This is a genomic window from Enterococcus rotai, from assembly GCF_001465345.1.
Classification (GTDB): Bacteria; Bacillota; Bacilli; order Lactobacillales; family Enterococcaceae; genus Enterococcus_L; species Enterococcus_L rotai.
Genome location: NZ_CP013655.1, coordinates 1,157,710 through 1,215,345, shown reverse-complemented (window position 1 = coordinate 1,215,345; position 57,636 = coordinate 1,157,710). Strand labels below are relative to the sequence as shown.

Genomic DNA, 57,636 nt, shown 5'->3' with positions numbered 1-57,636 from the left:
TTCTTCCTGATTTTCCAAGTTTTTTTGAACTTGAAATGTTATTTTATTTCCGCTTTGTTGCCGTTGTTTCTCATGACAACTTCACTAGTTTATCAGGTTAGTTATTGTTTGTCAACAACTATTTCGCTGATTGTCAAAATTTTTTTTCAAACTCGGACTGTTATGTTATATCTATCGTTTGGCGTGTTTCATCAGTGCCTTGCGACAAGATATAATATACCAAGATTATAGGCTTAGGTCAACTAAAATTTGCACTTTTTTTAAATTTTTTTTCGTTCCCGATTGTTTTATTCCTTTTGTTCTTTATTGTTCGCTTTTGAGCAAAAAACCAGCTCTTTTCCCCCTATTTCTTAATTTTTGGTAACATATTCTAAATTTACCGTAACTTCTCTTTGTTTTTGTCAATTTTTCTATTTTTTTGTTAGAATGAAGAAGAAGAATTCTACTATATATATGGAGGAAATGAATGATATGAAAATTTTAGTTGCTGATGATGATAAAGAGATTGTAGAACTACTGAGTATTTATATTCACAACGAAGGCTATGAAGTCGTTAAAGCTTATGATGGAAAAGAGGCTTTATCGAAAATTCGGACTATTTCAGATATTGATCTACTTATACTAGATATAATGATGCCAATCATGGACGGTATGCAAGTTGTGAAAGAGTTACGAAAGGAATCTCAAATTCCAATCATTATGTTAACTGCTAAAACAACGGATATGGACAAAATCAAAGGACTAGTTGCTGGTGCAGATGATTATGTTACAAAGCCATTCAATCCACTGGAAGTTATGGCTCGAGTTAAATCTATTTTACGACGTAGCCAAATGCAACAAAAAGCTGATGAACCAGATGTACTTGAAATCGGCTCACTAATTATCAATAAAGACTCTCACGAAGTAAAGACAGTTGATGGAAAGGAAATCCAGCTAACTGCATTAGAATTTGGGATCTTATATCTATTAGCTAGTCATCCGAACCGTGTTTTTAGTGCAGACGAAATTTTCGAACGCGTGTGGCAACAAGAAAGCATCGTCTCTGCAAAAACAGTGATGGTTCATGTTAGCCACTTAAGAGATAAAATAGAAGAAGCAACTGGTGGAGAAAAAGTCATTCAAACAGTTTGGGGAGTTGGATATAAGATCGATGCTCGTTAGACAAAAGAAGATCGAAAAGCAAAAGAGAATCACATTAACATCTAAAGAAATCAGTGAATTATTAGCTGAGGGAATCGTTACGATTATCCTGTTACTTCTATTAAATGTTTCAATTACAGTTCTGCTTAGTGGTAGTCAGACACTACAAGGAATCATTTGGGCAACTAAAGGTGCTTTCGCTCAAGAGCTAAATACGGATTTATTTTGGAGTTTAAGCAAGTTCGTAATCCCGATTTTCTTTATCGTTGATGTTAGTGTATTGTATTGGCGTTTGATTCGGCGTTATCGTCAAATGCAATTACGTCACATCATCAGTGAGTTGCATTATATTGCAGACGGTAATTACGACCATCGCATTCCTTTCGAGTTAAGCGGTGACTTGGCTAAAGTTGTTACCAGTATTAATGGTTTAGTTGATAGTACTGTTGCGGCTATCGAAGATGAGCGAAAAATCGAAAAATCAAAAGATGAGTTGATCACAAATGTCAGTCATGACATCAGAACACCTTTAACTTCTATTATAGGTTATTTAGGTTTGATTGAAGATCGGCAATTTCATAATCAAGAGGATTTACTGAAATACACACATACAGCTTATGTAAAAGCAAAACAGATGAAACTACTTGTTGACGATCTCTTTGAATATACAAAAGTTCGTCAGCCATCTGTCCCAATCAATTCAATCAATTTTGACATGGCCCAACTAATTGAGCAACTTGCTGCTGATTTTGAGCTTGAAGCAGACAAAAATGACATGATTATTCAAGTCAATGCCAATCCGGCTTCAATCAAAATGGATGGAGATACTGAAAAGTTAGTGCGTGTTTTCAATAATCTCTTATCAAATGCGCTTAAATATGGAAAAGGTGGTAAAAATATCGTCATTGATGTAGAAAAAGTTGGAACTGAAGCTGTAATTGCTGTTAGAAACGATGGTCCACCTATCCCTAAGAAATCTTTAGATCAATTATTTGATCGTTTTTATCGGGTAGAAGAATCACGTTCGCAAGAAACAGGTGGAACAGGTCTTGGTCTAGCTATTGCACAAAGCATTATTGCATTACATGGAGGATATATCTATGCAACATCTGATAATCGTTGGACCTCATTTATTATTCATTTGCCTTTGAAAAGAAATTAGTTAACAAGAATAAGAGTTAGGAATTACACTGAGTGTGTATTGTTCCTAACTCTTATTTTTTTAGTCTACACCCTTTAATGACTCCACCATATCAAGCTTTTGTATTCTTCTTCCAACAAAGAAAGTTGTTGTTAATGAACACCCCCACACGATAAGTGAAGCGAATGTCAAATTGAGTACGCCTATATAAGAAGTATATTCTAAGTGTATTGTTGAAAAAGTTTTAACATACTGATCTAAAAACCATAATCCTAATGGGATTCCAATGAGCCAACCGATTACTGTTGTAAATAGGTTCTCGATCATTGTAATTCTTCTTAGCTCTTTCTTATGAAAACCAAGTACTCTTAATGTCGCATAGTCTCTTGTTCTTTCAACAAAATTCAGTGTTCCTAAATTATATAAAACCACTACAACCAACAATATAGCAAATACCACGATCATCATGAAAATACTACTTAAGCTTTCAACGAATTCATATGCGTTTTCTTTTTGATCCACTATGTTAATCACTGATTCTACATTCGAATTATTTTTTAGTTCTGATACTGCTAGATTTGCTCCTACTAATAAAGTATGTGGCGCAAATTTCCCACCCGCTTTCTCCCAAGTTTCTTGCATAATATAAGCGCCTTGGTTCGTTTCGCTAGTAATAATCCCTTTGACTTCAAACTCATAATCATTCGTATCTAAGGAAGATCGTACCTTAACTTTATTTCCTACTTTTAAGTTAGCTCTTTCTGCAAACCCATTAGTCAAATAGATTCCGTCATTCGATACAGTTTTATTATCTTTTGTTCTCATATTTACAAATGAGCCTTTGCTTATAATGATCAGCAAACGATTGTATCCGTCATCTGGCGTATATCTAGCTGGTAAAATTTGTACACTTTGTCCGTCAAATTCATCGTTCAACGCGTCAAAGTTTGTCGTTTCTAGTCTTCTATCATAAGTAAAATCTTGATTATATGCTTTATCTACTAAATGATTGATCGATTCCGGCATACCAAAGCCAGCTGTAAGCAACATCATTCCACCAGCTACACCAATAATTCCCATTAACATCCTGACTCTATTAATAGCCGCATCTCTAAAAGCCCATCTATTTTCAAAACTTAATGCATTCCATAAGAAGGGCATTTTTTCAAGAATAATAGAATGAACATTTTTTGTATTTCCTCCTCGAAGAAATAATACTGGCAACCCTATTCTTGCTTCTCTGGAAGCTAAGAAAGCTGATAACACACACGTAAAGACAACAATCGAAATAACAATCAACGAAGTATAGTTATACGAAATCGTCCATTCAGGAATTGAAAACATGTCTTTTTGCGTATTCAAAACAAACCAAGACAGTAATGGAGATACTAATGCACCAAGAACAGCTCCTCCTCCTCCAATTAAAAAACCATAACTAGCATAATGAACACCTATACTAAGATTGGAAAATCCCAATGCCTTCAATACAGCAATTTCCTTTATTTGAGATTCAATTAGCCTTCTGATAGTTGTATACATGGCTAAAATTGCAAGTAAGATAAAGATAAATGAGAACATATACGATAAATTACGAATTTGTCCAACTCGATCTAAAGCGTTTGCTACCTCATTTAATGTTTCCCTATTATAATAAGCAATCTGTTTTACTCCTAAGATACTTTCAATATTTTTACGAATATCATTCTTAGCGTTTCTCATTCCAATTACATTAGAGGGACCTCGGTACTGAAAGTTCTGCTGTAAGGTTCTCTGTGAAATAATTCCATAGCCATAGTCCGAATAATTAGGGGCAATAAATTCTTGTGTACCAGTATAGTAAATTTTTTCTGGAGATTGAATAAACCCTTTTACGTTTAATTTGACTTGATGCTCCCTGTATTTTAATTGAATAGCATCTCCCACTGCGATGCTATTTTCAGTAGCATATTCCTTATTTAGCCAAATTCCTTCTTCCTCTTTCGTAGGTAATTCATGTCCCTCTGTTAGAAAAGGTGTTGATAAGTTATCGCTAGAGTATGTATCCACTGATAAATATTTTTCTCGAGTATCATCTCTTATATCGGTTACTTTGATCTGTGTTTTTTCAACGACCTTCTCTACTCCAGAAAGTTCACTAATTTTTTCAATATCTTCATTTGTAAAACCAGTACTATATACCCAAGAATCTGCTAAATTAGCTGTTGTGGTAAAATTATCCAAACTTTTCTCTAAGCCGCCCCATGCTCCTTGCAATCCAACAAATACTAAAACACTTAAAAATGACATTAAAAATACCGAGAAAAACTGAGTCCAATTTTTAAAAATATCACGTCTTAATTTTAGATTTAGAAAACTCACTATAATTGAACCTCCTGTACATCGATTGGATGAGGATTTTCTTCAATAGACGCAACATTGCCATCATGCAGACGAATTACTTTGTGAGCGATACTGGCGAATTCTGCATTATGTGTTACCATAACAACCGCTGTGTTGGAATCATTAGCCGCTTCTCTTAGAATTTCCATGATTTTTATTCCTGTGCCTGAATCTAGAGCCCCTGTAGGTTCATCACAAAGCAATAATTCTGGCGACTTTGCTAAAGCTCTAGCAATCGACACACGCTGCATTTCACCTCCAGACATTTGTGTTGGAAAATTATTTTTTCTATGCTCTAACCCTACTCTTTTCAAATAATTTTCTGCCTTATCTTGATTTCCTGTTAATTGTGCTGCAATAGCAATATTTTCATACGCAGTTAAACTAGGTATAAGATTATAGAATTGAAAAACGAACCCTACAACATCTCTGCGGTAAACGGACAATTCAAAGTCATTTAGCTTCGTTATATCTCGTCCATCAAAACAAAAGCCCCCTCTTGAAGCACGATCCATTCCCCCTAATAAATTCAGCATCGTACTTTTCCCTGATCCAGAGGGTCCTAAAATGACAGTGAATTTCCCCTTTTCAATTGTAAAACTTACATCATCCAGCGCTTTTACCTTTTGGTCTCCTACCTCATACTCTTTACTAATATTTTTAAATTCTAGCATTATATCCTCCTAATTTTTAAAACTGAATGAGCCATTTTACATTGACGAAAAATAGGAAAACAGGATTGTGACGTTCTTTGGCACATTCTGGTTTTATCTTTCTTCTGAGATGCAAGCCCATAAAGCTAACTAATATTTTGTCATGATCAAAAATTTCTCTTTTAATCCAGGTTCTGAATATTGTTCAATAATCCTTTGAGCAACAGTTTCTCGATTTTTTTGAATTCTTGTTTCTGCTAGCTTCACAGCTTCTTCAACAGGAACTACTAAGGGAAGATGATACAACTCAACAATTTTCTTGACACGTTCGACTTGACTCCCCATTACAAGCTTAGGTTCTAAACCAATACTGATGAATGCATTTTTTAATTCTTGATCTGATAACATTCGATATTTTTCTGAAACTAGGCGATGTCCATCTGACTCCATTTCGAACTCTATTGGCAAGTGAACTGTATCTGTATACCACTGTTTTGCATGTTGATTGGCGACTTGTCCATAAGCATCCAAATATTTTTTGAAAAAACCACGAGCTGGCAACCCTAGTACGGCTTTTGCCATTCTGTGAGAAAAGGATGATCCAGGGTTTATACCAACCTTCATCCTTACTGTTCCATATATCCATTCGTTCATTACAGATCCATCTGAAATAAAGCTTCCAGAAGTTTGATAAAGTGCCATTTCTTCTCTAATTCTTTCTTCCATTCGTTTGAGTCCAAGTGCTAATAGTTCTGTAGCATTCATATCTTGAAAACGACGACCGGGATACAAATCAGTTAAAATTTCTCTTGCAGATAACGCATTAATCAGAGGAATTCCCGTCGCTATAGATAATGCTGTTGTAGTAGTGGTCTTTCCTGTAGAATACGTTCCTGAAATTACTAGCCTGATTTCCTTCTTATCCACGTTCTTCACTCCCACTACTTACTTTTTCAGGAACCTTATGAGCTAATTTCCCTGAAAATCTAACTTTACTATCAGCTGTTTCACCAGCCATATTGAATGTTCTCCAGCTCTCGTTGTTCATTGAAATAACCTGAGTTCTGTTTATTCCACCAGAAACAAGCACTTTTTCTGGATTATATTGATAAGGCTCATCCATTTCTGCCTTAGCCGATCGCATCCAGAAAGTATCGCTATATTTCCTTTCAATATCGTCAAAGTTATATGCAACAACTTGACTCATCTGAGAAAAAATAATCAACCATTCAATCAAAGACATCGCTTGAGCAACCTTACTCCCTATTCCAGAATAGATAACCTCACTTTGCATTGATCGAGTTACTTCACACATCATTTCTTTTCCATTAAAAATTTCAATATTTTGGATATCATGACGTAAGTTTTTTAAATGGTTACTCATGTAATGTGCTACTTGTTCTTTGCTATTTTTATTTTGTATAGTTGTACTATTACACTTCTTCAACTGAAGTGTAATTCTCATTCCTAAAATGAAAACAGTAAATTCCTGTTTATCTTTTTGAATGATTCTTTTTTCCAAGATCATCGGTATTCTCCTTAGATCTTCAACAGGTACTACTCCTGCCTTGATTTCAAAAGAAGCTAAATATAAACTTTCCAGACAAATCTCCGGATTGTATCTACACAAATAATCCTCTGCGACTAAAACGGCCAATATCAATCCATCAACCGTACTTAAATGTGGTTTCAAACTTTCCCCATTTTTTTCTGACCAACCACATGATTGATTGATCTTCGCGACAAATACAATTTCCGAACTAGCGGTGTTCTCTTCTACTCCATCTAGCAAACTGTATTCTGTATTTTTGTGTCCCAAACCAAAATATCTAGTTTCAAACTTACCAAGTATTTCGTCAACAACCATTTTTTCCCCTCATTTCCATTTGATATACTTAGCATAAAAGGAAACCCGCAAGAAAACATCCGTATCTTCCGAATGTTTTTTTGCGGGTTTCCTCATTAATCGATTAAATTCAATTTAATTGCTTCTCTAACTGCACCAATTCGACTGTTTACTCCAAGTTTTCTACATATATTAGTTACATGAGACTCAACTGTTCTTCGACTTACATAAAGTTCTTTTGAAATCTTTTCATTTGTATATTCATTGACAATTAGGTTGATAATTTTTATTTCTATTTCACTTAAAATCGGATTTTCTTCTATTGAAACTAGAAAATCAGGGATTACATGATTTCCTTTATAGACATTGATTACTGTACTAATAAGTTCTTCATAGCTTGTCTCTTTACGAAGAAATGCTTTTACACCTAGTTCTAATGCTCTTTTATGAAGCATTTCTTCATAAAAGCCTGAAATCAAAATGACTTTCACATCACTATTAGCCATACCTTTTATTTTCTTTACCAAATCAAATCCATGAACACCATCTAACATCAGATCCATCACTACGACATCTATATTCTTGTACTTAATACAAATCAAAAATTCTTCTACTGTTGTGTAGGCTCCAATTATATCAAATTCTGGAACTGTTTCTAATTTATTACGCAGCCCTTCTAGTACAAGTCGATGGTCATCAATTAGTGCCATTCTGATATTCATATCATTTCTCCTTTTAAATGATCGTAAGGAAGGGTCATCGTAATAATCGTTTGATCATTTGTTTCAATCAATAGTTCCCCACCAAGCAAAATCAATTTTTCTTTAATTACTTCCAATCCAAAATGTGCGTGAGTATCAGCTTTCTTTTGAACATATTTCCCATTATCTAATACTTTAAATTCACAAAACTCATCCTTACACGTGATAATCAATTCGATTTCATCTGCTTTTCCATGCAAAATACTGTTGTTCATAAACTCTTTCAAGGAACGCAAAATAAAATTATTCACTTTCACTGGGTAGTGCTCTACTTTTGTATCTATACTATGCGTAATTCCCACAGAATATTTCTTCATTGTCTGTTCAATCATAGAAACAATCGTATTGGTCAACCCCATTTCTTTAATCATCAATGGATAGATATCTGAACATAGCTCTCTCAAGTTAAATATTACTTCGTCTAATTCCTGAATAATCACTTCTTTTGCGATACTGCTCTCTTTTTCTTCAGCAATCTTCATTAAATAGATGACATCTTGAATAACCGTGTCATGAATGTAAGTAGAGATACTTTCTCTTTCATCTTCAACAGCGACAAATAATGAAACTGGATCACTATACTCTTTATTTCGTTTCACAGTTAAAATCAGTTCGCCAATCAACGGGAAAAAAGAGGAAATCAACAGAAAAACATAGCACAATAAGATAGCAAGAGGAACATATCTACCTAATAAGGAGACTAGAATTATCGTAAAAGATAAAATAAAAGCGAGAATAAAATATAACAGTGCTTGGTTCATCCGATACCTATATCTTAAAAAACGTGATAATATCAACAGATGAATTACACCAAAAATTGGAAATATTGTAAAAATAACTACTAAATAAAACGGTGCTACCCAGCCAGTAGGTAAAATGTAAAATAAAAATAAGGGGACGAAACTCAATAGACTGATTAAGGATAAATTGACTTGTGTTCCTTCTTTTCTCGTCTTACTAGAAAATCTTTTTTGTAAATCACTGATTGATAGAATAATCAGAATAAAACCCAGCAAGTAAAATACGCCTACGGATAAATATTCAGTTAAAACAACAGGTAATTGAACAAAATATACAATGAGCATCAGAGAAATATTCACTAATCCGACTAATCCAATAAATCGTACGATTTTACTACTGACTATATTTGTTGATTTAGATTTATCTAAAAACGTATAGACATAAAAAGGAAAAGCTGAGATAAACAAAATAATAATGAGCCGCCCCAAATAATTTCCCATACTAGAAGGAACAACTGATAACAACGTAAAAATAGCTAGCACACTAAATTGATAAAATCGTTTAGAGCTATTATTGGCTAATTGTTTTTTGGAAAGTCCTATCAGAAAAAGAAGATACACCAAACCAATAATGAAGAAAATGCAAAATACTTTAAAATTTCGATTATTTTTAGAAAACAATATTGTATGTAACTCACCGTCTCTTGCAACAACCACACTTTTAGCTTGTTCTACAATCAGCCAATTATTCAATAGACTATTCTCGTTTACTGATTGTTTATTGATGAATTTTAGTTCATCATTTATCTTTACACCACTACTATTAGCTGCACCATCAGCCTGTAGTTTTGTTACAACCCACGTATTCCCTTCTTTTCTACCTCCAATGCCAAGATAGTTACTTTGAGATGTCACCAACCAAAAAAAATAAGCGCTGATTGCTATAAAGACTATTAACAATAAAATACTCAGTTGAATCCATGTTTTCCTTCTTGATTTATTCAAGCTCTATCCTCCAAGCTATTAAGGGTTATTAATTGATTTTTCACTAATTGATTACTATTTTATCATACTCTTTAAAGAATCGATATTATATTCTAAGAAATAACAAAAAATGAACTTTCAATTATATTTACATTAATCACTTACCAAGGTTGACATCCCAACAAAAGTTTTGTATCCTAGTGACAAGCAAAGAGAAAAAGTATTTATAGTAATGAATCAAAGAGAGTTTGCGGTGGTGAAAGCAAATATTCAACTATAAAGAAGTCCGTCTCTATTCTATGCGTTTGACGAAATAAGCCAAACCGGTGGCAGCCGTTATCTGCACTACAAGGGCAGCATCATGCTGAACTTGGGTGGTACCGCGAAATTCAAGTCATTTCGTCCCAAGAATTTTTTCTGGGGATGGAGTGGCTTTTTATTTTGCTGCAATATTATCTAGCCACGCTTTTATATGTTATCTAGCCTCGCAGACTAGCCTTTTGGAAAAAAGATAAAATATGATTGTGGCAAAAAACGCCACGTTCATATTTCCCTATTTTTCTGTCAAGGCTGAACGAGTCTGCTACGCTTTTAAAATAAGGAGGAATAAATATGTTAGATGTAAAAATGATCCGTCAAAATTTTGATGAAGTACAAGCAAAGTTGAAAACCCGTGGTGTCAAAGAAGAAGTATTAGTAGAATTTTTACGCTTGGATGAAAGTCGTCGTAACTTATTAGTGAAAACAGAAGAACTGAAAAAATATCGTAATGATGTTTCGGCTGAGATCGCACAATTAAAACGGAATAAAGAAGATGCTACTGACAAAATCGCTGAAATGAAAGAAGTTGGCGGGAACATCAAAGCGATGGATACTGAAATTGAGGAAATAGATGCCAAACTACAAGAGATTTCTACAACTTTACCTAACCTTCCTCATGATTCAGTACCTGTCGGCGCTGACGAAGAAGATAACGTTGAAGTTCGTCGTTGGAGCGAGCCAAGAAATTTCGCATTTGAACCAAGACCTCATTGGGATGTAGCCGAAAATTTAGATATTCTTGATTTCGAGCGTGGCGCAAAAGTATCTGGTAGTCGTTTTGTTTATTATAAAGGATTAGGTGCTAGACTTGAACGAGCATTATATAATTTTATGTTGGATATGCATGTTTATGATCATGGGTATACAGAAATGATGACTCCTTATATCGTAAACAGTAATTCTATGTTTGGAACTGGACAATTTCCTAAATTCAAAGAAGATGTTTTCCAATTAGAAGGCACTGATATGACGTTGATTCCAACTGCGGAAGTTCCTCTGACAAACTATTATAATAACGAAATTTTAGATGGTAAAGATTTACCAATCTACTTTACAGCCTTGAGTCCATCTTTCCGTTCTGAAGCAGGCAGTGCTGGTCGCGATACACGAGGATTGATTCGTTTACATCAATTCAATAAAGTAGAAATGGTGAAATTCAGTGATGCAGACCATTCTTATGAAGAATTAGAAAAAATGACCGCAAATGCGGAAGATATTTTACAAAAGCTAAACCTTCCTTACCGAGTTATGTCATTAGCTACAGGAGACATGGGCTTTTCTGCCGCAAAAACCTATGACTTAGAAGTTTGGATCCCAGCTCAAAACGCTTATCGGGAAATCAGCTCTTGCTCAAACTGTGAAGATTTCCAAGCACGTCGTGCGATGATCCGCTACCGTGATGAAAATGACAAAGTTCAATATGCTCATACGTTAAACGGTTCAGGTTTAGCAGTTGGCCGAACAGTTGCAGCTATTTTAGAAAATTATCAAAATGAAGATGGAACAGTGACGATTCCTGAAGTTTTAGTTCCTTATATGGGTAATTTAAAAGTGATTAAATAATTTTTTTAGATTAATAAAAAAAATTAAATAAATCAAAAGAATCATCTCCATCATAAAATGACAGTTGAAAGTCCCAAATAGGCATGATACATTTAGATTACTGTATATAATCAAATTTATAAATTAGAGGGATCAAACGTTATGGAGAGAAATAATCACCCACGAGGAACCAGAAACAGCCGCCGCGAAAAAAAGAAACGTGTTTTTTCAAAAAAATTAGCTTTTGCATCTATTTTAACTATTTCTATTATTTTAATTTGTGGCGGTGTCTACGCAACCTATGCGATGCAACATAAACCAAAAGAAGCTAGTGAGCTAGAAGATAATAGTGATTTTGAGCAAAAAGAAGCGGCACTGCTAACAAAAATTCGAGATTCTCAAAAGCAGGAGGAACTTGAAAGTACCGAGCAAGAGAAAACAGAGGGCAATATTCAAACACTAACCTATGAACCTGCTGCATCTGATTCTATCCCTCAATTAGAAGCAATAAAAACTGAATTAGCAACTTTGATGACTGCTACTGAAAAAGACAGCTCAAAAAAAACAGCCATCAAGCTTGTCGGTCACATAAAGATGCTTAAGATCAATGATCAAGTCATTGGTTATCAACCAGTTGTTGATACGTATACTTGGGATTATAATGATGAGGATTGGTCTGAGAAAACCGAGATGGGTAAAAATACAGCATTCGTCAATCAAAAAACAAAGCAGCCGTTGACACTACAAGATATTTTTATGAGTGAAGCAAATATTTTAGCAGTTCAACAAGTGATTGAACAAACATTACTCTCTGAAAGTTCAGATGGCAATGCAATCATCGATAGTATACTCAATATGCCTGAGATTTCTTTAGATGGAACTGCATTCACTTACTATTCTGATAAAATCAGCTTAGGACTTCCGGAAAACCCAACTGGCAAAACAGAAATTACATTACCGTACAAAGATATCGCTGGATATATAAATCCAGAATTTGTTGATCCAACTGCTATTCAAGGGGCTTTACCAGAACCTTTAGACCCAAATAAAAAATATATCTCTTTAACATTTGATGATGGACCGAATCCTGAAACTACACCGAGACTTCTAGATATCCTAAAAGAAAAAGGCGTCAAAGCAACATTCTTTATGTTAGGACAAAACGTCGTTAAACACGAAGCTCTTGTAAAAAGAGTAGCCGAAGAAGGTCACGAGGTAGCTAGTCACTCCTACTCGCATCCTCAATTAACCAGTGTCGATGCACAAAGAGTGAAAGATGAAGTCCAAAAAACAGATAAAGCTATTTATCACGCCATCGGCAAACTACCTACTGATTTTAGACCGCCATATGGTGCTGTGAACAAAGAAGTAGCGAAAATCATTGGTAAACCAATCATTCAATGGTCGGTTGATTCTCAAGATTGGCAAAGCCACAATGCTCAAGCCATCATTAAACGGATTGATGAGACAGCTTATAATGACACAATCGTTTTAATGCATGATATCCATCCAGAAACAGTTGATGCTGTTGCTGCTGTGATTGACTGTTTACGTAATGAAGGCTACGAGATCCTACCTTCTAAAGAATTACTAGGAAAGAAAGCTAAGCCTCTGCATATGTATTACGGTTCTAAAGATGAGCGTCCTGTACAATAAACAATAAAAAAGAGCGTATGTCGATTAAGACATACGCATTTTTTTATTGTTCTACAGAATAATTAGGTGCTTCTTTGGTAATTTGAACATCATGGGGATGAGATTCTTTCAATCCGTTTCCACTCATTTGGATAAATTGCGCTTCGTCACGTAATTGTTTCAAGTTTGCAGCTCCTACATACCCCATACCTGATTTTAATCCACCAATCATTTGGAATACGATATCAGATACGCTTCCTTTATAGGCAACACGGCCTTCGATACCTTCTGGAACTAATTTATTTGCTTCATTGACACTGCCTTGGAAATAACGATCACTTGACCCTTTTTCCATTGCACCTAATGAGCCCATCCCACGATATGTTTTAAAACGACGACCTTGATAGATCTCAAACTCACCTGGTGATTCATCTGTCCCAGCCAGCATACTTCCTAACATAACGGCATGTCCGCCAGCTGCTAAAGCTTTAACGATATCTCCTGAATACTTGATTCCACCATCAGCAATAATTGCTTTTCCATATTTACGAGCCACAGAAGCGGCATCATAAATCGCTGTTAATTGAGGAACACCGACACCTGCTACAACACGAGTCGTACAAATAGAACCTGGGCCAATCCCAACTTTAACAACATCGACACCTACATCATAAAGAGCTTTCGCTCCCTCAGCCGTTGCGATATTTCCAGCAATCAGCGTAGCTTCTGGGAAAGTATCACGGATTTCTTTGATTTTACGGATAACACCTGCACTATGTCCATGAGCCGTGTCAATAATGATTGCATCTACTCCAGCTTCCAATAAAGCTTCGGCACGTTCAAATGTATCACTTGTAACACCAACAGCAGCTGCCGCTAATAAACGACCATGCTCATCTTTCGCTGCATTAGGAAATTCGATTACTTTTTCAATATCTTTGATTGTGATCAACCCACTCAAGCGGTTGTTTTCATCAACGATCGGTAATTTTTCGATTTTATGTTTTTGTAAAATCTTTTCAGCATCTTTTAGAGAAGTACCAACTGGGGCAGTTACTAAGTTGTCTTTTGTCATTACTTCATCGATTTTCATTTGATAATCCGTTACAAAACGCATATCACGGTTTGTAATAATCCCTACTAATTTACGGTTTTCCATTGTTTCTACAATTGGTACGCCACTGATACGATATTTACTCATTAAGTTTTCAGCGTCTGCCACTAAATTTGTTGGCGTTAAGAAAAATGGATCGATGATTACGCCGCTTTCAGAACGTTTTACTTTACGAACTTCGTCTGCTTGCTGCGCAATACTCATATTCTTATGAATAACTCCCAAACCACCTTGACGAGCCATTGAGATTGCCATTTTACTATCCGTTACAGTATCCATGCTCGCACTGATTAGAGGAATATTCAACTTAATATTTTTTGCTAGTTGGATGCTCATATCCACTTCATTAGGCAGCACATGACTTTCTGCTGGAATTAATAAAACATCATCAAATGTAAGACCTTTTTTCACAAATTTTGTTTCCCAGTTAGACATTTTCTAGACCACTCCTCTATTTAATTTTATATAAGAAAATAACAGATAATATAAGGTAAGTCAACCGCATTTCTTTGTTTAGAGCGATTTTCTTTTGGTTTCTCGAAACATGAGCTTTTTCTCATTTTTTTGTTATCAAAACAAAAGGATAACTATTGTTATTTCTTTAATTTTAACCTAACAAGTACTCTCTTGCCACCTTGCCACATAATCCCTAACAAGAGTGTCGAAATAGAAACACCTAAGGAAATTTTTTGAGCTAAAGTTGGCTGGTAGGAGACCACGACACTTCCTTTATTGGCTAGCGCAATATCAACTAAACCAGTTTGTTTATTTAATACAGTTGGAACGATTTTTTCTTTTCCATTACTTACTATTTTGGCCTGATAACCATAATAATAGATAAATGGAACTGTCACAGTCGCCTTTTCTGTGTATTTAGTTTGATAATCAAATGCCACTGAATCAAATGTCATTTCGACTTTTTTTACTTCTATTTTTTCACTATCATACGTAAGCTGACGATGTTTATTTTTTTTGATAATGTCATAATCTACTTCTGTTGGTAAATATTCATGCCCTGCACCAATATAGTAACTATTCGTTTGATCATATGACTGATGAGATAATAGCCGCTTTCCTTCAGTATCAATGCTTTCTTTTTCATATAATCCCACACCAAGCAAAATAACCGTGGCTAAAACAAGTTGGCGGCTAGGGTATCTTTTAAACAGCCCTAAATAATCGTTCGCAATAAGATAAGCTACTAACAATGTTACGATCGATAAAAAGCGCCAAGGAAACTGGATTGTATTGAGAGGTGTCTGGTCAAATAACTGCCAAGGAAAGAGATTCGTTGTCATTAGCATAAAAAACAGCGCTAAAATAATCAATGTCCTATTTGGTGCATCTCGTTTGAATAACATGCCAGTATAAAGAACTAAACCAAGTAGCAAAATAACGCCGATATTAGCCGATGATGCATGAAAAACGGTATTTTTAAAACTATTAGTCAGCAGTTCTCTCAAAGAATAGCTTCGCTCTGAAATCAGTGTTAACGGTTTTGAGGTAACTTGAAATGTCACATGTCTCATCTGTTCAAAAATCGGTACTAAATAAAAAGCTAGTAACAACATCGTTACACCTACGGCTTTTACTATCGCCACAATTACCTCTTTTTTTAGAAATTTTTTCAAATTAAGAAGAATATACAGTCCAATAAAAATACTGGCGATCTCCAATGAAATAAAATGGGCTAAACCGATCCCTGTCATCCCAATAGTTAATAATAGCCATCTTCCTGTTTTTCCATTTTTCAATAAATATAAACTAGCTAAAATCAACGGAAAAAAACTCATCGCCAGTAGTTCTCCTAGTGCTTGTCGATTAAAAAAATCCTGTAATCGGTAAATCGATAACGTATATAATAATGAAAACAACCAGCTTTTCATCTTAGATAACGCCATATATCTTCCTGAAATGTACGTCACAATAAAGGTACCTAAATTTATCCCAATCGCAAAAAGGATAAAACTATTCGCAAGAGATAGGCCTAGAAGACGTAATACTGCTGGAAAATACAAATAAAAATCTGGGTAAAACAAACTAGAGGCATACCCATATCCTCCAATAAAAAAATAACTGATTTTAGGGAATAACACCCCATTTTTCATGGACAAAGCTAGACCCTCAATTCGATTTTGGTGGAAATGATAGTCATCACCGATCATGATATGACCATTCTGAAGATAAACAATATAGAGAGACAAAATACTTAATATAAGAAAACTCAAAAAAATAACGATACGGCTATGTTGATTGAGCCAAGTTTTCATCGATTCACCTCTTTCGATTGAAAATAAATTGAAAGTTTCATTCCTAATCTCTATGGTATCGTGTAAAAGTTTTTCTTTCAAACACGAACCCCTTTCAAACCTCTTAGCTGTCAATCTAAAAAGAATCTTAAACAAAACGAAAAATAGTTTTGTTTAAGATTCTTTTTCATGTATTATTTAGCGTGCCAAACTGCTTCGCATATTGTATTTTTTCTTTAATAAGTAACGAGTACCTAAAGCAAGCCCACCAATAATGATCACAACAACTGGATCAAAGACAGGATTAATGATCGGTGGCAACATTGCGGAACCCGCAAAGACAACAAGCCATAGAAGCATTGCTCCAACTAAAATCAAACCAGTTTTGAACCAACCAGGACGTTTTGATTTGTCCACACCTGGACGATCATATTGATAAACATATTTATACATCAGATAAAATACATACCCACCAGCCATTGAGGCTAGCACCAATGTTAGTAATCCCAACGGTTGTGATTTTCCTTTGGACCACATCATCATAACTGAGAACATGATCGTCATTACACCAAATAATAGTAATGTATTATCTAGCCACATCAACATCGGTGTTGATTCTGGCAATTCTTCTGGTTTATTTAAAATAGACTCCGTACGTTCAGCCACTGTTCCGAAAAGCTGACGCGCAGTTTTCCCACTTTTTTGACCTTCTACTAAATGAGGTAGAATTTCATGTAGAGCAAGCGTCTGTGCTTCTTCTGAAAGATTAGCAGCAACTAATGATTTTTTTAAGTCAAAGATGTACTGTTCATTTCTCTTTGTTAATTTTTGTTCAAGTTCACGATTTTCTGAAACAATAGCTCGAAGTGCTTCTGATTCCATTTTTTGCGTCCTCCTCGCCCGTGGCCAACGGGACAGTCTTTACCTAAAAAGTATTCTAACACATTTTTTAGGGAGAAAAACAGTTTTTAGCAATTTTTTTACTATACATTGAAACGGAAAAGCATAACATCGCCATCTTGTACAATATATTCTTTTCCTTCCAAACGAACTTTGCCCGCTTCTTTAGCTGCTTGCATATTACCATACGTGTTCAAGTCATCGAATGAAACCGTCTCTGCACGAATAAATCCGCGTTCAAAGTCCGTATGAATGATTCCAGCTGCTTGAGGTGCTTTGATTCCCTTACGGAAAGTCCAGGCACGTACTTCTTGCTCACCTGCCGTAAAGTAAGTTGCCAATCCCAATAAATCATAGGCAGCACGAATCAGTTGATCTAAACCAGATTCCTCGATTCCTAGCGCTTCTAAGAAATCTGCTTTATCTTCATCATCTAATTCAGCAATTTCTTCTTCAGCACGCGCACAAACTACGATTACTTCCGCTTGTTCATTTGCTGCAAAAGTCCGTACTTGTTGAACATAAGGATTATTATCTGAAGCCGCTACTTCATCTTCTGAAACATTGGCTACATATAAAATCGGTTTTGCTGTTAATAAGAATAAGCTTTTAACTATTTTTTGCTCATCTTCCGTAAATTCAATCGTACGAGCAGAAAGACCTTCTTCTAAAACTGGTTTAAGTTTGTCCAATACAGCAAGCTCTGCTACTGCATCTTTATCTTTTGTCTTAGCAATCTTAGCGACGCGTGTATAGCGTTTCGTAATAGAATCTAAGTCAGCTAACACTAATTCCAAATTAATAGTATCAATATCTGCTAACGGATCTACACGCCCTTCTACATGGGTAATATTATCATCATCAAAGCAACGTACCACATGACAAATAGCATCTACTTGACGAATATGGCTTAAAAATTGATTTCCTAAACCTTCACCTTTACTTGCACCTTTTACGATTCCAGCGATATCCGTAAACTCAAAAGTTGTTGGTACTGTTTTTTTAGGTTTCACTAACTCTGTTAAACGCAGCAAGCGCTCATCTGGTACTTCAACCATCCCCACATTCGGATCAATTGTTGCAAACGGGTAATTTGCCGCCTCTGCTCCTGCTTTTGTAATTGCGTTAAAAAGGGTAGATTTCCCTACGTTCGGTAAACCTACGATTCCAGCTGTTAATGCCATTGATCATTCACTATCCTTTATTAGTTTTTTTTCCAAAATTTTCTTCATCTTTTTTTCAAAATCACGGCGTGTCATCATAACGATATGACCGCAATTCGTACATTTTATTTTAATATCAGCGCCCATTCGGATAATTTCCCAACGATTTGCCTGACAAGCATGGGGCTTTTTCATTTCTACAATATCACCAAGATCATACATTTCAGACATATCCCTTCTAAAATAGTCATAAAAACAGACATAAACATACAAAGATACAATACCATTTTTTGGACAATCAAGCAAAGCTATTTTATTGATTCACTTTATTTATGTATTTAATAATAAAACAAAAAGAACGAATGAAGCTATTTCTTAAAAAAATAAAAATAAACCCACTTAAATATGATTGTATTTCCCCTATAGATGTTAGATAATGATCACAATGTCAATGTAAGAATAAAGTTGAGCTATTAAAACATACGTAAAGCTTAGTATGCTTTCAACTTATTTTATCCTTACTTCAATACTGACATTTAAAGGAGTTTTACTATGAGAAAATTTGACTTACTAGAAAAGTTGGAAGTTTATCAAATTGACTTATTGATCTACCTAAGTACTGTTGGGGGTACCGCAACAAAAAAAGAACTTTTACATCATTTAGAGATAGGTGAATATTTTTTGGCAAAACTGATTGACAGCTTAACAGTATCCGCAAAAAAAGCGAATAATCGTTTTTCCATTGACGTAAGCAAGCATACTATCACCATTCAAACAAAACCAGAATATTCTCTTCATACCCTATATAATGAACTAATCGTTCATGCACCAATGTATAGAATTTTAGAAGAATTATTGCTTTTTGGCAGTATCGACACCTCTCGTCTATGTGAAAAAATTGGGATTAGTTATTCAACCTACTTCAGAAAAATCAATGAATTGAATAAATTATTAGCTGAATTTGATTTATCCATCCAAAATGGTTATCTGCTTGGTTCTGAGCTACAAATTCGTTTTTTTTACGTTTCTCTTTATTTGGTCACAGATCCTAAACACCAGCTAAAAGTCCCTAATATCGATCCTCGAATTTATGAAACAGTCAATACTGTTCAGCAGATTTTAGGCAGTCCTCTTTCAAACTATGCTCGAAAAAAACTTATCATCTACTTAAGCCTATTGAAAAGAAGAAATGCTCAAAAAAAAATACCGATTTATAGTGAACAAGAACCTTTTTTCAGTAATAAATCAGACATCCCTAGCCAAAAAAGATTTTTGAATGCCTTAAAAAAAACGCATTTGTTTAAAAAAGTCAATCAAGCACTTGGATCGTTCTTAGTTTACTATTCCTTTAAAATGCTTCCTAGTGAAACGATCTTACTGCTGCTCTTCATGCTAGGTGAAGAAATCATCCCTGCTAATTCTCACTGTTTAAAAGAGCTTGACTTAATTGAAAGGTACAGTAGTTTTTTTATCCGGACTTTGAATCAAGAATTCTTAGATTTTATGAAAAAAAAACACTTAAATGCACAATTGACTACTACTCACAGTTCTACCCTTCATTACTATCTAAATTCTAGCGGCTATCACCATTTACTATTCAAAGGTCATATTGATTATTATTGGGATTCCAATGATCCTCAATGGGAAACAGTGAAATACTCTGAAACTGTCTATCACTTTGTTGATTATCTGAAAGAAAAATACCCAAAATTGTTTGTCGATGCTATTCATGATTCTGCTCTTATTAAAAAATACGCACATGCGATTCGTTTTTATGAAGAGTGCACCAAAACTAAAATTTCTGTTGGTATCTTTATTGAGGGTGATTTGCTCCACAAAAGAAAAGCTACGAATTGGTGGATAAAATATGTTGAATTGACTGCTTTTGCGCATGCAGAACCGTTAGTTAACAACAAACTCTATGATTTAGTTATCAGTAATGTAGATTCCTCTTATTTAAAAAAATACGGAAAATGTTTTTTCTTCATGACAAACTATCATGAAAAAAAAGATATTGCTGATTTGGGTCGGCTACTGTTTGATATCTATTCCTCTCACGCTAAATTGTGATTACATGTAGCCGATGAGGGATTGCTTCTGCATCTACGGTTCTCGTTTCACTCCGATCCTCGAAGCACTGAGGACCGTTTGCTCCCACCGTTTATCCGGATTTCATGTGTCTGGGATATGACTCGCAGAGCTATGTCCCAGACACCTTTTTGTTACACACATAAGAAACAACTATTTAAAAAAGTCCAGTTTTTCTACTAATTGGCGTTCTTCTGTAAAAAAAGAATTTGTGTAACAATCTAATGTCATTTTAGTTGACGAATGCCCTAATAAAGAACTGATTGTTGCAATATTTCCTCCTGCTTCCAAACATCGGGTAGCGAAAGTATGTCTCAAAGAGTGAAAGGAGAATCCTTCCAACCCAATTTTTTTCCGAATAATTTGAAAACGATAGGCGATTGTACGCGGTTCTAAAGCCTTATGTTTATTTGAAATAACGTAATCACTTGTTGATACTTTTTGAAGTTCCAACAATTTTTTTCTTAAAGCTTTTGTAATTGGAACTTTTCGTTGCGAATTGCTACTTTTTGGTGTCACTTCCACAATCTCTGTCTTTCGCCCACCCTTATCTTCTACCTGCACTCTGAGCACTGTTCGATTGACTCCTAATGTATTGTTTTCAAAATCGATATCTTCCCATTTCAGTCCGCATATCTCCCCAATCCGTAATCCTGTCTGTAAAGCCAGCATAATAGAAAAAAATTTCTGGCTAGTGCTAATTTCTTTGACTAGCTTAGCTTGGTCTTTAATAGATAGGGCCTGGACTGTTTTTTTCCTCGTTTTTGGAAGATCCAATCCCGCACATGGATTTTCTGTCAATAATTTTAATGATACTGCTTTACCTAAACAGTTTTTCAGTACTGAGAATATTGACCGAATCGAGCTTGCTTTTAATTGTGTTTCCATTTTTTTTAATAAACTGTCAATATCTGTTTGTTTTAGTTTTTGTAATTTTACCGAACCAATCCTTGATAATACATGGACATCCATCTTATTTTTATAGCTAGCATATGTACTACTTTTTACTTTTGGCCGAACGAAAGTATCTAACCAATAATTTGTCCAATCTGCTAGTTGCCCTTCATAAGGAAGCAAGCTTTTACTGCTATTTGTTTGTTTTTCATATTTTTTCAAAATGAGTAGGTGTTTTACTTCCGAATACTTGTAACCATAGATATATCCATAATGGATCTTCCCACTTTTTTGTCTCCCTTTTATGTATCGACCTTCCCAACGACCATCTTTTCTTTTATAGATATTTTCTCCTCTTCTTGCCATCATCGAGACCCTTTCTAAAATTTAATTTTTATTGATTTAAGAAAATGAAATTATTACAAATTTTAAATATGTTATATTCTTTTACCAATCCAAAGCACTTATTTAAAATCAATATACGGTTTTCCCTTTTCATTTACTCCCAACTAAACTTAACCATGATCTTACAATACGTTCATTTTTCTTAACTAAGTATGCATTACTATTTTTTTTACTTAGTCTCAAAAATTCTAGAAAAAAAGAAAATATTTGAAAGTCTGATATCAACTTTTTTTGTTATACAAATACTATTTACATAATATTATAAGGAAAAAGAAAAAGGTCCGTACATTCGAAACTGTCTTAGTTCCTGCACATTCCCCCTTTTTCAATCAAGTTGTTCAATATCTTACTTCATTCACTAGGGTATTGTTACTCAACCTTAAGGAGTTGCTTAAAAAATCTTTTAGTGCTGCATATCCTTCTAGTTTTACCAACATTTCTTGTGAACAATAAACCCAATAATTAAATAGTGTAGGGCCTGCTGCGACCTTTTCTACAGTTTCCATAAGTGGACCTAACTCTTCAATTAATTCTCTACAACTTAGCCGACCAGCAATAACAATTTCTTCTTTCCCTTCTAGTTCTAACAACATCCACAAATAATCTATAAATTCTATTTTAGCTTTTAAAACCAAAAATTTTTTCTTAGGTATCATTTTTTTCCCATGCAATTCTTGGCCTTTTGTAAAATGCGTTAAAACTTCCATCTCGAGTTTAGAAGCGGTTCCTGTTAAGCCGACCTTTTTAATTGATTTTTCTTCGATTAATTTTTTTTTTGAAGATTGGATCGAGGATCGTTTCTTTGTTTTTATAGGATTTGATCCCTTTGTTTGGCGATTAAGTACAAACTTATGTACTTGAGTTTTTTTTTGACTAGTAACTTGTTTGCTTACCTGAGTCGTCTTCACTGGATCTGTCTTTGTTTCGAGCACCGCTTGTTTTTTATTTTTAGAATCACTTTGGCTATCTGTCATTTTATAATCCACTTGACTCATTTGTTCTTTGATTGTTTTACTGACCTTTATAAGTTCAGTCTTAAGTAACTCTCCAGAATCTAAAACGATTGACTCATTTTTTACAAGTCTGTCTTCCAGAAGCTCCATTTTTTTGGTCAATTGACTGAACTTCTCTAAAGCTCCATTAATTTCAGCTTCTTTTCGTTTGTATTCCTCTTCTTTTTCCTGTTTAATCACGTCATCATAAGTTTCGATAATCTCTTTCGCACACTCTTTTAATTCTTGCAAGTGCTTTACATGTGCTTCTTCATAAAAACCGATAGTAAATGTTAAGACAATATAAGCAGTTGATGTGAAGACATTGATTTTTTTGATGACTAATTCATTATTTTTTTCAGTCCACGTTTCATATACTCTTTTCGTGATCTGCTCAAGCTCCATCAATGACCGAACATCCTTTTTAAAAATCAATTTACATGAAAGATACGCTTCGTTTGGTGTATCCAAGTGTTTATTGAAAAGTTCTACCCCCAAAAGCCTTGGATTGACTTTTTGATGAAGTATATATTTTTTTATTATTTTTCTTCCTTGTTTCTGGGTATTTTGCTCAGCTTCGTTCATGTCCACCAACTCCTAAAATCGCTATACTATAAATCTCTTTTTTGATTTAAAAACATTGATCGATAACTGTTCTGAACTCAACACTTAATTTTGGATAGGTATTACTATTGTTAGAATTAGATCCTTATTTGTAAGATAGCAGATTATAGTTATTTCGATTGTTTCCCTCGTTCTTGTATCTTTTCTGAACTTGCGGGTCGTTTTTTCTTTTTCCTTGCTCTAGCTTTATTATTTATTTTTGACTTACTATTTTGCTGAGCCTTTTTGTTGTTCCGATCACGCTTTTTCTTTTTTTGATATAGTATTTCTTCATAGCGTTTCTCTTTACGCTTTCTTGAGATTAGTAAAATCAACAAAAGTAATAGTAATATTACAAATGTGATTATCAAAATGATAGTGTATAGCATTATATGTTTTTTTTCTAAATTTATATTAGATGCAGCATTTTTTTTATTTTCATTTTTAGTAATCTCGAGTTCTTTATCCCATTTCCATTCTTGATTGGTTGCATGAGATTTTGCAGTCAGCTGGATTTTATAATTTCTCGCTTGAAATCCTTGCTTTTCTCCATCAATCATAAAAGTAAAACTTGAATTTGGAGCCATTCGATGACCCGTCAACCTACTTTGCTGCAAAATCTTATCTGAGCCTTTTTCGTAAACTTTTGCGACATACTCGATATCTTCTAAATTCATTGATCGTTCATTTTGAATAGTAGCTTTTAGGCTATTCCGACTCGACTCACCTGAGGCAGTAAGCTCCAGCAAATTCAATTTCGCTTCAACTGGGGTATCTGTCTCAGTTAGTTTTACAGCCACTATATATGTTTTTTTCGCCTGATTTTTCTTAGTATTGGCCTCTTTTTCTTCATTTATCTTTTCTGCAGAAACCAATTTGATGCCACCTAATACCATTCCATCAAATTGATGTTCAGGCATTTTTAAACGAACGGTTGCTACGATCGTTTTATTTGCAGGAATGACCAGTTCCGGCTCAGCAGTTGCAATATCCTGCAAAGCAATTTCCAAACTCTTATCTCTCCCGACGATTTTTGATCGATCAGAATAATCTATGTCCCCAGATTCATTTGTCGTAGCATTGTTGATTTGTAAGGAAACCTGTTGTGCTTTATCTGAGGTATTGATCAGCTCTAGCTTCAAATCCTGCGTCTGACCTGGGTTCATCCTAAGATCATAGTAAGTTGCTTCTGGATTATGCTGGTTTTCCGGTAAAACTGGCTTTACTGAAATAGCCATCCCAGTTTTAGATCCAATCAATAAAGCTGTCAGTGATAATAGAAAAATTCCTATCACTCTAATCAAGCGAAGTGTTTTTCGTTTCTTAATCATTGAATTTCAAACTCCCTGCATAGTAAAATCTTATGTACATACTCGCTGAAAAATCAAACATAGCAACTAGTGAAATCAATTGAGTTCCTCTTGATATACTGGCGGGTATTATCTTACTATCCTTGATTATTTTGTTGTTTTAGCCTTATTCACTTTTGAAATTTTTTCCTCAGTACTCAGCAGATACTTTAAAAAGTTATGTAGTAGCGGATGGGAAAAGCCGACAATTCCCAATCCTTTTTATTCCTTTGGACAAAACGTGAAGGTAAATATAACAGCTCATCATAATTGTTAGTCATCAGTCAAGGATTCTTCGTTTAATACGATCTGTTCAAGTAAATAATTTTCTCCCTGTATCAAATCAAAATACGCTGCTTTATTTAGTATACTTTCATAGTCCATCTTCATGATTCGAACATGAGGCTGACGAAACCATGACCTTTTTTTAATTTTTACTCGTGACTCGATCAGCTTACACTCATCTAAAATTAAGTAAATTTCATTTGTTGATACTGAATCTTTAAAAGTTCTTACTTGTTCTCTTTCATAAGTCAGCTGATTGTCAGAAATTGTCATCTTTTCAGATTTTGTCACTAATTCTTTATTCATCATCCATGATTGCTCCAAAAACTTAGCTTTTTGCAACAATTGAGAATATTCTCTTAAATCAATTTTTAAAATTTGATCCCAATTCTCATTTTCATCACTACTTGACTTACTTAATTCTTTCATAGCTCGAGATAGATTTTGTCGCTCCATTTGGTCGATGACAACTTCTAACTTTTTATTGGCAAGCCGCATTCTTTCTTTTGCGTATCTTTCTCTACTGACAGCTTCTTCTATTTTTAGTAAATAGTTCTCATCATGTTCACTGTACTCAATAACTTCCGCTTGCTCTGAAACCTCAGAATTAGTGACCTTTAAAGGCTGAATAAATTTAGAGACAAGCCTTTCAATTTCACTGACAAAAGCCTCCAACACATCTCCTTCATTGTCGTCTGGTAACTGCTGGTCCAATGACTGAAGTAAGTTGACCATAAAAGGGAAGCCTGTCTCTCTATAAGCAATAGGAACAAAATCGATGTAGTAAACAACACGATTGTCTTCTTTTTCCTTCGAACCACCTATCCAAGCAACTTGGGGAAATGTATGAATCAACTCATCCAGCAAAGCAGACCAGTCGAGATCAACAAAGTCTAATGTAATCTCAACATGTTTAAAAAAAGAAATTATAGTGTGGAACTCTTCAAAATATTCTTCCACTTCTTTTTGAGGGTAAGGGATTCTTTTATTTTTCTTTTGGAACATTTCTTCGCAAATATAATAAATATCCCGTAACATGTCATCATCAAAAAGGCGTTCACCAACTGCTGGAGAAGCGGCTTGATAAATGTCGACCATAATATTTTGATAAACCACTTCTTGATCCCCTTCCCTTAATCTAGTGATTGATCCGCTAGTCGGCTTGATTTACTCAATAAATCTTCCATCAGCACACTTGTTTCACTTTGTAAGCGAAGAATCCGTGTATGATAATTAGCCGCTTCTTGATTGATCATTTTCAGCTCGATTGAAGCTTCTGAAACTGCTTTTTTGGTTTCATGTCTGGCAGCCTCTACCGTTCGATCAGCCTCAACAGTGGCACGCTCAATAATCTGTTGTGCTTTTTCTTTTGCTTCCATCAATACTTCTGCAATTTGATTTTTCATTTGATCTTGTTGACGTAGTTGCTTTTCAGTTTCTACGTTTTTATTTCGTTCTTCCAGCAATTGTTCATCTAATTGCACTCTTAACTCTTCTAATTGTCTGACTTGCTCTTCTAGTGAAAGGATTCTTTCTTTAGACTTAGATGAACTTGTCAAACGCATGGTCAATTGGTCGATTTCTTGTTGTTTGTTTTCAACTTCGGCCTTTAGTCGCTCAGCCATTGTTTTTTGGCGTTGTACTTCTTTTTGAAACTGCAGATTTTCACTATTTAAGTGTTCAATCACCGTTGCTTGTTCCTGTTGTGTTTCTTGCTCTTGTTTTCTCATAATATTTTCCGAACGCTCTCTTTTATTTGAAGTTTCTGGACGACTTTTTTTAGGTGGTTCATAAGTTTCTTCCTCAAATTCATCATCGTCGTATTCGTCGTATTCATCGTACTCGTCATATTCATCGTAGTACTCTTCGTAATCCTCATCATGGTTCCTTTTTTTTTTACTTTTTTTGTTAAATATTGCCAAATCTCTCGCTCCCTTTCTTAACTTATCCTGTTTGAGTTAAAGACTACCTACTAGCAGTTCTCTTATTTTTTCATCATTTTGTTCATCCAGTACAACAAACTCTTGATTCAAATAGTAACCAATTCCTTTTTTATTTAAAATGAATGGTTCAAAAATCGATGTTTTTTCCATTATCTTTTGTTTGATGCGATTGATTAGATTGCTTAATAAAGCTTGTTTATTTTTTTGCTTGGCATTCGTCCAAATGGCTTCGCATAATGATTGACTTGAAAAGACCCTCTGATCAGATTTAATAAAGTGTTCTAATACTTGATGCTCTTTTTTGGTCAGTGGAATCAGCCAATTATCAATAATCAAGGTACGATCTTTTAATTGGAATGAATATTGTTTTTTTACTTTCACAACAGTTGAAAATGGGCTAGTATTTTGTGAAGCCCCTTCATTATTTCCAGAATGACTTACTGCCCTTTCTTGACTATTTTTACCTGTACGACTAGCGCTCTCCTCAAAAATAGCTGCTAATTTACTTGCCAAATCAGTGACCGATATTGGATAACGAACAAAACTCACATTCGCATTATTAAGGTATTTTGATTTACTAACTTGTTCTGACTCAAACGTTAACACAACAATTGGTTTATTCAGTAGTGCTAGATTATCTAGAAACGATTCTTTCAACCCACTGTACATAGATTGTTGATAAATGATAAGATCGAAGTTTTGCAGAAAATAGAACTCCTTATCTTTTGGTTGAGTCAATATATCTTTTGAAACCATTATTTCATAATCCATATTCAACAAACTATTCTGCAACAGTCCATTTGCACTTAGTGTATCAGTCAATATAATAATTTTTTTCCTCATAATAGAAAATCCTCCTCTTAGTTTTTATATATAGTAAATTCCAACCATTTGTGTTTGATAAAATTCCTAATTTGGGAAATGTACCTTGACTTTTAATTGCCATATTTCACCTAAACCCGTTACATAGTAGATAATAGGAATTTCCTATTCTTATATAAAATAAGAAAAAACATTTTAATTGTATGGTATAAAAATGATTTCAAAATTAGATTGACGGTCTAATGACGGTCTATTTAAGAAAAACATAAAAAAGATTCTTTAAAATAATGATTATTATAAAAATAAATAATTTGATAATACTTTTATAAATGAACACGATAACGATGGTTCTGTCTATTTATTTTCTGTCAGTCTTACTTAAAATACAATTCTACCTAGCGATTTTCTTTTCAGATTTTTTTGAAGAGTTTCTTTTTTTTAAGGAATTTGAAAAAAATTCGGAAAATTAAAGTTATTTCTAGCTTCTTATTTTTTAACCACCTCTTTTCAACCCATTTACTTATTTATATAAATATAAAAATTGTTACTTTATTAGATTGCGTATACTCAAAACATAATTTTTATTGTTTTGACAAGATAAAGTTATTGAGCCAAATTGATATTTTTGACGGTTCATTTGACGGCGTATAAAAATAAGTAAATCTGTATAGGAACTTTTATTAATTATGGAATACGGAATAGCTAGGTGTAATCTCCATTGCTTTTATATAATAATCTATCTATAGATCACTGTTTTATTGTTAAATACATGATTTCCCTTTTAAATAAACTGTTTTATCCATAAATTAAATATATTGTTATTTTTTTATTCCTCATTGACATGTCCAAATTATTTATTGTATACTCGTAGTATGAGTATTTAAGTTAAGCCCCTGATAAACAAGAGCTGCACGCTTTAATTTAAACAATTATATATTTTTCTTATTTTATATAAAAACAAGAAAAATGTGTTATTTTTAAATATAATGATTTTATTAGATATTTTACTAATACTAATATATATTTTTTGGTATTCCATACTTAGCCATTTTAAAAAATAAAAAACGTGAAGCAAAACTTGTTAGTTTTACTCCACGTTTTTCTTTATTTTATTAACTAAGCTTCATCAAAATGTATCTCTAAAATATCTAAAATCCTTGCTAAATCCGACTGTGAAAGGTACTCGATCTCAATCTTCCCTTTACCTTCTTTTTCTTGAATAGCGACAGTCGTACCAAATTTATCCATTAAGCGATCTTCACTTTCACGGATGTAGTAAGGCTTATCTTTGGTATTTTTCTTTTCTTTTTTTGGCGATTTCTTACCCTGATTTTCATTTAGATCATTGACTATTTGCTCCAATTGACGAACAGTTAAATTTTCTGCAACTACTCGTTTGGCCAAAGGTAAAATCAGCTCTTTATCTTTTAAACCTAGTAAAGTTCTAGCTTGTCCCATTGACAAAATTTCGCCTTGAACCATTTCTTTGACTTGAGTTGGTAATGTTAGTAGACGTAAATAATTGGCAATATAGGGGCGGCTCTTTCCTAAACGTTCGGCAACTTCTACTTGAGTTAGTTTCAAGTTTTTCATCAACATATCATAAGCTTCTGCTTCTTCCAACGGATTTAAATCTTCACGTTGTAAATTTTCTAAAACAGCCACTTGCATCATGGCTTCTTCATCAAATTCACGGACAATTGCTGGAATGGTTTCCTTATCTGCCAATTTTGAAGCACGGAAACGACGTTCACCAGCAATTATCTCAAAACCTTTTACTGCTGATTTTCTGACAATGATTGGTTGAAACACACCTGATTGTTGGATCGAGTTCGCTAATTCCTGAAGGGATGCCTCATCAAACGTTTTTCTTGGTTGATAAGGGTTTGGACGCAGTTCATTTAAGGGAATTTCTAAGACTTCTTCTTTTTGAACATCCACATCTTCCAAACTAGCAAAATCTTGAAACAATGCATCAATACCTCTACCTAAACCTTTTCCTTTACTCATTATCCAACACTTCCTTTGCTAGTGCTTGGTACACTTCGGCACCACGTGAACGGGGATCATAATCAATAATCGACAAACCGTGACTTGGTGCTTCTGACAGACGAACATTTCTAGGAATGATCGTGTCATAGACTTTTTCACGGAAGTACTTACGAACTTCTTCAACCACTTCAGCTCCTAAGTTAGTCCGAGCATCATACATTGTCAACAATACACCTTCAATACGTAGCTCAGGGTTAAAATGCTTTTGAACTAAACGAATAGTGTTTAATAGCTGACTTAATCCTTCTAGTGCGTAATATTCACATTGTACAGGAATCAAAATCGAATCACTTGCTGTAAAAGCATTAATGGTTAAATGTCCTAAAGACGGCGGACAGTCGATCAAAACAAAGTCATAGATATCATTTATTTCTTCTATAGCAGCTTTTAATCGAGATTCTCTGGCCATCATCGAAGTCAATTCAATTTCTGCTCCCGCAAGCTGAATGGTCGCTGGGACGATATCTAAATTTTCTCTAGAGGTTTGCTGGATCACATTTTTGATTGGTTCTTCATTCACTAATACATCGTACACATCCGTTGCAACATCTGGTTTACGGACACCGATACCGCTTGTTGCATTTCCTTGAGCATCAATATCGATCAGCAACACTTTCTTGCCATAATAAGCAAGACAAGCACCTAGATTCACAGTGGTCGTTGTTTTACCAACACCGCCTTTTTGATTCGCTACAGAAATTATTCGTGCCATTTGTGTCCCTCCATCTTATTTGATTGGTTGTTTATTTGGTAATCCTGGTTTTCTTGGATATTTTTTAGGTGTTTCTTTTTTCTTTTGAATCACAACGATATGACGTTCATCTTCTGTGATAGGTAGTTTAAATGAAACTTCTTTTTGAAATTTACCGCCTAAAGTAGCGATCGCAGGTTTTGCTTCACTGATTTCTTCTTCACTTTTTGCTGCCTTTAAAGCTAAGAAAAAGCCATCTTTTTTCACTAGTGGCAAACATAGTTCACTCAATACATTCAAACGAGCCACTGCACGAGCTGTTACATAGTCGAACGTTGCGCGAAATGCCTCTTTTTGTCCAAATGTTTCCGCACGATCATGATATAAAGAAACGTCTTCTAGCCCCAGTTCATTGACTAATTCCGTCAAAAATGTGATTCGCTTGTTCAATGAATCAACGATTGTTACTTGTAATGTAGGAAAAACGATTTTTAACGGGATACTAGGAAACCCTGCTCCTGCACCCACATCACAAATCGATTTATTCGTTGAAAAATCTTCAAAAAATGCCAACGAAATAGAATCATAGAAATGTTTTAAATAAACTTCTTTCTTTTCTGTGATGGCAGTTAAATTCATTTTTTCGTTCCATTCAACGAGTAATTCAAAATAACGGGTAAATTGTTCCATTTGGCGATCCGATAATTGAATCCCTTTTTGGCTTAATAGTTGTTTAAATTCTTCAGGTGTCATATGTATCCTTCCTTGCGTGAAACAGAAAATGTTTCACAGTTGTCTTTTCTTACTTTAACGCAAATAGAGATTTCTTGCAATGTTTTTAGCAAGATTTATAGCAGTTCTAATAAAATGTTTCTTTCTATATATATGCATAAAAAATTACCTGTTGTCAGTAATAAAAAAGAAGCCATTCACTTAAAACCTTGAATCGGTTTAAAGGAACAGCTTCTTTTTTATTTTTAATCGCCGCCAGCAGTTATTTCTATTTTTTGATTGTAAATTGGCTCATGGTTTATCAAGTCGTCGATTGTGCCAATTTTGACCCCCTTAGAATAATAGCCATCCAAAATACCTAGTTTTTGAAAAACCGTTTGTTTATATGCAATTTCGGCATTCCATTCAACGGTATCTAGAATAGCTAATGCTGAATGGATAGCTTCCATTCCTGTTTCCCCACCTGTGGTAATTAAAACCCCGTGACTATCCAATAAAAATTCATGAGGCAATGTCTTTCTTGGCATCGTTTTAATATGATTGCTGACGATTTCAGCTAATTCTTCTGAACAATTGGGCTCAAACTCCAAGACTTCAATATACTCTACTTTCTGAGTTGCTTCGGTTAGGTTAGGCATATCTAATCCACTCGTTGCCCAAAACATACTATTTGGTGCGTGAGCATGTAGCACTGACTTGATTTCAGGGTTTGCATCATACACGGCTTCATGCATATTGATCTCTCTCGTTAAACCACCTTCTCCTGCAACAACTCTTCTTGTGTGAGGTTCTACCACTAAAATCTGTGAAGGAGAAACATGCCCAAGATATGCTTGAGACATCATAGTCGGCGTCATAATGATGTATTCTTTCCCGTTTTTATCCGTTGTTTTAAATGAAAAGTTGCCCCCAGCAACATTGGTATTTTTACGTTCAAAAATCAGTTGTACGATTTTTGCCATATCTTCTCTTTCACGTTCAAATAAAATTCTTCCATCTGCCATGATTTATTACAGCTCCTTCTTCTTTTTTAGTAAATTCCCTGTGCGGATTACCTCTTTTGCCGCATCCTGCACAACTTTATATTCTTCATATTTTTGTTTTTTTCGTTCATCATATTCTTTAAAAAGTACCGCATTACCATTTTTATAAATGTAAAAAGAAAGGATCATGACTAGAAAATACAATGGCGTGATGTTGGTCGATAACGCCAATATAAAAAGGAAACTATCTAAAAATAGTAGCGTCATCCATTTTCCTTTTTGGTTCATTTTATCCAGTCCTTTCAAGGCTTTAATCAATTTTCCACTTCATCATAACGTGCACTTGGAACAGGCTCTTTTGCCATATACTTATATAACCAGACAAACATAGCGATAAAGATAATAAATCCGACAATTGCTGCAAGATTCAAATTAGCTGCTTCTGCAAATAAGATTCTAAATTCCGGACCTTCGATCGATGACCACGTAATACTGCCACCCTTCAAGTCAACCGCACCTGTTTTTTTCGCTAATCCAGTCAGGACTGGTGCAAGATAGGTTGCGCCATATAAATAGAGCGGTGTATAAATAATGCCCAGTGTGATCATACGGTAAAGATTTCCTCCAGTTAATAGTAACCCTCCAACAGCAATCGAATAGTTGATTATTCCGGCAAGTGGCAACACCTGATTGCCTGGTAAAATCATGGCATACCCAATAAAAATCGGTACCAAGATAATCGCAGTCACCCAAATCTCAGAACGACCAGCTAAAATCGGCCAGTCTAATCCTATATAGACTTCACGATCCTTAAACCGTTTTTTCATCATTTCTGACATCGCATCAGCCAAAGGTGATAGTGATTGCATAAACATTTTACTGATCATTGGAAATAACGCCATTGCTGTCGCCACTTGAATCCCTAAGTTTAATGAACCAGAAATCCCATATGCTGCGCCAAATCCAAGTAACACACCAATGATGAACCCCATCACACTATTTTCAGAGAAAATCCCAATTTTTGCTTTTAAGGCTGATGTGTCCGCTTTTTTATTGAAGAAAGGAATTTTATCCATCACAATATTGACTGGTAACATCAATACTGCAGATATGTTCATCAAATGTGTGACAGTCACTAACGGAATCCCTGTTAAATCCTGAATATGGCGTTGGAACATATCCCCCATTTTTAATTCTAAAACCACTTGTACAACCGCCGCAATAAAGCCTGCAACGAGTGAGCCGCTGATAAAATACACCAAATAGGCAGTTAACGCCTTCCCCCAGACATTCCACATATCAACATTGAGTGTTTTGGTTAAGTTCAATAGAAGCATAATAAAGTTAACGCCTAAGACAACCGCGAAAAACACAAATGCATATGACCAAGACCATGTAATACTTGCCGCACCCGTCCAGCCTAAATCAAGGGCTGGTAAACTAATACCTGTATTTTTAGCCATCGCTTCTGACGCTGGACTAACAGCATCTGACATAAACCCAATCACCATGCTCATTCCAGTAAAGGCAACGCCAAGCGTAATCGCTGACATAAATGCTTTTTTCAGCGGCATTCGAGCGATCAACCCGATAATCAGGATAATCAACGGAACAAAAATAGCAGATCCTAGGTTCAATATATAATCAATCACAGATTGAAAAATTTCCATCTCTTCTACCTACCTATCTTTTTATTTTTTTGGTATGATTAGTTTGTATCGTTTTAATTTAGATCGTGAGATATATTTTCTCATTGTCTATTAGAGTTCAGATTCGTCACAATCTGAACTCCTTTTTTATTTCTTCGTATCGTTAACGATCCCCTCATAGATGTCATCCACGCCCATACCCGTTAAAAACGGCACACCTGCATAGACGGAAACACCTAGCTTTTCAGCTTCTTGTAGTACTTCATCATCAGGTTTTGCAATATAAACGTAAATACTAGCACTTGGTAATTCTTGTAAAATCGATTTGTAATCCACTGCTTCTACTGGATAATCGATCCCCTGTGCATCAAACTTACTTTTGATTTTTTCTGCTACTGTCGTACTCGTTGCCACACCACTACCACACGCCACAATTAATTTTCTAGCCATGTTTTACTTCCTCCCATTGGTTTATAAATAAATTGAATACGCCTTCATTTTCAGTCGTTTTTTCGAACTCCGATACGAATGCTTCATTTTGAAATAAGACCATTAACTCCTGCAATAAGCCAACCTGTTTTGAGGGATCTTTGATTCCTAGAAAAAATAAGTCTCTCACCTCCATTTCCTGATTGTCCCCCATTTGTTTGACTCTGATTGGTTTTGTTGTTCTAGTAACATATATGAAAGGTCTTTCAACATATTCTGTATCTGAATGAGGTAACGCAATATTGAGATACTCCGTAATCAAGCCAGTCGGAAACCCTTTTTCTCTATTTTTGATTCCTTCTAAGTAACCACTATTTACATAACCTGCTTGTTGTAGCCTTTCTGCAATAAGTTCAAATAATTCTTCTTCGTTTTGAACAGCTACATTTAAATCGATTAACTCGGGTTGAAACATCTGTTGTGTGCTCATAATTTTATCTCCAATCTTTAGATATTCAAACTTTTTATGTTCAACTTTGTAAATATATGTTAAACTTTGTTTATACAAAAAGAATACAACTTGTGTAATGGTTTGTCAACGCTTTCTTTCGATTGTTTTTTGTTCGTTTTACGTTTAAAATGTAATAGATAAACATTTTCGAACAAAAAGGAGACCTTTTTATGTTAAAAAGAGAACGACATGCCCATATTTTAGATCTATTGGAAAAAAGCACCTTTATGACCGTGTCCGATATAGCCACAGAACTACAAGTTTCAGAAATGACGATTCGTAGAGATATCACGGAACTAAGTGATACCAATCAACTAGTTCGCTTATATGGAGGAGCACAGAAAATCGATCGTAAAGACAAAGAGCTGGCTACTTACGAGAAAATCAATCTACATATCGAACAAAAAGAATATATCGGTAAAATCATGAACTCTTTGATCCAAGATCACCAAGTTGTTTTTGTTGGCGCTGGAACCACGATTTTATATGCATTACCTTTTATTAAAAAACAAAATTTGATGATTGTTACCAATAGTTTGTTAGCCTTTAATTACATTATTGCGCACACAGACTATCGCATCTTATTAACTGGGGGGGATTTTACACCGATCACAGAAGAATTTATCGGAGAACATGCAGAGCAGACTTTTGAAACAATCAATATTGATATTGCCTTTGCAGCAACAAATGGCATCTATAACAACAATGTGACGACTTCTAACTATTTAGAAGGTGGCGTACAACGTGCAGCTTTTAAAAATGCAAAACAAAAAATTGTCGTGGCAGATAGTACCAAGTTTAATGTTAGTGATGTCTATACGTTTTATAAATTATCTGATTTAGACTACGTGATCACTGACAACAAAATCGATGAACCAACCTTTAATTTCTACCAATCTTATGGAAAATTGTTAAATAAACCAGTTAACTGAAGGTTCTCGGCTCTTTCAGAACCTCAGCTTAGCTTACTTAGTATCTGAAGGAGAGAAAACAACAATGATTGTAACAGTGACACTAAATCCATCAATGGACTCGATTTATTTTACCGATACCTTTACTCTGGGTGAGATGAACCGCTGCAGTAATCCGATCAAAGCAGTCGGTGGAAAAGGAATCAACGCCGGAAGAACTGCAGCCATTTTAGGCGGGAACGTGACGGCAATGGGCGTTTTGGCGGGTCTCAATGGGGAATCTATTCGTACAGCGCTTGAACAAGAACCCTTTCAAACTATATTTCTACCCATTGCTGGAGAGTCAAGAAATGCAGTAACTGTGATGGATCGCAAAAAAAATCAAACTGAAATCGTAGAACTTGGACCAGAAATTACTGCTGAAACCGCAAAGAAGATTATAGATCAAGTAATCGATTTTTCATTGGAACAAAAAAAAAGACCGATCATTGCTTTGTGTGGGTCAGCCAACACAAAAAATGAACGATTATACCACGACTATTTACAACAGTTAAACGAGCAACTTGGATCCAATATAAAAGTCCTAACAGACATTTCTGGAAAACAACTACACAATGCCTTAAAAAGCCCGATAAAACCTTATTTTATCAAACCGAATATTCATGAATTTGCGGAATTACTGAACGTTTCTATTACGACTAAAAATGAAATCGTCAAACAGCTGAGCCACCCTATATTACAAGGAATTCCCTTTATCCTAGTTTCTTGTGGCGGTGATGGTGCAATTGCGAAATATCAGGAGCAGATTTTTGATATTACCCTACCGATGATCGATGTCATCAACCCGACTGGTTCTGGGGATGCAACCGTAGGAGGTGTAGCATTTGCTTTAGATCAAGACTTTTCTATAGAAGAAACACTACGGTATGCTATGGCCTGTGGAATGAGTAATGCCCTTGAGCAAGCAGTAGGATATGTCTCTATTGAAAATGTTGCGCTATTGAAAAATAACATTATTATTCGAGAAATATCAGAAATGTTTCACGTGTAACAATGGCTATAAAAAATTAAATAAGGAGCTGACCGTTAAAAAGAATAGTCAGCTCCTTATTTTCAATCATAGTTTAACACAGCGAAAAGCTTGCTCTTTTGCTAAATAAAACGGACGTAAATACCCCACAGTGTTGGACAATGGGATGATATCTTCACTTAGTTCGATATTCAATACTTCTTTAAGATAGCTTCTTCGTGCAGTGATTCGCTGCCATAATTCAGGGTAATCAGCTTCAATTTGTCTTTGCAACTTTTCATCAGCCAACGCTACGCACTCTTCAGCACTTACGCCTGTATAGCCTGCCACAGATGGAATAATATCGATTTGTAAGATCATCCCACTCTTCAATGTTTCATCAGATCCGGCATAAATCGGCGAAGACATCCATTCTTCATCTGAAACTAAATGACCTGGATTCAAATGCCAATGATAATCCGCTTTAGGAAAAACCGACTCAATGGTTTGATAAAGTTCGTTGCCTTGCATGCCAATTTTGATCGTTTCTAGCCAAGCCGTCACAGCTTGATAATAGGGTTTGGCAACTCTCTCTAGATAATCCTGTTGATTTGCTGGAAGTTGCGTCGCGTTTTCTATAACGAAACCAGTTCGGCTAGATAACCCACCTTTAAAGGCAGTGGTTAAAGACAATGGATCGCCTAGTTTGACTTGCTTGTGTGTTGGATAAACATTGGCATATTCAAACCGTTGTCCAGTTGCAGCAATCGTCACGACTGTATTCGTTTGTCCTTCTGCCGTTAATTCATTCCCTAATACAGCTTCTGTCACCCCTATTTCAACCGCATCCATTGCCTTCAAAATAGAGCTGGATGATAGATTTGCACCATATTCATAATGAGCCACTTCATTCGCATTATTGGTTGTACGAGCGCCTTGATCTCCTCGAATAAACAGATGAGCTGCATTTTTGAGCACTGCTTGCGCATTTTTACTTGTTAAAAGTGCTTGGATAATAAAATAAGGTAAATCAAAATACGCTTCGTTATCCGATTCAGTAGTAGTAAACATTTTCCAGCCTACTACGCCAATTTTGTGCTTCTTCGCTAAACCAATTGCTGTAAATATAGTTTCCAGTCTTGCTTCGTTATCCATTGGTTGGTTTGGCAAAGAAAACAGCGGAAAATGAATCAATTGATTTTCAATTCGAGCAACTTTTGCCATTTTCAAATTTTCATTTCCCAGGACGAGTGTACACTCTCCTGTTGCATCTAAGATGAGCAGTCCTTCTTCAAAACGAGGGATAAAGCCTGTTAAGTACTCAAAATTACCACCATGCTCTTTGTCCGCATAAATCACGATGCTGTCAAAACCTTCTACTTTCATGTTTTCCAAGACTTTCTGTTTTCTTTCGAGCATCGTTTCATCTGTTAAATATGTTGGAGCAACATCGGTAAAAATCATCGGCTTTGGAACTTTTGTTAGTTGCACTTCTTTTTTCATTGTATTGGTTTCCCTTCAAATTAAACTTATTTGTTATTAGCATTCATTTAGACGCCTTTTTTGCTTTCCTTCGGCAGTAAAATTGCTACTGTCCAACCAGGATTCCAGTCGCTCTTTCCTGTCAGCCCACTCACTATCGATAATTGAAAACCAAGCAGTGTCTCTGTTACGCTCCTTATAGACCAATGCATTACGAAAAATCCCTTCAAAAGTAAATCCTAAACGTAAAGCTGCTTTTCTAGAAGGTTCATTTAATGCATCACATTTCCATTCATACCGTCGATAACCCAAGTCATCTATTGCATAACACGCTAAAAGATATTGGGCTTCTGTGGCGATTCGTGTTTTCTTCAATTGATCAGAATAAATCACAAAACCAACTTCGATCGTCCCTTGATCTAGATTGGTTCGCATTAGAGCCAACGTCCCTAATGCTTTTCCACTAGATTTATCAATGATCGCATAATGAAAAGGATCTTGTGATTGACTGATTGTTTCTAGATAAGTAGCAAACACTGTTTTATTTTCAAAAGGCTCCAACGGTAAGTATGTCCAATTTTTAGAAGAACTTTCTGGTCCGTAAACTTGGTATAGGGCTTCAAGATGGCGGACAGGATCTATTTTTTCAAGTCGACAATATATTCCTTCAAGTAGCGCTTTTGTTGGATAGTCTCTTTTAGACCACTTCCTCACTGCATAACCAATCGGCTGATGATATGAATTGTACTGATTTTCCATTTTCTTCTACTCTCCCCCATTGTTTTATTTAGTATAACAAAAAAAGAAAGCAATACGATATGGAAAGTTTTCCCATACTTTATTTAAAGTTTCCTATTATTAATAAATATTATAACTTTTTCTCTTAAATGACTCCTTTTCGTACAATTTTTGAGAATTTCTGTAAAAAAAATATGCTATGATTGTAAATGATAAAAATAAATGGCTTAAAAACTAATTTATTCTATATAAACATACATTTTTAATCTTAAACTCAAGGGAGATGAGCTATTGAAGATTGCATTGTGTGATAACAACCAGAGAGATATGGGAAATATCGAACGTACCATCCAGCTTCACACTTCCCAGCAATATGAATTTGATTTCTTTACGAATGGGGAAAAGTTAATTCGCCAACTCGCAGAAAAAGAGGCTACTTATAATATCTATTTCATTTCTATTGAACTGACTGAAATGGATGGCGTGGCACTGGCTAAACAAATCCGCGCCTTTGATTTAGAAGCACTTATTATTTTTGTTGCAGAAGACATTCAGAGAATGCCTGAAGTATTTAAAGTACAAGCTTTTGATTATTTGCTAAAGCCGATCGACCAGAATTCCTTGCTAGAAACAATAGATCGAGCAAACAATTATTTTAATGCGATTCATGCCTATTTTGAATTCTCATTTAATCGAAAACTCGTCGTCTTATCAATGAGCGAAATCGTTTATATTGTAAAAAGTGGTCGAGTTGCTTACATCCACACAACCGAAAAAGTCTACAAAACCTATTTAACGATGGTCGAGATCATTGACAAACTAAATAAAGATACCTTTGCACGGATACATGGAAGTTATTTAGTAAACTTGAATTATATTATTGAAATCGCCAAAAATGAAGTGTTTGTGAAGCAATTTGAAGAAGATATACAGCAGGAAAAAAGCTTGTCCTTACCAATGAGCAGAACGTTTAAAGAGGAACTAAAAGACAAATATGTACACTTTCTCAAGACGCGGAAATCTTAGCTTTTCACTATATTATAGAGATTACATTTAGTTTAAATAATAAACATATAAAAATAATTTATTCGTAAATAATCTGTTATTTTTAATAGATTATTTTATTTTTCAGACTTATAGGTAACTATAAAATCCACATATAGATAAAAAATAACCTTAAAGATAAGTTATAATTCTATTTTTCTTGTTATTTTTTACCTAAAACACGCAACTTTTTACATTAAGTATTTATCGGACCTTTTTTATGGTAACGTTTATGTAACTAGTGAGCATTATTTTGCTTTCTAAAAAACTATTTGGAGGAATGAAAAATGGCAGGCGATAGAATTAAATTATCCCCACAAGAACTAAGAACTTCTGCAACAAAATATACGGATGGTTCAAACCAAGTAAATGATATTTTACAAAAACTACAATCTGAACAAGATACGATTCAAGGTAACTGGGAAGGTAGCGGTTTTGATAGCTTTAACGATCAATTTACTGCTTTAAAACCAAAAGTATCTGAGTTTGCTGAATTATTAGAGCAAATCAACAAACAATTGAACGAAGTTGCCAACATTGTAGAAGAAACAGATCAAAATATCTCTTCAGCAATCGGAAGAGGTCTATAAGAACCACATAACTGAGGAATAGGGAGGGCACTTGCTCCTCGCTGTTCCTCTTTTTTTAGGAGAATGATAAATGAACAGTAAAAAACTATATTATATGTTGAAGTCTGTTTGGATGGTTGTAATTTTACTTATTATGCTGATATTTATGAACCGAGATTTTACCGATATCTCTGCAAATAAAGCAAAAGAAGAACAAGATATGCGGTTGAACATTGCATTAGTAAATGAAGATAACGGTGTTAATAAAAATAACATAGACTATAACTTAGGCGCGGATTATGTCAAGAAAATTGAAAAAGATGCGACGTACAACTGGTTTACAGTTAGCCGAGGAATTGCTGAAAATGGCTTAAAATCCGGCACTTATAACTTACTCGTGACAATTCCAAGCAATTTTTCAAGTAAACTTTTAGAACTAGATAGTGAAGCACCTGAAAAAGTCCAAGTCAACTATAAAATCAACGCCAATGGGAATGCTACGTTAGAAAATGAATCTAGAAGTGTTGGTCGTAAAATCGTTAATGATTTAAACCAGCAGCTTGTTGATTTATATGTGGTCAGCATCGTTGATAATCTATATACCGCTCAGCAAAATATTGAAAAAGTTTATACCAACCAGACAGATTCGGTTAGCAAATTCCAAGATATTTTGTACCAGCCAACCATTAATTTTAAAGAATATCTACCTGGCATCACTTCACAATCTCAAAGTGCCTTACAAGCCAATGATTTACTGACAACTACCTTGATCGATTTTATCAAAAATCCAGAATCGTTAGTTAGCAGTCATCAAGATTTTTCAACATTACTAGAACAATTATTAAAACAACGTGCTGATGGCAAACTATCCTATGAAGAATTTGTCAAAATCTTAACCTCGATGGATGATAGCGTACTAAGTTCCGAGACTAGTAAATTGTACAGCACACTTGAAAGTTTGAATCAGTCATTACAGGATGACTTTATTGCCTCAGATGACGGAAATGGGCGTTATATCGAGCAAATGAATGCCTTAAATGAACAGTTATTAGCATCTAAAGCAGATGTGGAAAAACAAATTGAGGACTTAAGAGCGATCGAAAATACGTATTTTGAAACTTATAGCGAACAATTTTTCAAACAATTTAGAGTCAACACAGATGAAGCATCTAAAGTAACATTTGGAACTGTTTTGAAAAAAATGAATTACTCATCATCACTAAACAATCTAAGCACATTTAATGATGATTACCTTGTGAGTATACAAAAACGTTTAGACATTTTACCTTACAAAATCGATACCGAAGATATAGATGAAATGAATGAAATTTTTCAGTATATGGATGTACCATACAACGATGGTGAGCCACTGAAAACGATTAGTAGAAAAACAGAACGAATCCAATCACAAGTAGAACGAATAAACCAAAAAATTGAAGCTGCCAATGAAAAAATCATAGAAAATAATGAGCTAAATAATGATACTGCCAAAACGATCGACCTTCTAGTTTGGAATACTGATCCAGAATTTGTGAAAGAAGAAAGTTCTTATTATCAAGATCTCAAGGAAACCTATACCAAATTACAAGATGCTAAAAAAGACGTATTAGATCCCGCAAAATATGGGAATAGAAAAAGTTTCAGAATAGACACTGAAAACTTTAATGAAGGAACATTCAGTATCTCTAACATAAGCGATCTTAATGAGCTAGGAATCATTGATGTAAGCTTTGATCGAGACGGAACAATTCCAGTAACAGAAAATCATGAATACGATATTGAACGAAAAAACGATAGAATCACTGTTTATTATAGCTTTGCTACGACCTATGATGAATATTCTAGACAAGCGCCATCATTTAACATCGTATTAAAAAAAGAAACGGAACCAACTGCCGAAACTCCTGTGCCAACAACTACTGTCACTACATCTCCTGTTTTTAAAGCTCTTACTAATGAGCAAGAAAGCAGCTCTAGTACAGAAAATACAGCAGAAAGCACAACGACTTCTGAAAGTAACGAACAATCAGCTGAAAGTGAACCTGAGACCACTGATCAGACAACTCAACCTGAAGTCAAACAAGTGCAGCCAGCACCCCGTCAACAAAAATCAACCACAGCTACTCTCTACGTAGCTGAGTGGAACCAAACGATTGATACAACAGCTTTTCTAGATAGAAATTATCAATTAGCAAAAAGAAAATACTCTGAAGAAGTTGGAAAAGTGACCGAATTATACAATAGCGTAGCTGAAGAACTTAAAAACTTCGACAAATACCCATTCGATGTCTTCAACAACCTACTGGACATGAACATGACCGAAATGTTCAAACAAGTACTTAATGGAACATTTGCAACAGGTCATTACAAAGATCAACATGACAAATTAGAAACCTTAATTCGACAAGCAGACGACATCGATCGTCAATCCGAACGAATCGGAGAAAAATTACAAGACATCCAGGGTAACACCATGAACTTAAACGAAAATGTCAAAGGACACTTAGCACAAATTGCAGATTGGCAAAAAAACATGTCGGAAATCACCACATCCGAAACCAAAGTTGCCTCTGACAATACAGCTACAGATACCGAAATCTCTTCGATCGATTCCATGCTTGAATCCATCAAAAAGCAAGCAGAAATGGTTAAAGAAGCCTCTGACATGAACGTCAAAGAAGCAGAAAGCGTGAAATCTGTCTTTACCTCATTTGATAAAGACGTACAAAATGCGCAAAAAAATGGTGAAGATTTATCTGCTAACGCTGATGTCATCATGGATAACCTGAACAAAGAACTCGCAAACAACAATGATTTCGTCTCCGCCTTTATCAAAGTATTGAACAATGCGCATAAAGACGGCGTGCCAAATAATACCTTACTACAATTTATCGCAAATCCAGTTAACGGAAAATCAGAAGCTACGATCAAAACGACTGAAGTCAATGAGCCGTTCACTTGGATCTTGATCATGTATACCTTGAGTTTGTTTATCGCTTACCTATTCGCAACACAACCTGTTACCAGAAAGGTTAAAAATAAATTCAAAAAAGAAAAACTATGGCTAAAAGACAACATGTTAGAAACTCTGTTGATCAGCTTAAGTGCAATTGGGATTGGCTTGATTTTAAGTATGTTGAGTATCAGTGAACTAGGCATCGTCAAAGAATCTCAAATCGTTTGGGGCATGATGATCGTACTATTTATGCTGATCTTCTCATTATTAAATCACTATGCATTGAAGCAATTCCATATCGCTGGTTTTGCCTTAAGTCTTTTCCTATTTATCAGTTATGTCTTTGTGACGAACGCCATTGGGAAAACGAAAGGCAATAATCCGATGGTCGATCTTATTCGCTCCATCAATCCATTGTCGATCGGTGAAAACAACTTAGCCGATATTTTGGCAAATAATGCGTTGAATATCGTTCAGATCATTTTATATCTATTAGCGATCGCAGCCTTGATCGTATTCAACATCTTTATTTGGAAACCAAGACGGAAAGCGAAGGAAGTGGTCTCAAAATGAAAAAACTGATTTTCTTATGCTTAGTAGGAATCATTGGCTTTTCCTTTTCTGATACAGCCCACGCAGAAGAAACCTTACTTGATAACAACTTAGAATTACAAACAGATCGGTTGAATAAAGAACAAGTCGACGACGGTAAAACCAAAAGCTTTGTCGCCGAAGACCGTTTATTTGAAACTGAAATGATTCAAAAAACTGCTAACGCCAAAGCGTTGGAAGAAAAACAAAAACAAGAAGACATGTCTAACCTATTTTTAACCAAAGCAGCAAAAGTAAAAGAATTAGATCCTACTCAATTATTTGTAGGCAATGGAACGAATCAAGCAGCCGTTAAACGAGAAGAAACTGAACCTACAGTTTCTTCTCCTCCTGCGTTATTCCCCTTGATTTTAGGCTTAGCCTTGGTGACCGTTGTCACCTTACTTTTGTATCACAACAGAAAAAGAGGACAAAACCATGGCAGATAATACAGAACATATCAATATCACCTTAATGTATCAAAAAAATAAAGAAAAAATGGTCGATCTACGTATTCCGAATAATATTACTGTTTACCGTTTTATTCGGGAATTGAACCAAATTTTCGGTAAAGAAAAAGACGTTAAAAAATACCAAATCAAAGTGTTGAACAAAGGAATTCTTTTAGACGAAGAGCAAAAACTAAAAGATTTTCCGATAACAGACGGAGATATAATCGAAGTGTTGGGAGAATAGATGATGGAAAATATGAAGGAAACAACTGTAGCAATCATAATTGAAAAACATACGTATGAATTTAAGAAAACGAGTGAAAATTGGCAACTTGCTTTGAGAAAATCCGAAGTTCAAGTCAATGAAGAAAAAGATTTAGCCTTACTTAAAGTCGCTCACCCACTCTTGATGGACACAAGCATCCACTGGGAAGAAGACGCCGTGACATTCACCTACGCATTACCGAAAGAACGGATTACCTTTAACGAATTAAAAGCTGGAACAAAAGAAGATAAACTTCGTGCCATGACAAACATGGCAGCCGTTGAACAACTGTTAGATTTACCACTTACCTTCTTTATCCACCCAGAAAACCTGCTGTTTGATTATAATCTACAGCCTAAAATTGCTTACCGTGGACTAGACGGAAAAATGCCGCCGAAAGTCACCAATAACGACTTACTATTAAGACAATATAAAAGCTTGATCATTGCCTTATTCGAGAAAAAAGATGATTTTACCAAACTCTATGAAGGACAATTAGAAATCAAAAAAGGCTCCGAATTCGTTCAAACTATTTTGAAAAAAGAAAGCTTTGAAGAAATCAGACAATATTTGGTACAAATGTACGACCAAACCGTAGAGCATGCGGCCAAAACAATCAAAAAAGTCAGCAAAACCAAATTCCAAGTGATGAAACAATTATCGATCTGGATGACGGTGTTATCTGCTATTTTAGTGATTCCATTGGTTTATTTACTATTTTTCCGTTTACCATTCTTAGATCGGATGCAAAATACGGACACAGCCTTCTTGAAAAATGACTATGAGGCCGTGATCACAACCTTAGATCCAGTAAAAACAGCAAGTATTCCTTTCACTCAAAAATATGAACTAGCCTTTAGCTTTATTCAAGGGGAAGCCTTACAAGAGCAACAGAAAAAAGTCATCTTAAACAACGTAACCCTACGTTCTGATGAAAATTACCTAGATTACTGGATCGAAAACGGACGAGGAAATCTGGATGAAGCCCTAGATGTAGCGAAAAACTTAGAAGATTCCGATTTGATTTTATATGGGATCACACAAAAAATCGAACAAGTCAGAAAAGACACGAAAATGACTGGTACCGAAAAAGAAGAAACCATTGGTAAATTAGAAGCCGACTATAAAAAATACAAAGAAAAACGTGACGAAGGTGTGAAAGCTGCTGAAGAAGCTGAACAAACACAAGGATCGACTGTTCAGGAGGGAAATTAGATGACCAAGACACAAGCCATCATCTACCTTCAGGGCTATCGCTATCAATTGACCCTTGATGAAGAAAAAATACAACAAATCGGTTCAGATAATCAAGCATCTCTGCACTTACCGTTACTAACTGAAGCAGACGAATTGATAATCGAAATGAAAAATGAGTGGACACTAACACACCAAGGCCAAGAATATACCTTATCTCTTGGCTCTCCCCTCACCTTTTCATTAGCGGATGATCAACAAGCAACGATCATTTTAGCGCCTGTAACGAAACTACATGTATTTGACCTATTAGATAAAAAAGAACTTATTTTAAGTACAGACAAAGGGGCAACATTAGAATTACCAAATGATGATTTAGCACAGCCCCTTGCCGCTATTTTGAAAAAACAAGACGATCAATGGTTGTTAACGGTGCTTTCGGGTGCGTTGATGATCAATAATCAATTATTTACCGGCACAGACTATTTACTTGGTAAAGGAGACGAACTGTCTTTCCTACACCATACATTGAAAGTCTTTACCCATGAAATCCATGCGACAGAAGGAACGATCATTAAATCAGATTTATGCGAAATCTATACGTCTCGTTACGATGTCTATGAAGATTATCCAGATTTCCACCGTTCACCACGGATCATTTACCGTGAACCAGAAGAAAAAATCACGATCAATGCCCCAAGTGAGCCAAACAATAAACAACAAGACCAACTGATCAAAACGATTTTACCACCGATCGTGATGTTGATGGTGACGGTTGCGATGGCCTTTTTCAGACCGAATGGCTTATTCGTTTTAGCCAGTGCTGCAACGACGTTGATCACGATTATTTTCTCGATCACCAATTACTTTAAAACAAAAAAAGAACACAAACAAAGCCTAATCGATCGCACTGTTAGCTATAAAAAATATTTAGTCGATAAATCGGTAGAGTTACATCAACTGAATCAAGAACAAAAACAAGGACAGCTCTACCACTATCCAAACGTTTCAGAATTATTGGACATGACAAAAACATATAGCCCAAGAATTTATGAAAAAACGCCGTTGCATTTTGACTTTCTGTTCTATCGTTTAGGTTTAGGAACACTGCAATCGTCAAGTGAAATTACCTATTCTAACAAAGAACGTGGCAAGGAAACGGATGATTTAGAAAAAAGCGGTTATGAGCTTTATACGAAGAGTTTAGAGCTTGAGGATATGCCGATCGTGGCGAATTTAGTCAATGGACCTGTTGGGTATATTGGTCCTAGAAACTTAGTGCTAGAACAGCTTCATTTACTGGTTAATCAGTTATCAGTGTTCCATAGTTACCATGATTTACAGTTTATCTCGATTTTCCCAGAAGCGGAAAAAGGCCTATGGGAATGGATGCGTTGGTTGCCTCATGCAACAATGCAGGATGTGAACGTGCGTGGGTTTGTCTATAACCAACGGAGCCGAGATCAAGTGTTAAATAGTTTGAATCAAATTTTGAAAAACCGTAAAAATTCCATGGAAGAAAACCGTAATAGCCGTGACAGTACGATCTTCTCCCCTCATTATGTGGTAATGATCACTGATGAGAAGTTGATTTTGGATCATGTCATTATGGAATTCTTCAATGAAGATCCGAGTGAGCTTGGTTGTAGCGTGATTTTCGTGGAAGATGTTATGAGTAGTTTATCCGATAATATCAAAACGGTTATCGATATCCGTGACCGAAATACTGGGGTTCTTTTGTTAGAAGAAGGCAAATTGATGAACAAGTCGTTCCAATTGGATCACTTCCCTGCTGAATTTAACAAAGAACAATTGCCAAGACTGCTTGCGCCATTGAATCACTTACAAAACTTGAAATCAAGTATTCCAGAAGCCGTGACGTTCCTAGAAATGTACGGCATCGAAAAATTCGAGGAATTTAATGTGACCCAACGTTGGGCGGAACATTCCCCGCATAAAACCTTAGCTGTGCCTTTAGGTTTACGTGGAAAAGATGATATTGTCTACTTGAACTTACATGAAAAAGCTCACGGACCTCATGGGTTAGTCGCTGGGACAACAGGTTCTGGTAAATCGGAAATCGTACAGAGTTATATCTTGAGTTTAGCCGTGAATTTCCATCCTTACGACGTAGCTTTCCTACTGATTGACTACAAAGGTGGAGGTATGGCGAACTTGTTCCGTAACCTACCCCACTTATTAGGGAGTATTACCAACTTAGATGGCGCTCAAAGTATGCGTGCCTTAATCTCTATCAATGCCGAGCTAAAACGCCGTCAGCGTCTTTTCTCGGAGAATAACGTGAATCATATTAATCAGTATCAGAAATTATATAAAAATGGCGATGTTGAAGAACCCATGCCTCACCTCTTCTTAATTTCAGATGAGTTCGCCGAATTGAAATCTGAACAGCCTGAGTTTATGAAAGAACTGGTTTCTACGGCTCGGATTGGGCGTTCATTAGGAATTCATTTGATTCTTGCGACACAAAAACCAAGTGGTGTGGTCAATGACCAAATCTGGAGTAACTCGAAATTTAAATTAGCGTTGAAAGTGGCGGATAAAGCCGATTCGATGGAAATGTTGAAAACGCCAGATGCGGCGGAAATAACCCAAGCTGGGCGTGCCTACTTGCAAGTTGGGAATAATGAGATTTACGAATTGTTCCAAAGTGCTTGGAGTGGAGCGGATTATCAGCCTGAAAAAGATGACCAACAGATTGAGGATCATACGATTTATCTTGTGAATGATTTAGGGCAGTATGAGATTTTAAGTGAAGATTTAAGTGGGCTTGAAAATGCGGATGATGTGAAGCAGATTCCGACAGAACTTGATGCCATTATTGATGGGATTCATGAAGTGGCGGAAAGAGAAAATATCACCCCACTACCGAGACCTTGGTTACCGCCGTTGGAAGAACGGATTGCTTCTTCTACCCTTCATCCTGTGGACTTTAGAGAAGAATGGTTAACAGCGAAACAGCCGCTTGAACCTGTTTTGGGTGTGGTGGATGTGCCGAGTATGCAGGCGCAGAATACCTTGCGTTTGAATATGACCCAAGAAGGTCATATGACCGTGTTTAGTAGTCCTGGGTATGGGAAAAGTACGTTTATGCAGACGGTTGTGATGGATTTGGCGCGAGTGCATAGTCCTGAAAGGCTAAATGTGTATCTATTGGACTTTGGAACAAATGGACTTCTACCGTTGAAAAAACTGCCTCATGTAGCAGATACGATGAGTATTGATGAAGAAGAGAAAATTGAGAAGTTTGCGAGACGGATCAATGATGAGTTGAAACGTCGTAAGAAGCTGTTGAGTGAGTTTTCAGTGGCTAGTTTAGATATGTATGAGCGAGCTAGTGGGAAGGAAGAAGCAATCATCTTTATTCTTCTAGATGGTTTTGAGGGAATGAAAGGTGCCAAGTTTGAAGAAATTCTTGAGAAGGTTATTACTCAGGTAGCTCGTGAAGGTGCCGGAATCGGGATTCATTTACTTCTATCTGCGGGTAGACAAAATTCAATGAGAGCGACTCTTTCAAGTAATATCAAAACGCAAATTGTACTGAAAATGATTGATGATTCAGAGCCAAGAGCGATTGTTGGACGGACAACATTAACGATTGATGACTTACCTGGTCGTGGGTTGATCAAGTTGGAAGAGCCTGAATTATTCCAGACTGCCCTTCCAGCTGATGGTGAAGATACCTTACAAATTATTGAAGCGATTCAAGAAGAAGTTAGCCAGATGGATCAACATTGGACTGGTGAAAGACCTGAGCCTATTCCTATGGTGCCAGAAGATTTAACTTATGAGCATTTTGAAGGTATCTTAGACAGAAAACATCCTGCTTCAACCGAATATATACCTTTAGGATTAGATTTAGACACGGTTGAAGTAGTCCCTTGGTTAACAACTAAAGAAGAACATTTAACAGTTGTAGGGGCTAGTCAACAAGATACCGAAGGATTAATGAAACTCTTTATTACACAAATTAACCGTATGAATCAAGTTAATCCAATTAATTATTTACATGTAGTTGATACTAGTAGACAAACATATCAACATTTAAGTGGTTCTGTAGTAAGTTACGTTTCAGAGCTAGAAGGCATGGAACAGCTATTAACTGGTATTAGAAATGAACAAGTCGCTCTAAAAGAACAAAATAGAACCGATGTTGAAATGAATCACTATATTCTAATTGCAAACATTAATGATTTTAGCGCTAAAACAAGAGATACCTTAGCCAAGATAAATATTGAACTTTATGAAGAATACAATTCAATTAAGTTCATTACTTTTGGCTCTGCAAATGATTATGGTGCGAACTATGACGATTTTTCTAAGTTATTAAAACAAAATAAACATGGTTTACTATTTATGAAATATTCAGACCAAAGTCTATTAACAGCTGCTAACTTGAACTACAAATCACCTGCTCTAACGAATCAAGAAGCTTACTTTGTAGAAGACGATTATGCGACTATTCTTAAATTACCGACAATATTTTAAAGGAGAATTCTATGGCAAAAAAAACAGAAGCTGAAAAAAATGTAGAACGTCAAAATATAAAAAATGTTTACCAACCTGAGATCAGAGCAATGGAGTCCAAAATCACTTCTTTGACGACTAAAATTGAATTTCTAACAATGAAAAAAATTTTTTTAGATAGTAATATTACATCCCTAGATACTAATCATGGAGAATTGCGCGATTTAATAGACACTTCAAAAAATAAATTTGATGAAGTTGATACTGAAGATTTAAAAGGAAATTATATGAATGGGGTCAATGCACAGGCTTCAGCACTCATTGGCGATGGAACAACTGCAAAAGAAGCTGTAAAACGCGCATGGGATAAAGGAATAAAAGCACAGACAAAATTAGATAAAAAAATTGAAACACTACGCTCAGATTTAAGTTCAACAATAACAGATTTAACAAATACACAATTTTTATTCAAACAAGCATTAAATTCAATTGTATAATGAGGGAGCATAATTATGGGATATAAATTAAAAGTGGAAACAGATAAATTAGCTGAACAAAAAGATGCATTAAAAACAGGCTTTCTAAATATCCATAATGGGTTAGTTAATATAGAAAAAGCCCTTGAAGGTATCGAAAGTAAAGGTTACAAAGGCGAAGCTGGAAAGAGTATAGAAGAATTAATGAACATTATTAAATCTGATGTAATTGCTCCAACTGATAAATATAACGACTTAGTTCTTAGTGATTTGAATGCAGCTTATGAACGTTTCGAATCATTATAAAAGGAGGTTTTAAAATGAGCAATATGCCGACTACAGGAGACGTCATTAATAAAATTTATACACCATCATATTCTAGTACTCAACCTACCCCATCATATGCAGGGGGATATAAGCCAAAAGCAGCAGAAACAAAAGCTTCCTATGCGATGGGTGCTGGAGTACTGATTGATAAGGGAAAAATTGAAACAGAGATTTGCACTAATATTATGTTAGGTTTAGCTCAATTGCAAGAAGGTGTGAAACTAATAGAATCTAAAAAAAGTGCATTAACTAAAGAAGATTGGGACTCAGATTCCGATGAAAGTTACAAAGAGTATGTTGAAAATTTTCTTACCTATATGATGGAAGTGACAGGTTTTTTTGAATCTTTATCTAAAAAAATTATAAGCGATGCCACTCTTTTCGAAGAGTTAGATAGCTATATTAATAAAGTAATAAGCTCTGGAGCAAATATATCTAGTTGGAGGTAACAAATGGGAAAAAGAAAGCTTTCAAGTGAAGCAATAGAAAAGTATAATACAGATATAGCAAGTGTTGCTACAGATATAGACACATACTATAGCTCAGCAGAAAAACTAGCATCAAAAATTGACAGTCTAATTGAAGAATGTGAACTATCAATTGAAGGTACTTTATCGGATGAATTTTCTGGCGCCTCATCCTCATCTACATTAACTACAAAATTGGATGGATACGTTACGGGTATCAAAACAGCATTAACTGATGCAGAGGAAAAAGCTCAAACAGATGATCGTGAAATAAAAGAAAAAATTACAGCTCGTTCTGATGAAGTAAAACAATTGAAGACTATAATAAGTCAGTACAAAAGCAAAATCCAAAGTGCTTCCTCCCTTACTGCACCAGGACTAAATTCAGGACTAAAAGCTGTAGGTAGTGCTGGAAATATTGATAAGATTCCTGGCGTTGTTGATGGCCGTAACAAGCGCCTAGAAAGTGAGGTCAGAATGAATAAATTACTATCACCAGAGCAAATTGAAGAAAAAATCAGAGAACTGTATCGTAATTTATCAGATGACCAAATTAAGGTTTTACGCGAATATTATACATTCAAAAATATGAAATCTTGGCCTTTACCGACTCAACCATTAGATATACTAGGAAAAGATGCAAAATTAATATATGAGGATGGCAAATATAAAATTTTATATCCTAATATGTCAAAAGTAACTTTCTTAGATGTGAATGGTTCTGCAAGTGCTGATCTTCTTAAGCCATCAATGTCATCTAATGTTGATATAAATGGTTCTGGGAACCCTTCTTTAAAATCGGGTATGGGAATGAGTGGTTCTGCCTCAGGAAGTCTTGCCTCAGTCGACTTAGGGGATACTTCATGGTCTGTAGGTAATGCTTCATTAAAAGGTACAGTTAACCAAAAAGGAGCAAATATCGCTTTAGGAGGTAGCGCCGCGAAAGGTAGTTATGAAGTTACTTTCTGGGAAGATGATTTACACAAAGTCAGTGGTAAAATCGATCTATCTTTGCTATCTGGAGAAATAAAAGCAAAATTAGGAACTGATGGTTTTGATGTAAGTAAACCTGGCTTAGTCGGAATCGGGATTTCTGGTAGTAAAAAAGAGCTCATAGACATTGATACTGGTTTATAACCGAAGGGGAAAAATATGACTAATAATAGACGCGTCAAATTTACATTAACATTTTTAATTTTAATTTTACTAACTGCCTGTCAGAAAAATACTTTGAATAATAGTGTTGAATCTAGTTCTCAAACTACTGCAAATAGCCTAACAGATAACCAAAAAAAAACCGTGGATAATGGTCATAGAATAGGAAAATATACCGTACTTTTATCTGAAAATAATAAAAAATCTGAACAAGATATAGCTACCTTTATAGAAAATGATTTCTTTGAAAAAGCATTCTTAAACGTAGAATCTAGAATTGATCCTACTAAGAAACTCAATATATTAACTTACTCTATGCATTATTCTCCAGAAGAAGAACGCTATACACTAGGCGTATTTTTTATTAATTCATCAAAAAATAATATTAATAGTATAAAAATGCTCCTTAAACCCAATTTTAAAAATATTTCCGAAGGTGAATTTATAGAAGTTAATTTTGAAGGAGATGATTTTCCTAACCTTCCTGTAAATGGTGTTTCTCCTAGAACTATTTCTGCAAATGCTCCTATAGAGTATCTTGACAGACTAAAAGAGAATACTGGCTCCGACATTACCTTCGAAATCAAAGATTTGGAACTAAATGGAGAGAAGGTGAACAATACAAATGAGAATTAATTGGGCAAAGTATTTAAAAGAAACTCCCGAGTATGAACCGATAATTACTAATAAAGAATATATTGATGCTTGGAATAATTATTTTGAAAATAACAAAGAAAACTTTCCACTAAATGAATTAGTACTCATCACTGGAAATATGACCATAAAAAATGAAACCATGGTATTAGAGTATGCTCTACTTAATCAAACTAAGAAACCAGTCAAAGAAATCGAATTTGGAGTTACATTATCATTATTTGGAAAAGAATACTTCACAGGTGCTTTAAGAACCAATAAAAATTGTTATGAAGAGCTTCTTCCAAATGATGTGCGCTTAGATTTAATTGACTTTGGAAACGATCGATATGATAATCAAAAACTATCAAACGATAACTACCAATTGATCATTAACTATTGCAATGAAATAAGCTATGATACAGATGAATTATCCGAAAAGGAGCTACAAGATAGTGCAAAGTAAATATGCGGGAGACAAACTAGACCAAATAGCTAATATTCTTCTTTTTGTCCAAGTAATAATGACAATATTTAATGTTATTTTTGGATTTTGGGCTGGGAGTCAATACTATTTATATGGGCTACTCCTAAGTGGAATGATTATTCGTGCGGTTATTCAGACTATCATAATGTTTTGGTTAGTAAATAAAGAAAAAAAATTTCCAAAAAACTCAACTGCGTGGTGGATATTTATTTGCTGTTTAGCTTCAGGCTTTACTAATATTTTTTCTAGTTATAGTTCCTTTACTTGGGGAAGATTAGAATTAATACTTATCCTATGTGGTGTCATTTTATTATTTCGTCATTATTCTTATCTAAAAGTTATCCGAATAGAATACGAAGAAAAAAAGAAGAAGCAATAGGAAGATTAAGTGTAAATAAAATATAAACTAAAAAATAGTAAAAGCTTTAAGCTAGAAAGACTACTTAAAGCTTTTACTATTTTTGGGCTCTTTGTCAACTAATGTTGGTGAAGAAAATCTAAAGAATTAAATCAATGATGAAGCCTAGAGAGAAATTCCTCTAGGTTTTTCTATTTGGTTGAAAAAGAACAGTGCCAAAGCATAAAGTAATTCTCAATTTAAAATTATAGAAGTTACGGAAGCCATAGGCGTTTCTCTTTAGTACTTTTATATGGTTATTCAAGCATTCTAATGGTCCGTTGGAATAAGGCAAATCCAACGCATTTTTAATGCCCGTTTGAACTTTTTTAAAGGTAGTAATGGTCGTTTGATAATAATCTGGAAGCCTAGAATAATCTTGTTCTAATAACGCATGAAACCGTGCGTAATCTCTTGTTTGTATGGCGTAGAGAAAATCCTGATAACAGATATAGCCAGCTTTCAATTCTTCATCATAAGCAAGTAACCGATCTACGAGTTCAGTTTCTGTTAAATAGGCACGGAAAGAAGGACGCCAATGGCGTTTTTCAAAATTGAGCTTTGATTGATTCTTTTGAAGAACTTTCCAGTATTTCTTTAGATGACGATATTTTTTTGCCTCTCCATTTCCCTTATGAAGAAAGGTATTCATTCGTTGAATGCGGTGTTTTAAGAACGTTCGCCCAATGTGTTGCACAATATGAAAGCGGTCAAGAACAACCTGAGCCTTGGGAAATAGTTTCTTAATTAAAGAAAAATAAGGCGCATACATGTCGCAAACAATGTATTTTACACCTTCACGAACTGCCAAAGGAAATCGTGAGAAATAGCGTTCTAAAAAAGGAAGTTGCCGATTTTCAACGACATCCATTAACTGTTTTGTTTGCCCGTCCATCATGATAAAGCTCATAGAAGCAGCAACTTGTTTCACTGATTTGAATTCATCAAAACAAAGGACTTCTGGCAAGGTGAGCCGATTGATTTTTTTTGGTTCGTAAAATTGTTTCAATACGCGATAAACAGAGGAAACAGAGACCTTCTTTTGACGGGCAATTTCGCTCATAGACATGGTTTTTCTTAAACGATCGGCAATCGAAAGCTTCACTTTCTTCGAGATTGAACAACACTTTTCGATAAGACTTGTTTCAGCGATAAAAGTTCTATCACAAGAATGACAGAAGAAACGGCGTTTCTTTAAGCGTAAATAAGTTTGGTATTCAGAAACATCATTTAGTAAAATCAGACAGGTTGTAAAGCTCCCACGAATAATCGATCCGTCTTCTTTGGCACCACAATGAGGACAGGAGTGAGCTAAATAATCCAATGTACCCGAGAATACTTGGCAGATCCGTCCTTTGATGCGTTCCTTTTTTAAAGAATTTTCATTAAAAGTAATGTTTAAGTCTAGAATATCTAAGGTATTTTTGATAAGATTTGTATAGGACATCTTGATTTCCCCTTTTGATTGGTTTTCGTCGACTTAATTCTAAAGGATATCAGGGTGTCTTTTCTATTATTTTGCATTAAAAAAGATGCCAGTGATTTCTCACCAACATCAGAAAGTATAGAGCCTATTTTTGATGAATAAAAACTACAAAAAAGTCACTGCAAGTAGTTACTATTAGTGTTTAAATATTCCTCCCGTGCACTTTCTAAATCAGACATCTGTTTCAATAAAATAAGTTCATACAATTTTTTGTTACTTAGATTGTCTATATCTAATTCTGAAAGAAGTAGTTTCCTCTCCTTCTCTAAATTTACTTTATCAAATTCATCGTCTTTACTGTCTTCCAAAATATTTCTATGTAGTTCATTAAATGAGGCTTGTTTCCTCAAAACATCTAAAACTATATTTTCAGAAGTCTGACTAAGCTCAATATTCTCACTAAAAAGAGTCTCAACAGTTGTGCCTAATGAAGATGCAATCGCGTAAAGAGTCGTACTCAGAGGAATTGTTTCTCCTTTTTCGATCTTTAAAATACTTTGCTTCGTTGTTTTAGCATTTTCTGCCAGTTCTTCCTGTGTCATACCTCTGACTTTACGTAATTTCCTAATATTGATTCCTAATTGCTCCAAAATAGCACCTTCTTTCATATATTACTATACTAGGTTTTACAATATTTTTCAAAAAAGTATTTAAATGTTTACTTTAACGCTTGATAAAGTAAACAGAAATATGTATAATGAGAGTGTAAAGTTAATAGAAACATTCTTTTGTATAGGAATAATTATTATCTTATATCCTAGACGTCTAAAAATACAGAAGGCTCTATTTAAAGGAGGTGATCTAACATGAACCTAAGTAAACAAGTTTATTTATTTTGAATTCATGAATTATTAAAACAAAAAGCAGAGCTCTAAAAATAAGAAACGAATTTCTTAAATTAAAACTCCACCCTAGACAAGTTGAGTATATCATACATTTAAGAAATTCTCCAAAAAATTTGAAGGAGAATCACCATGAATAAAATACAACCATTAAATATTAAAAACGACAGAAATCAACCAATTAAAAGTATTAGCCACCAAGATATCTACTCATTACATGACCTTTTAGAACAACTCAATTCTTGGCAAAATGCACTGAACCTACTAAATAATTTTTTTAGTGATAAACAAAGACCAGTAAACAAGAAGAAAATTGCAAGTAATTACTATGCATGCTCTCAAATTTTCTGTACATTTCATAAAGACTTTTCACAAGCATTGCAGGAAATGGAGAAACAAATTACAGAGTTGAGACAAAAAGAAAAAGTTAAATATTGAGTCATCCTTAAAGTAAAAAATTACTATTTTTAGTAGTTTTTTACTTTTTTCTTTTACCCACCTAATATTATTCCCTATTTTGTTAGTATTACACAGAATACAGCTAATAAAACATTAGCTATACCGCTTGGTTTACGTGGAAAAGATGATATTGTCTACTTGAACTTACATGAAAAAGCTCACGGACCTCATGGGTTAGTCGCTGGGACAACAGGTTCTGGTAAATCGGAAAT

51 protein-coding genes, 1 pseudogene and 1 other annotated feature are annotated in these 57,636 nt (G+C 35.0%); of the genes and pseudogenes, 23 read left to right on the top strand and 29 right to left on the bottom strand.

Going from position 1 to position 57,636, the window contains the following annotated elements; translation table 11 throughout:
• Positions 1 to 471: 471 nt before the first annotated feature.
• Positions 472 to 1,161, top strand: a complete 690-nt coding sequence (gene croR / locus ATZ35_RS05650) for a response regulator transcription factor CroR (protein WP_086277585.1) — start codon at positions 472 to 474, stop codon at positions 1,159 to 1,161.
• Positions 1,151 to 2,302 carry a sensor histidine kinase CroS gene (gene croS / locus ATZ35_RS05645; protein WP_208929881.1) on the top strand — a complete coding sequence of 384 codons (1,152 nt, stop codon included), beginning with the start codon at positions 1,151 to 1,153 and terminating at the stop codon, positions 2,300 to 2,302. The genes croR and croS overlap by 11 nt, the downstream gene beginning before the upstream one ends.
• A gap of 60 nt (positions 2,303 to 2,362) precedes the next feature.
• Here the strand turns inward: croS and ATZ35_RS05640 are convergent, their stop codons facing one another.
• The 6 genes from ATZ35_RS05640 to ATZ35_RS05615 all read right to left on the bottom strand — a co-directional run bounded on the left by ATZ35_RS05640 (position 2,363) and on the right by ATZ35_RS05615 (position 9,665).
• On the bottom strand, positions 2,363 to 4,639 hold the full coding sequence (locus ATZ35_RS05640) for an ABC transporter permease (protein ID WP_208929880.1): 2,277 nt from the start codon (positions 4,637 to 4,639) through the stop codon (positions 2,363 to 2,365).
• The gene (locus tag ATZ35_RS05635; RefSeq protein ID WP_208929879.1) at positions 4,639 to 5,334 is read right to left on the bottom strand and encodes an ABC transporter ATP-binding protein; all 696 of its coding nucleotides are present in this window, start codon (positions 5,332 to 5,334) and stop codon (positions 4,639 to 4,641) included. The genes ATZ35_RS05640 and ATZ35_RS05635 overlap by 1 nt, the downstream gene beginning before the upstream one ends.
• 129 nt (positions 5,335 to 5,463) lie before the next feature.
• Entirely contained in the window at positions 5,464 to 6,240 is a 777-nt protein-coding gene (locus tag ATZ35_RS05630; protein ID WP_208929878.1) for an AAA family ATPase, read from the bottom strand.
• Positions 6,233 to 7,180, bottom strand: coding sequence for an AvrD family protein (locus ATZ35_RS05625; RefSeq protein ID WP_208929877.1), 948 nt, complete (start codon positions 7,178 to 7,180; stop codon positions 6,233 to 6,235). The genes ATZ35_RS05630 and ATZ35_RS05625 overlap by 8 nt, the downstream gene beginning before the upstream one ends.
• A gap of 95 nt (positions 7,181 to 7,275) precedes the next feature.
• Positions 7,276 to 7,881: a response regulator transcription factor gene (locus ATZ35_RS05620; RefSeq protein WP_208929876.1), complete on the bottom strand. Its 606-nt coding sequence runs from the start codon at positions 7,879 to 7,881 to the stop codon at positions 7,276 to 7,278.
• Positions 7,878 to 9,665 carry an ATP-binding protein gene (locus ATZ35_RS05615; protein ID WP_208929875.1) on the bottom strand — a complete coding sequence of 596 codons (1,788 nt, stop codon included), beginning with the start codon at positions 9,663 to 9,665 and terminating at the stop codon, positions 7,878 to 7,880. The genes ATZ35_RS05620 and ATZ35_RS05615 overlap by 4 nt, the downstream gene beginning before the upstream one ends.
• A 177-nt stretch (positions 9,666 to 9,842) precedes the next feature.
• Positions 9,843 to 10,054, top strand: a binding site (T-box leader).
• A 202-nt stretch (positions 10,055 to 10,256) separates the two neighbouring features.
• On the opposite strand from ATZ35_RS05615, the gene serS reads away from it, so the two are divergent.
• Entirely contained in the window at positions 10,257 to 11,528 is a 1,272-nt protein-coding gene (gene serS / locus ATZ35_RS05610) for a serine--tRNA ligase (protein WP_208929874.1), read from the top strand.
• A 141-nt stretch (positions 11,529 to 11,669) separates the two neighbouring features.
• On the top strand, positions 11,670 to 13,163 hold the full coding sequence (locus ATZ35_RS05605; RefSeq protein WP_208929873.1) for a polysaccharide deacetylase family protein: 1,494 nt from the start codon (positions 11,670 to 11,672) through the stop codon (positions 13,161 to 13,163).
• A 43-nt stretch (positions 13,164 to 13,206) separates the two neighbouring features.
• Here ATZ35_RS05605 and guaB read toward each other — a convergent pair whose 3' ends face one another.
• The 5 genes from guaB to ATZ35_RS05580 form a co-directional block, all read right to left on the bottom strand.
• A complete protein-coding gene (guaB, locus tag ATZ35_RS05600) occupies positions 13,207 to 14,691 on the bottom strand; it encodes an IMP dehydrogenase (RefSeq protein WP_010770220.1) in 1,485 nt (494 codons plus the stop codon).
• A 158-nt stretch (positions 14,692 to 14,849) separates the two neighbouring features.
• Entirely contained in the window at positions 14,850 to 16,526 is a 1,677-nt protein-coding gene (locus ATZ35_RS05595; protein WP_208929872.1) for a 6-pyruvoyl-tetrahydropterin synthase-related protein, read from the bottom strand.
• A gap of 177 nt (positions 16,527 to 16,703) precedes the next feature.
• A complete protein-coding gene (locus ATZ35_RS05590; protein ID WP_086277608.1) occupies positions 16,704 to 17,387 on the bottom strand; it encodes a DUF1129 domain-containing protein in 684 nt (227 codons plus the stop codon).
• 101 nt (positions 17,388 to 17,488) lie between these two features.
• Positions 17,489 to 18,589 carry a redox-regulated ATPase YchF gene (gene ychF / locus ATZ35_RS05585; protein WP_208929871.1) on the bottom strand — a complete coding sequence of 367 codons (1,101 nt, stop codon included), beginning with the start codon at positions 18,587 to 18,589 and terminating at the stop codon, positions 17,489 to 17,491.
• Between the two features lie 3 nt (positions 18,590 to 18,592).
• The gene (locus tag ATZ35_RS05580) at positions 18,593 to 18,790 is read right to left on the bottom strand and encodes a DUF951 domain-containing protein (protein WP_025870734.1); all 198 of its coding nucleotides are present in this window, start codon (positions 18,788 to 18,790) and stop codon (positions 18,593 to 18,595) included.
• A 330-nt stretch (positions 18,791 to 19,120) separates the two neighbouring features.
• On the opposite strand from ATZ35_RS05580, the gene ATZ35_RS05575 reads away from it, so the two are divergent.
• On the top strand, positions 19,121 to 20,638 hold the full coding sequence (locus tag ATZ35_RS05575) for an AcpB/EbpR/MafR family transcriptional regulator (protein ID WP_208929870.1): 1,518 nt from the start codon (positions 19,121 to 19,123) through the stop codon (positions 20,636 to 20,638).
• Positions 20,639 to 20,809: 171 nt separating this feature from the next.
• Here the strand turns inward: ATZ35_RS05575 and ATZ35_RS05570 are convergent, their stop codons facing one another.
• The 14 genes from ATZ35_RS05570 to ATZ35_RS05505 form a co-directional block, all read right to left on the bottom strand.
• Positions 20,810 to 21,916: a tyrosine-type recombinase/integrase gene (locus ATZ35_RS05570; protein WP_208930429.1), complete on the bottom strand. Its 1,107-nt coding sequence runs from the start codon at positions 21,914 to 21,916 to the stop codon at positions 20,810 to 20,812.
• Positions 21,917 to 22,293: 377 nt separating this feature from the next.
• Entirely contained in the window at positions 22,294 to 23,532 is a 1,239-nt protein-coding gene (locus tag ATZ35_RS05565) for a hypothetical protein (protein ID WP_208929869.1), read from the bottom strand.
• Positions 23,533 to 23,681: 149 nt separating this feature from the next.
• Positions 23,682 to 24,881 carry a WxLIP family cell surface protein gene (locus ATZ35_RS05560; RefSeq protein ID WP_208929868.1) on the bottom strand — a complete coding sequence of 400 codons (1,200 nt, stop codon included), beginning with the start codon at positions 24,879 to 24,881 and terminating at the stop codon, positions 23,682 to 23,684.
• 291 nt (positions 24,882 to 25,172) lie between these two features.
• Positions 25,173 to 26,300: a hypothetical protein gene (locus tag ATZ35_RS05555; protein WP_208929867.1), complete on the bottom strand. Its 1,128-nt coding sequence runs from the start codon at positions 26,298 to 26,300 to the stop codon at positions 25,173 to 25,175.
• A gap of 17 nt (positions 26,301 to 26,317) precedes the next feature.
• Positions 26,318 to 27,106: a hypothetical protein gene (locus tag ATZ35_RS05550; protein WP_208929866.1), complete on the bottom strand. Its 789-nt coding sequence runs from the start codon at positions 27,104 to 27,106 to the stop codon at positions 26,318 to 26,320.
• A gap of 36 nt (positions 27,107 to 27,142) precedes the next feature.
• On the bottom strand, positions 27,143 to 27,970 hold the full coding sequence (locus ATZ35_RS05545; protein ID WP_208929865.1) for a helix-turn-helix domain-containing protein: 828 nt from the start codon (positions 27,968 to 27,970) through the stop codon (positions 27,143 to 27,145).
• Positions 27,971 to 29,065: 1,095 nt separating this feature from the next.
• Positions 29,066 to 29,959 carry a ParB/RepB/Spo0J family partition protein gene (locus ATZ35_RS05540; protein WP_208929864.1) on the bottom strand — a complete coding sequence of 298 codons (894 nt, stop codon included), beginning with the start codon at positions 29,957 to 29,959 and terminating at the stop codon, positions 29,066 to 29,068.
• On the bottom strand, positions 29,952 to 30,713 hold the full coding sequence (locus ATZ35_RS05535) for a ParA family protein (RefSeq protein ID WP_010762166.1): 762 nt from the start codon (positions 30,711 to 30,713) through the stop codon (positions 29,952 to 29,954). Before ATZ35_RS05535 ends, ATZ35_RS05540 begins: the two co-directional genes overlap by 8 nt.
• 15 nt (positions 30,714 to 30,728) lie before the next feature.
• Positions 30,729 to 31,445, bottom strand: a complete 717-nt coding sequence (rsmG, locus tag ATZ35_RS05530) for a 16S rRNA (guanine(527)-N(7))-methyltransferase RsmG (RefSeq protein WP_208929863.1) — start codon at positions 31,443 to 31,445, stop codon at positions 30,729 to 30,731.
• A gap of 224 nt (positions 31,446 to 31,669) precedes the next feature.
• A complete protein-coding gene (locus ATZ35_RS05525; RefSeq protein ID WP_208929862.1) occupies positions 31,670 to 32,428 on the bottom strand; it encodes a class II aldolase/adducin family protein in 759 nt (252 codons plus the stop codon).
• A 6-nt stretch (positions 32,429 to 32,434) separates the two neighbouring features.
• On the bottom strand, positions 32,435 to 32,695 hold the full coding sequence (locus ATZ35_RS05520; protein ID WP_208929861.1) for a hypothetical protein: 261 nt from the start codon (positions 32,693 to 32,695) through the stop codon (positions 32,435 to 32,437).
• Between the two features lie 26 nt (positions 32,696 to 32,721).
• Positions 32,722 to 34,077: a PTS galactitol transporter subunit IIC gene (locus tag ATZ35_RS05515; protein ID WP_208929860.1), complete on the bottom strand. Its 1,356-nt coding sequence runs from the start codon at positions 34,075 to 34,077 to the stop codon at positions 32,722 to 32,724.
• A gap of 126 nt (positions 34,078 to 34,203) precedes the next feature.
• Positions 34,204 to 34,506, bottom strand: a complete 303-nt coding sequence (locus ATZ35_RS05510; protein ID WP_208929859.1) for a PTS sugar transporter subunit IIB — start codon at positions 34,504 to 34,506, stop codon at positions 34,204 to 34,206.
• Positions 34,499 to 34,975, bottom strand: coding sequence for a PTS sugar transporter subunit IIA (locus tag ATZ35_RS05505; protein ID WP_208929858.1), 477 nt, complete (start codon positions 34,973 to 34,975; stop codon positions 34,499 to 34,501). Before ATZ35_RS05505 ends, ATZ35_RS05510 begins: the two co-directional genes overlap by 8 nt.
• A 191-nt stretch (positions 34,976 to 35,166) precedes the next feature.
• Here ATZ35_RS05505 and ATZ35_RS05500 point away from each other — a divergent pair, with 191 nt between their 5' ends.
• Both ATZ35_RS05500 and ATZ35_RS05495 read left to right on the top strand, forming a co-directional pair.
• Positions 35,167 to 35,928: a DeoR/GlpR family DNA-binding transcription regulator gene (locus ATZ35_RS05500; RefSeq protein WP_208929857.1), complete on the top strand. Its 762-nt coding sequence runs from the start codon at positions 35,167 to 35,169 to the stop codon at positions 35,926 to 35,928.
• A gap of 64 nt (positions 35,929 to 35,992) precedes the next feature.
• The gene (locus ATZ35_RS05495; protein ID WP_208929856.1) at positions 35,993 to 36,958 is read left to right on the top strand and encodes a 1-phosphofructokinase family hexose kinase; all 966 of its coding nucleotides are present in this window, start codon (positions 35,993 to 35,995) and stop codon (positions 36,956 to 36,958) included.
• A gap of 66 nt (positions 36,959 to 37,024) precedes the next feature.
• On the opposite strand, the gene ATZ35_RS05490 is transcribed toward ATZ35_RS05495, so the two are convergent.
• Together ATZ35_RS05490 and ATZ35_RS05485 are read right to left on the bottom strand one after the other, a co-directional pair.
• On the bottom strand, positions 37,025 to 38,419 hold the full coding sequence (locus ATZ35_RS05490) for a M24 family metallopeptidase (protein WP_208929855.1): 1,395 nt from the start codon (positions 38,417 to 38,419) through the stop codon (positions 37,025 to 37,027).
• Positions 38,420 to 38,455: 36 nt separating this feature from the next.
• Positions 38,456 to 39,157, bottom strand: coding sequence for a GNAT family N-acetyltransferase (locus ATZ35_RS05485; protein ID WP_208929854.1), 702 nt, complete (start codon positions 39,155 to 39,157; stop codon positions 38,456 to 38,458).
• A 270-nt stretch (positions 39,158 to 39,427) separates the two neighbouring features.
• Here ATZ35_RS05485 and ATZ35_RS05480 point away from each other — a divergent pair, with 270 nt between their 5' ends.
• The 14 genes from ATZ35_RS05480 to ATZ35_RS05415 all read left to right on the top strand — a co-directional run bounded on the left by ATZ35_RS05480 (position 39,428) and on the right by ATZ35_RS05415 (position 54,619).
• Positions 39,428 to 40,162, top strand: coding sequence for a LytR/AlgR family response regulator transcription factor (locus ATZ35_RS05480; RefSeq protein WP_208929853.1), 735 nt, complete (start codon positions 39,428 to 39,430; stop codon positions 40,160 to 40,162).
• Between the two features lie 305 nt (positions 40,163 to 40,467).
• Positions 40,468 to 40,770 carry a WXG100 family type VII secretion target gene (locus ATZ35_RS05475; protein WP_010766560.1) on the top strand — a complete coding sequence of 101 codons (303 nt, stop codon included), beginning with the start codon at positions 40,468 to 40,470 and terminating at the stop codon, positions 40,768 to 40,770.
• A 70-nt stretch (positions 40,771 to 40,840) separates the two neighbouring features.
• A complete protein-coding gene (gene esaA, locus ATZ35_RS05470; protein ID WP_208929852.1) occupies positions 40,841 to 44,278 on the top strand; it encodes a type VII secretion protein EsaA in 3,438 nt (1,145 codons plus the stop codon).
• Complete coding sequence (locus tag ATZ35_RS05465) at positions 44,275 to 44,745, top strand: hypothetical protein (protein WP_208929851.1); 471 nt, start codon at positions 44,275 to 44,277, stop codon at positions 44,743 to 44,745. Before esaA ends, ATZ35_RS05465 begins: the two co-directional genes overlap by 4 nt.
• The gene (locus tag ATZ35_RS05460; RefSeq protein ID WP_208929850.1) at positions 44,735 to 44,992 is read left to right on the top strand and encodes an EsaB/YukD family protein; all 258 of its coding nucleotides are present in this window, start codon (positions 44,735 to 44,737) and stop codon (positions 44,990 to 44,992) included. The genes ATZ35_RS05465 and ATZ35_RS05460 overlap by 11 nt, the downstream gene beginning before the upstream one ends.
• On the top strand, positions 44,993 to 46,228 hold the full coding sequence (gene essB, locus ATZ35_RS05455; RefSeq protein ID WP_208929849.1) for a type VII secretion protein EssB: 1,236 nt from the start codon (positions 44,993 to 44,995) through the stop codon (positions 46,226 to 46,228). It begins immediately after the preceding gene.
• On the top strand, positions 46,229 to 50,716 hold the full coding sequence (gene essC / locus ATZ35_RS05450; RefSeq protein ID WP_208929848.1) for a type VII secretion protein EssC: 4,488 nt from the start codon (positions 46,229 to 46,231) through the stop codon (positions 50,714 to 50,716).
• Between the two features lie 11 nt (positions 50,717 to 50,727).
• Positions 50,728 to 51,192: a hypothetical protein gene (locus tag ATZ35_RS05445; RefSeq protein WP_208929847.1), complete on the top strand. Its 465-nt coding sequence runs from the start codon at positions 50,728 to 50,730 to the stop codon at positions 51,190 to 51,192.
• 15 nt (positions 51,193 to 51,207) lie between these two features.
• On the top strand, positions 51,208 to 51,477 hold the full coding sequence (locus tag ATZ35_RS05440) for a hypothetical protein (protein ID WP_208929846.1): 270 nt from the start codon (positions 51,208 to 51,210) through the stop codon (positions 51,475 to 51,477).
• A 14-nt stretch (positions 51,478 to 51,491) separates the two neighbouring features.
• The gene (locus ATZ35_RS05435; protein ID WP_208929845.1) at positions 51,492 to 51,947 is read left to right on the top strand and encodes a hypothetical protein; all 456 of its coding nucleotides are present in this window, start codon (positions 51,492 to 51,494) and stop codon (positions 51,945 to 51,947) included.
• A 3-nt stretch (positions 51,948 to 51,950) separates the two neighbouring features.
• Positions 51,951 to 53,102 (top strand): V-type ATP synthase subunit I domain-containing protein, encoded by a 1,152-nt coding sequence (locus ATZ35_RS05430; protein WP_208929844.1) that lies wholly within the window; start codon positions 51,951 to 51,953, stop codon positions 53,100 to 53,102.
• A 15-nt stretch (positions 53,103 to 53,117) separates the two neighbouring features.
• Positions 53,118 to 53,756: a hypothetical protein gene (locus tag ATZ35_RS05425; RefSeq protein WP_208929843.1), complete on the top strand. Its 639-nt coding sequence runs from the start codon at positions 53,118 to 53,120 to the stop codon at positions 53,754 to 53,756.
• Entirely contained in the window at positions 53,746 to 54,219 is a 474-nt protein-coding gene (locus ATZ35_RS05420; RefSeq protein ID WP_208929842.1) for a hypothetical protein, read from the top strand. The genes ATZ35_RS05425 and ATZ35_RS05420 overlap by 11 nt, the downstream gene beginning before the upstream one ends.
• Positions 54,209 to 54,619, top strand: a complete 411-nt coding sequence (locus tag ATZ35_RS05415; protein WP_208929841.1) for a hypothetical protein — start codon at positions 54,209 to 54,211, stop codon at positions 54,617 to 54,619. Before ATZ35_RS05420 ends, ATZ35_RS05415 begins: the two co-directional genes overlap by 11 nt.
• 160 nt (positions 54,620 to 54,779) lie before the next feature.
• On the opposite strand, the gene ATZ35_RS05410 is transcribed toward ATZ35_RS05415, so the two are convergent.
• The gene (locus ATZ35_RS05410) at positions 54,780 to 56,084 is read right to left on the bottom strand and encodes an ISL3 family transposase (RefSeq protein ID WP_208929840.1); all 1,305 of its coding nucleotides are present in this window, start codon (positions 56,082 to 56,084) and stop codon (positions 54,780 to 54,782) included.
• A 155-nt stretch (positions 56,085 to 56,239) separates the two neighbouring features.
• The gene (locus tag ATZ35_RS05405) at positions 56,240 to 56,713 is read right to left on the bottom strand and encodes a helix-turn-helix domain-containing protein (protein ID WP_208929839.1); all 474 of its coding nucleotides are present in this window, start codon (positions 56,711 to 56,713) and stop codon (positions 56,240 to 56,242) included.
• Between the two features lie 384 nt (positions 56,714 to 57,097).
• Here ATZ35_RS05405 and ATZ35_RS05400 point away from each other — a divergent pair, with 384 nt between their 5' ends.
• Both ATZ35_RS05400 and ATZ35_RS16925 read left to right on the top strand, forming a co-directional pair.
• Positions 57,098 to 57,403, top strand: coding sequence for a hypothetical protein (locus ATZ35_RS05400; protein ID WP_208929838.1), 306 nt, complete (start codon positions 57,098 to 57,100; stop codon positions 57,401 to 57,403).
• A 108-nt stretch (positions 57,404 to 57,511) separates the two neighbouring features.
• Positions 57,512 to 57,636: pseudogene (locus ATZ35_RS16925) on the top strand (FtsK/SpoIIIE domain-containing protein); the annotation flags it as partial.

Coding starts and splice junctions, on each gene's coding strand:
- croR (WP_086277585.1), top strand. CDS start 472: ATGAAAATTTTAGTTGCTGATGATGATAAAGAGATTGTAGAACTACTG.
- croS (WP_208929881.1), top strand. CDS start 1,151: ATGCTCGTTAGACAAAAGAAGATCGAAAAGCAAAAGAGAATCACATTA.
- ATZ35_RS05635 (WP_208929879.1), bottom strand. CDS start 5,334: ATGCTAGAATTTAAAAATATTAGTAAAGAGTATGAGGTAGGAGACCAA.
- ATZ35_RS05625 (WP_208929877.1), bottom strand. CDS start 7,180: ATGGTTGTTGACGAAATACTTGGTAAGTTTGAAACTAGATATTTTGGT.
- ATZ35_RS05620 (WP_208929876.1), bottom strand. CDS start 7,881: ATGAATATCAGAATGGCACTAATTGATGACCATCGACTTGTACTAGAA.
- serS (WP_208929874.1), top strand. CDS start 10,257: ATGTTAGATGTAAAAATGATCCGTCAAAATTTTGATGAAGTACAAGCA.
- ATZ35_RS05605 (WP_208929873.1), top strand. CDS start 11,670: ATGGAGAGAAATAATCACCCACGAGGAACCAGAAACAGCCGCCGCGAA.
- guaB (WP_010770220.1), bottom strand. CDS start 14,691: ATGTCTAACTGGGAAACAAAATTTGTGAAAAAAGGTCTTACATTTGAT.
- ATZ35_RS05595 (WP_208929872.1), bottom strand. CDS start 16,526: ATGAAAACTTGGCTCAATCAACATAGCCGTATCGTTATTTTTTTGAGT.
- ATZ35_RS05590 (WP_086277608.1), bottom strand. CDS start 17,387: ATGGAATCAGAAGCACTTCGAGCTATTGTTTCAGAAAATCGTGAACTT.
- ychF (WP_208929871.1), bottom strand. CDS start 18,589: ATGGCATTAACAGCTGGAATCGTAGGTTTACCGAACGTAGGGAAATCT.
- ATZ35_RS05580 (WP_025870734.1), bottom strand. CDS start 18,790: ATGTATGATCTTGGTGATATTGTAGAAATGAAAAAGCCCCATGCTTGT.
- ATZ35_RS05575 (WP_208929870.1), top strand. CDS start 19,121: ATGAGAAAATTTGACTTACTAGAAAAGTTGGAAGTTTATCAAATTGAC.
- ATZ35_RS05570 (WP_208930429.1), bottom strand. CDS start 21,916: ATGGCAAGAAGAGGAGAAAATATCTATAAAAGAAAAGATGGTCGTTGG.
- ATZ35_RS05565 (WP_208929869.1), bottom strand. CDS start 23,532: ATGAACGAAGCTGAGCAAAATACCCAGAAACAAGGAAGAAAAATAATA.
- ATZ35_RS05560 (WP_208929868.1), bottom strand. CDS start 24,881: ATGATTAAGAAACGAAAAACACTTCGCTTGATTAGAGTGATAGGAATT.
- ATZ35_RS05545 (WP_208929865.1), bottom strand. CDS start 27,970: ATGAGGAAAAAAATTATTATATTGACTGATACACTAAGTGCAAATGGA.
- ATZ35_RS05540 (WP_208929864.1), bottom strand. CDS start 29,959: ATGAGTAAAGGAAAAGGTTTAGGTAGAGGTATTGATGCATTGTTTCAA.
- ATZ35_RS05535 (WP_010762166.1), bottom strand. CDS start 30,713: ATGGCACGAATAATTTCTGTAGCGAATCAAAAAGGCGGTGTTGGTAAA.
- rsmG (WP_208929863.1), bottom strand. CDS start 31,445: ATGACACCTGAAGAATTTAAACAACTATTAAGCCAAAAAGGGATTCAA.
- ATZ35_RS05525 (WP_208929862.1), bottom strand. CDS start 32,428: ATGGCAGATGGAAGAATTTTATTTGAACGTGAAAGAGAAGATATGGCA.
- ATZ35_RS05520 (WP_208929861.1), bottom strand. CDS start 32,695: ATGAACCAAAAAGGAAAATGGATGACGCTACTATTTTTAGATAGTTTC.
- ATZ35_RS05515 (WP_208929860.1), bottom strand. CDS start 34,077: ATGGAAATTTTTCAATCTGTGATTGATTATATATTGAACCTAGGATCT.
- ATZ35_RS05510 (WP_208929859.1), bottom strand. CDS start 34,506: ATGGCTAGAAAATTAATTGTGGCGTGTGGTAGTGGTGTGGCAACGAGT.
- ATZ35_RS05505 (WP_208929858.1), bottom strand. CDS start 34,975: ATGAGCACACAACAGATGTTTCAACCCGAGTTAATCGATTTAAATGTA.
- ATZ35_RS05500 (WP_208929857.1), top strand. CDS start 35,167: ATGTTAAAAAGAGAACGACATGCCCATATTTTAGATCTATTGGAAAAA.
- ATZ35_RS05495 (WP_208929856.1), top strand. CDS start 35,993: ATGATTGTAACAGTGACACTAAATCCATCAATGGACTCGATTTATTTT.
- ATZ35_RS05490 (WP_208929855.1), bottom strand. CDS start 38,419: ATGAAAAAAGAAGTGCAACTAACAAAAGTTCCAAAGCCGATGATTTTT.
- ATZ35_RS05485 (WP_208929854.1), bottom strand. CDS start 39,157: ATGGAAAATCAGTACAATTCATATCATCAGCCGATTGGTTATGCAGTG.
- ATZ35_RS05475 (WP_010766560.1), top strand. CDS start 40,468: ATGGCAGGCGATAGAATTAAATTATCCCCACAAGAACTAAGAACTTCT.
- esaA (WP_208929852.1), top strand. CDS start 40,841: ATGAACAGTAAAAAACTATATTATATGTTGAAGTCTGTTTGGATGGTT.
- ATZ35_RS05465 (WP_208929851.1), top strand. CDS start 44,275: ATGAAAAAACTGATTTTCTTATGCTTAGTAGGAATCATTGGCTTTTCC.
- ATZ35_RS05460 (WP_208929850.1), top strand. CDS start 44,735: ATGGCAGATAATACAGAACATATCAATATCACCTTAATGTATCAAAAA.
- essB (WP_208929849.1), top strand. CDS start 44,993: ATGATGGAAAATATGAAGGAAACAACTGTAGCAATCATAATTGAAAAA.
- essC (WP_208929848.1), top strand. CDS start 46,229: ATGACCAAGACACAAGCCATCATCTACCTTCAGGGCTATCGCTATCAA.
- ATZ35_RS05445 (WP_208929847.1), top strand. CDS start 50,728: ATGGCAAAAAAAACAGAAGCTGAAAAAAATGTAGAACGTCAAAATATA.
- ATZ35_RS05440 (WP_208929846.1), top strand. CDS start 51,208: ATGGGATATAAATTAAAAGTGGAAACAGATAAATTAGCTGAACAAAAA.
- ATZ35_RS05435 (WP_208929845.1), top strand. CDS start 51,492: ATGAGCAATATGCCGACTACAGGAGACGTCATTAATAAAATTTATACA.
- ATZ35_RS05430 (WP_208929844.1), top strand. CDS start 51,951: ATGGGAAAAAGAAAGCTTTCAAGTGAAGCAATAGAAAAGTATAATACA.
- ATZ35_RS05425 (WP_208929843.1), top strand. CDS start 53,118: ATGACTAATAATAGACGCGTCAAATTTACATTAACATTTTTAATTTTA.
- ATZ35_RS05420 (WP_208929842.1), top strand. CDS start 53,746: ATGAGAATTAATTGGGCAAAGTATTTAAAAGAAACTCCCGAGTATGAA.
- ATZ35_RS05410 (WP_208929840.1), bottom strand. CDS start 56,084: ATGTCCTATACAAATCTTATCAAAAATACCTTAGATATTCTAGACTTA.
- ATZ35_RS05400 (WP_208929838.1), top strand. CDS start 57,098: ATGAATAAAATACAACCATTAAATATTAAAAACGACAGAAATCAACCA.